The following is a 41,224-nucleotide window of genomic DNA, read 5'->3' as shown; positions in this document are numbered from 1 at the left end:
GTCCACGGCCGGGCTGGCGGCGTGGGCGGCGATCGGGCCGGCGAAGACACCACCGGCGAACGCGAGACCAGCAACAGACAGCATGCTCTTACGCATGATCGTGTTCATGGGGGTAGCTCCTTCGGGGGTAGAACACCCACACCGCCAAAAGGGGGGGGCGGCGGCAGGGTGTGAGCACCTCGTCCGGCGCTGCACTTACAAAGGGGAAAAGTCTGAGGGGTGACGCCTGATCGGGCGTCGGAGTCGGCGGCCTGGCGAGCGTGGGGGCTCGTGGCGCCGGGACCCTGTGTAACGACCGCCGGGCCGGGGTCATTCCGGGGTTGGCCCCTCCATCGGCACCCTCATCGCGGCGGTGCCAGCGGTCGTGGGGGTTGTAACGACCGGGGGGCCGAGGTCATTCCGGAATGGCCCACCTGCCGGCACCCTGTCTAAGCGGTGCCCGTCGGTCGTCCGTGGGGACTGCAACGACCGGGGGAGGTTCTCATTCCGACCTGCGCGACCAACCTTGGAAGGTCGGCGGCGGGCCGTGGTACTGCCATCGTCAGGGTATGTAACGACCCCGCCCCGGCCATGATTCCGGCCCACGAGTGCCCCCGGCCACACCCCAGACGGCCCAGAAACCGACAAAAACTCCATTGGGCGCGTGGCTCAGGGCAGCAAAATCACCCCTCACCCGCGTGATCCACTCGCGTACGTGGAAGTCGCGCTGTCCCGGCCGCCCGGACACCGCGATATCACAGAACCCGAGTCGATCTAGACCTCTGACGCCGTGCGCCGACCGGCTAGAAGTTCTCAAATCGGTCAAACGCCCACGGAGCGGCCCTGTCCTGGTCATTGGCGGAACTGACGGAAGCCCAGCTCAGGGGCGGGTAAATCGGTTGAGATGACGGGGTGCTGCCGGCAGGCTGAGGTCTCCGCCACCCACGTCCCGGAGGACTTTCCATGCGCCTGCTCCGTGATCTGTGGGGTACGTCGACCCGTCGTGTGACGATCGTGGCCGTCCTGATCGTGCTGGGTGCCGCGGGGCAGGCGGGCGCGTCTGCGCTGGCCGGCGCGGTGCTGGTGCACCGTTCGGCTGGTTTCTTCGCCGTGCTGGCCGTGGCCCTTGTCGCTGTGGTCCTCAGCGACCTCGCGGTGAGTCTGCTGATGGCCGGTCTGACCGCCGACTGGTCCGCCGACGTGCGTCGCCGGCTGTGCCGCGTCGCTCTCGGGCAGGATCTGCCCACCCTGGAGACCACTCCGGTCGGCGAGTTGCTGGACCGCATCGACGGGGACGTCTATCAGGTGGCGTCGGCAATTCGTAACCAGGGCACCCGTCTCGCCCAGGGCCTCTGCGTCGGTCTGTTGTCGATGGTCGTTGCGCTGTTCGTGTGGTGGCCGGCGGGGATCGCGATGCTGCTGCTCACCGTGGCGCTCGCGGTTGGTCTGCGCCGGCCCACGGCGCGGATCGGCCCGGCCCGGATGGCCGAGGAGGAGGCGTGGTCCGACCTGGCGGCCGTGATGGAGGAGGCGGTGCACGGCCAGGACGACGTACGCACCAGTCTGGCGCGGCCGTACGTGCTGCGGTTGTACGCCCGGCGGGCCTCCGCCGTGCTCTCCCGTGGCCTGGTGGTCTGGGTGCTGTCCGCCCGGGTGGCGACGGTGGCCACCGCGACGATCCGGGCGGGCATCGGCGCGGTGGTGCTCGGCGGTGCCTGGGCGTTGGCCACCGGCCGGATCGACGCCGCCCGGCTCACCGCCATCTGGCTGCTCGCCCTGGCCTTCGGGGCGACAGCGGAACACGTCAGCCGGATGGTGCCGGAGATCCAGGAGGCGCTCGGCGCGTGGGCGCGGGTGCAGTTGCTCTCCAAGGCCCGGCAGGAACCGGTCGGCGGGGCCAGCCCGAGCGAGGGCGACCTGCGCATTCGGGACCTGACGTTCGGGTACGGGGAGAGTGCCCGGGGTGCCGCGCTGCGCGGGCTCAGCCTCACCTTCGCGCGCGGTCGCTCGTACGCGCTGATCGGGCGGACCGGCTCGGGCAAGTCGACGCTGGCGAAGGTGCTCACCCGGGCGGTCGACGTGCCGCCGGGCACTGTCTTCCTCGGCGGCACCGACCTGTGTGACCTCGACGTCGAGCAGTTGCGCCGCTGGGTGGCGTTGGTGCCGCAGCGCACCGAGATCCTGGCCGGCACGCTCGCCGAGAACGTGGCGCTCTTCGACGGGGAGTTGCTCGACGCGGCGGCTCGGGCGCTGGACGAGCTGGGCCTGGCGAGTTGGATCGCCGAGCTTCCGGACGGGTTGGCGACCCGGCTGGGGGAGGGCGGGCACGTGCTCTCCGCGGGTCAGGAGCAGTTGGTGGCGTTCGCTCGGATCCTGGTCCGGGAGCCGCACGTGGTGATCCTCGACGAGGCCACCGCGCGGCTGGACCCGGTCACCGAGGCGCGGGTGCAGCGGGCCACCGAACGACTGCTGCGCGACCGGATCGGCATCGTCATCGCGCACCGACTCTCCTCGGTGCGCCGCTGTGACGAGGTGGTCGTCCTGGCCGACGGCGCGGTGGTCGAGGCCGGTCCGTTGGAGACGTCGACGCGCTTCGCGGAACTGTTGGCGACCAGCCATGCCGCCGCGTACGCGACGGTGGCGCCGGCCGGTCGTACCGGCGTCGGCACCGACCTGCTGGTCGGCCCCGGCCCGGACGCGTGGCCGAGCGAGCCGGCGCGGGGCGAGCCGGTCGCGGCGAATGAGCAGGCCGTCGCCTGGCCGATCGAGCCGGCGTCGACGCGGGCCGAGCCGGATGAGCAGGCCACACGGGAGACACCCCCCGACAGCACGCGGGACGCGGTCGGGCCGACCCGGGCCGATCCGCCGCCGCTGCCGCCGGTGCCGCCGGCCCGGACGCTGCGGGAGATCTTCCGACTCTGCACGAACGATCCCCGGTACGGGGCGGCGGCGATCGTGCTGTTCCTCGGGCTCAGCCTGCTCGGGCTGGACGGCCCGGTGCTGCCCTGGCTCTGGGCGGATCTGGTCGACGGGACCGGCAACCCGTACCTGCCGGCGGTGGGGATCGTCGCCGGGTTGCTGGTCACCCTGCCGCTGCCGTTCTACACCCACGTCTGGTTCCCGCAGTGGTGGGTGCGGCAGATGCTGCGGATCGGCCTTCGGCTGGTGCACGGCCAGACCGGGCCGCGCCGGGTCAGCTCACACACCCCCGCCGAGGTGGTGGCGCAGGGTGGGGACACCGAGCGGGTGGTCCAACTCGCCGACAACGTGTTGGACCAGACCGTCGCGCTGGTGCTCGTGGTCGCCATGACGGCGGTCACCGGCAGCGTCGTACCCGGGCTGTTCTTCCTCGGGACGATGGTCGTCTCCGGGCTGGCCGCGACGTTGTTCGGGCCGAAGCTGGAGCGTGCGGCCCGGGCGACGGTGGCGGCGCGGGCCTCCTTCGCCACGGCGCTGGTCTCCGCGCTCTCCGCGGCGCGGACGGTGAAGCTCGCCGGCGCGACCACTGCGGTGCTGCGTCACCTGGCCGGCCTGGACGTGCTCCGTAGCGACCGGCAGCGGCGGGAGATCTCGGTGCAGGTGTGGGCACGCTCCACACCGTCGATGGCCAGTGGGTTGTTGCCGATCGGGGCCTGGGCGCTCTACCTGAATGGTTCGCTCTCCGCCGGGGCGGTGCTGGTGGCCGTCTCCACTCTGGGCGCGGCCCGCTGGTTCGCCTGGACGACGGCGTCGTTGATCTCGCAGCTGCCCTCGGCGCGGGTCTGGACCCGACGCACCGTGGCGATGACCGGGGTGAGCACGTACTCCGCGGGGGTGCCGGAGGTCGACCTGACCGCTGGGACGGCGCCCGCGCCGACCATGCCACCCCGGCATCCGCTGCGCCGGCTGGAGCTGCGTGGCTTCGGGGTGGTGCACTCCGACGGCACGGTGGCCGTCCGGGACGTGGACCTCACCGTGCAGCGGGGGCAGTTGGTGCTGGTCGTCGGGCCGGTCGGGTCGGGCAAGTCTTCGTTGCTGCGCGGGCTGGCCGGGATCGTGCACCACACCGGTGAGCTGGCCTGGAACGGTGACCCGGTCACCGAGCCGGAGCTGTTCCTGCGCCCCAACCAGGTCGGCTACGTCGGTCAGTTGCCCCGGGTGCTCTCCGGCACGGTGGTCGACAACATCGCGCTCGGGCACCAGGTGGACGCGGCGGGGGCGGTCAGCACCGCCCAGCTCGACCATGACCTGGCCGCCGCCGGTGGTGGGTTGGGCCTGCTCATCGGGCACAAGGGCACCCGGCTGTCCGGCGGGCAGTTGCAGCGGTTGGCGCTGGCCCGTGCGCTGGCACCGCGTACCGAACTGCTTGTCGCCGACGACGTGTCGTCGGCGCTGGACGTCACCACCGAGCTGGCGTTATGGCAGGCGTTGCGCGGCCACGGGGTGACGGTCGTCGGCTCGACGGCGAAGCGCGCCGCGTTGGTCCGGGCCGACCACGTGGTGGTGCTGATCGGCGGCACGGTGGCCGCCCAGGGCACCTGGCAGGACCTGGAGGGCGACTGGTCACACCTGGCGGGTTGAGTGCCGACGGTCGGGCGGCTGCTGGGTGAGCAGCCGCCCGACCGGCAGGATCAGGCGCGGGCGTACTGGGCGGGGCCGGAGTACGCGACGCCGAGCTTCGCGGCCGCCCGGCGCGGCCAGTACGGGTCGCGCAGCAACTCCCGACCCAGCAGCACCAGGTCGGCCTCGCCGCTGGCGACGATCTGCTCGGCGTGCTCGGGCTCCACGATCAGGCCCACCGCGCCGGTCGGCACGCCGGCCTCGCGGCGGATCTGGGCGGCCAGCGGCACCTGGTAACCCGGGCCGAGCGGAATGCGCTGGTCCGTGCTCACCCCACCGGAGGACGCGTCGACCAGGTCGACGCCGACGCCGGCCAGCTCACCGGCGAGCACCACGCTGTCCTCGATCGTCCAGCCGCCCTCGACCCAGTCGGTGGCGGAGATCCGGGTCAGCACCGGCACGTCCTCGCCGACAGCGGCGCGCACCGCGCGGGCCACCTCCAGGGTGAGCCGCATCCGGGCCGCGCGGTCGCCGCCGTACGCGTCGGTGCGGCGGTTGGTCAGCGGCGAGAGGAACTCGTTGAGCAGGTAGCCGTGAGCGGCGTGGATCTCCACGGCGGCGAAGCCGGCGTCCAGGGCGCGTACGGCTCCGGCCGCGAACGCGTCGACCACACCGGCGATGCCGGCCTCGTCGAGGCTGGTCGGCGTCCGGTAGTCGGCGGTGAACGGCTCCGAGCCGGGGGCGACGGGCGTCCAGCCGCCCTCGGAGTCCGGCACGCCACCGCGCTCGGGCGCCCAGGGCCGGTAGGTGGAGGCCTTGAAGCCGGCGTGCGCGAGCTGCACGGCCGGCACCGCGCCATGGGCGGCGACGAACGCGGTCACCGGTCGCCAGGCGTCGACGTGCGCATCGGACCAGAGGCCGGTGTCCTGTGGGCTGATCCGGCCCTCGGGGAGTACGGCGGTCGCCTCGGTCAGCACCAGGCCGGCCCCGCCGACCGCGCGGCTGCCGAGGTGGATCAGGTGCCAGTCGGTGGGCAGACCGTCGGGGCCGGCGGAGTACTGGCACATCGGTGCCATGGCGATCCGGTTGGGCAGTGTGACCCCGCGCAGGGCCAGGGGAGTGAACAGGGAACTCATGTTGTCATCCTCTCCGACACGGCGACGGGCCCCCGGGGAGAGGGGCCCGTCGCCGTAGGGGTTGATCGGTCAGGCAGGAACGGGGGTGAGCTCGGGCCGGGTGTCGGCGACCGGCTCCGGGTCGGTCAGGTCACGCCGGCCGGCGGACTCGTACGCGGCGCGGTCGAGAGTGCCCTCGCGGGCGGCGACCACTGTCGGCACCAGCGCCTGCCCCGCGACGTTGGTGGCGGTGCGGATCATGTCCAGGATCGGGTCGATGGCCAGCAGCAGACCGGCGCCGGCCAGCGGCAGGCCCAGCGTGCTGAGGGTCAGGGTGAGCATCACGATCGCGCCGGTCAGGCCGGCGGTGGCCGCCGAGCCGACCACCGAGACGAAGGCGATCAGCAGGTAGTCGCCGATGCCGAGCTGCACGCCGAACACCTGAGCCACGAAGATCGCGGCGAGGGCCGGGTAGATGGCGGCGCAACCGTCCATCTTCGTGGTCGCGCCGAAGGGCACCGCGAACGAGGCGTACTCGCGGGGGACGCCGAGGCGCTCGACGGAGCGCTGGGTCACCGGCATGGTGCCGACCGAGGAGCGGGACACGAAGGCCAGCTCGATCGCCGGCCACGCGCCGGCGAAGAAGCGCAGCGGGTTGAGGCGGCCGGCGAGGATCAGCACCAGCGGGTAGACCACGAACAGCACGATGGCGCAGCCGACGTAGACGGCAGTGGTGAACTTCGCGAGGGGAGCCAGCAGGTCCCAGCCGTACGAGGCGACGGCGTTGCCGATCAGGCCGAGGGTGCCGATCGGGGCGAGCCGGATGACCCACCAGAGCGCCTTCTGGACGATCTCCAGCAGGGAGCGGTTCAGCGCCACGAACGGTTCGGCGGGCTCGCCGACCAGCAGCGCCGCGGCGCCGATGACGACGGCGAGGAAGACGATCTGGAGGACGTTGCCCTCGACGAACGCGCCGACCGGGTTGGTGGGCACGATGCCGGTGAGGAAGTCGGTCCACGAGCCGGTGTTCTTCGGCGCGGCCGCGCCACCCAGGTCGAGGGTCACGCCCCTGCCCGGGTTGGTGAGCAGGCCGAGGCCGATGCCGATGCTCACCGCGATCAGCGCGGTGATGCCGAACCACATGAGGGTCTTGACGGCGAGCCGGGCGGCGTTGGCGACGCCACGCAGGCTGACCACGCTGACCACGATGGCGGTGAAGACCAGCGGCGGCACGGCCAGCTTGAGCAGTTGGACGAAGAGGCTACCGACGGTGTGCAGGGTGCTGGTCAACCAGCTCAGGTCGTTGCTGCGGGCAAGGAAGCCCAGCGCGACGCCGAGCACGAGGCCGAGCAGGATCTGCACGGAGAAGGGAATTTTGCGCAGGCTGAAGGGCATGAGGATGTATCCAATTGTCCGGTCCGATCGGGGCAGGCGTGGGAACGCGGCTAGCCCGGACAGATGCCACTGGCCTGCAGTCGGAGATCGACATACAGGCGGACAGTGAGGCCCCAGAGATTGGTCATCGCTGGCCGACGATACGCCGATTCCCGCTCATCGGAAGGACCGGACGGCGTGAGGCTCCTTACAGAGGGCCAGCGCGGTGGCGGTGCCCAGGCCCCACAGCACCGCCAGGGCGAGGATCAGCCGTTCCAGCACCCCCACCACCGGGCCTCGACCGATCACGAGCATCGCCAGCCCCACCGTGGCACAGAGCGGCAGGGCCAGCACGGCGGCGACGCCGGCCAGCCGACGCACCGTCCGGCCCGCCGGCACGGAGACGGCCAGCGCGATCATGGCGAAGACCACAGCGGCGGTCGCCGCGATGCTCGCGCCGCCGTGCACCAGGTCCGCCGTCGTCGCGCGCTCGAACGGCGGCAACGGGCAGCCGCCGGAGCAGGTCACCGCCCCCGACACGGCGGTGAACACGGCCCCGGTGGCGAGCAGGGCCGGGGCCGCCGCCCACACCCCGGGAGGCAGCGCCGCACCGATCAGCAGCAACGCGCCGGCAAGGGCCAGGATCCCGATCCGGTACGTCGCGGCGTGGGCGCTGCCGGCAATGCCCGCCTCGCTGACGTACCCGGTGAGCCCTGGACCGGGACCGGCGACCACGGCGAGCGTCACCGCCACGGCACCGGCCAGGGTGCAGCCGGCCGCCGCGGACCCGGCGACCCGGCGGGCGACCTCGCCGCGGGCGCTCGGCAGGGTCGGGGCGGTCGGCCGACCCTGCTCAGCCACGCCCGTGCGGCGTGCTCCAGCCGGACTCGTCCGGCCCGAGTGGCACGATGCCGCTGGGATTGATCTCCCGATGCGTGCCGTAGTAGTGCCGCTTGATGTGGTCGAAGTCCACCGTCTCGCCGAAACCCGGCGTCTGGAACAGGTCCCGGGCGTACGCCCAGAGCACCGGCATCTCGGTCAGCTTGTCGCGGTTGCACTTGAAGTGCCCGTGGTACGCGGCGTCGAAGCGCACCAGCGTAGTGAACAGCCGTACGTCCGCCTCGGTGATCGCGTCGCCCATCAGGTAGCGCTGCCCGGCCAGCCGCTCGGAGAGCGCGTCCAGCCGGGCGAAGAGCGCCCGGAACGCCTCGTCGTACGCCTGCTGGGAGGTGGCGAACCCGCACCGGTAGACCCCGTTGTTCACATCGGTGTGGATCTCGGCCATCAGCGCGTCCATCTCGGGGCGCAGTGCGACCGGGTAGAGATCCGGGGCGTCGGGCGCGTGCAGCCGCCGCCACTCGGTGGAGAAGTCGAGGGTGAGCTGCGGGTAGTCGTTGGTGACCACCCGGCCGGTCACTGTGTCGACGAGTGCCGGCACTGTCACCCGGCCGGTGTAGTCCGGGTCGGTGGCCAGGTACGCCTCGGAGAGGAAGCTCACGCCGAGCACCGGGTCGAAGCCGTCCGGGTCGAGGGCGAACGCCCAGCCCCGCTCGTCCCGGATCGGGTCGACGGTGCCCAACGAGATCGCGTCGTCCAGCCCGAGCAGGCCACGCACGATCCTCGCCCGGTGCGCCCACGGGCAGGCCCGGCACCAGATCAGCCGGTAACGGCCGGCCTCCAACGGCCAGCGGTCCTGCTCGTCCGGGCCGCCGCCGGGTGGCGAGCTGGAGTCGGCGGTGACCCGACCGGTGAACCGGTTCGGCTGGCGGACGAACGCGCCGCCGCCACTGGTCTCTGCGCTGAACTGGGCCCGGGCCATGCCGTCAACCTATCCGCTGCCGGCGTGGATATCCTGGCGGCCGGCAGCCCTCGTGACCCGGTGGGCGTGCCCCACCCCCGCCGTCTGCACCCCCTAAGGACTCGCGATGACCGTGGCATACCTGGTGGCCGGTGTCCGCACCCCGATCGGTCGGTACGCGGGCGCGCTGGCCGGCGTCCGCCCCGACGACCTGGCCGCGCACGTGATCCGGGAACTGGTCGCCCGCCACCCGTCGGTGGACTGGGCGCGGGTCGATGACGTCGTGCTCGGCTGCGCCAACCAGGCCGGCGAGGACAACCGCAACGTGGCCCGGATGGCGGCGCTGCTGGCCGGCCTGCCCGAGGAGGTGCCGGGCAGCACCGTCAACAGGCTCTGCGGTTCGGGCCTGGACGCGCTCGCCACCGCCGCCCGGTCCATCGTCGCCGGGGACGCGGAGCTGGTGATCGCCGGCGGGGTGGAGAGCATGAGCCGGGCGCCGTTCGTCATGCCGAAGGCGACGTCGGCGTACTCCCGCTCGGCCGAGGTGTACGACACCACCCTCGGCTGGCGGTTGGTGAACCCGCTGATGCGTGACGGGTGGGGGGTCGACTCGATGCCGGAGACGGCGGAGAACGTGGCCGCCGAGTACGGCGTCAGCCGGGCCGAGCAGGACGCCTTCGCGTACCGCTCGCAGCAGCGTGCGGCCAGGGCGCAGGCGGACGGCCGGTTCGCCGAGGAGATCGTGTCGGTGTCGGTGCCGGCGGGTCGTCGGGAGACCAGGCTGGTCGAGGTCGACGAGCACCCCCGGGAGACCTCGCTGGACAAGCTGGCCGCGCTGCCCACCCCGTTCCGCGACGGCGGCACGGTGACCGCCGGCAACTCCTCGGGCGTCAACGACGGCGCTGTCGCCCTGCTGGTGGCCAGCGAGGCGGCGGTCGCCCGGTACGGCCTGACCCCGCTGGCCCGGATCGTCGGCGCGGCGGCGGCTGGTGTGCCGCCCCGGATCATGGGGATCGGCCCGGTGCCGGCCACCCGCAAGCTGCTCGAACGCGTCGGCGTCGAGGTGGGCGCTGTGGACGTGGTGGAGTTGAACGAGGCGTTCGCCGCGCAGTCCGTGGCGGTGTTGCGTGAGCTGGGGTTGCCCGTGGACGCCGAGCACGTCAACCCGAACGGTGGTGCCATCGCGCTGGGGCACCCGCTCGGCGCCAGCGGCGCGCGGCTGGCGCTGACCGCCGCCCTGGAGCTGCGCCGTCGCGGCGGACGCCGGGCTCTGGCCACCATGTGCATCGGCGTTGGTCAAGGCATCTCGCTGTTGCTGGAGTCAGCCGCCTAGAGTGGTCCACACCACACGACCCGCGGGTCGACCGGTGGCCACGCGTGCCCGCTGCGCGCCCCGACGCCGGTGCCGTCCCGCGCCGCGGCGATGAACTGGGGAGCACGCAGATGCCGGACGGACTGCCGACCGAGATCGATCTGACCAGGCCGAGCGCGGCCCGGGTGTACGACTACTTTCTGGGTGGAGCGCACAACTTCGAGATCGACAGGCAGTTGGCGGAGCAGATCGCCAGCATGACCCCGAATCTCGCCGCCACCATGCGCTCCGGTCGGGAGTTCCTGCGCCGGGCCGTCCGGGTGCTGCTCGACGCCGGCATCGACCAGTTCCTCGACATCGGCTCCGGAATTCCCACCGTGGGCAACGTGCACGAGGTGGCGCAGGGGGTGAACCCCAAGGCCCGCGTGGTGTACGTCGACATCGACCCGGTGGCGGTCGCGCACAGCCGGGAGCTGCTGGCTGGCAACGACCTGACCGGGGTCATCCACGCCGACCTGCGTGAGCCGGAGCGGATCCTCGCCGAGACCCGACAGCTCGGGCTGATCGACTTCAGCCGTCCGATGGGCATCCTGCTGGCCGGGGTGGTGCACTTCATCCCGGACGCCGACCGGCCCGAGGCGATCCTCGCCACCCTGCGGGCCGCCGCCGCGCCGGGCAGTTTCCTGGTCGTCTCCCACTCCACCTTCGAGGACCAACCGCAGGAGATGCTGGACGCCCAGCGTCTCTCCGCCCGCACCGCCACCGAGATCACCCTGCGCTCCCGTGCTCAGGTCACCGGCTTCTTCGGCGACTGGACCGTCCTGGAACCGGGTGTGGTGCACATGCCGCTCTGGCGCCCGGACTCACCGTCCGACGTGGACGAGCACCCGGAGCGGTTCGGCGCCTTCGGGGGCGTCGCCCGGTACGACCAGCCCGCCGGCTGATCTCGTGGCTGCCGTCCCGGACCCCGCCGGGGCCGATGCCGGCCGGGACCCCGGCGGGGTCGATGCCGGCCGGGCGGACGCCCAGGGGTTCGCCGCCGACTGGGCCCGCGCGGTGCGTCGGCTCGGTTTCGTGCCGCTCAGCGTGGCCGAGACCGAGCGGCTGCTGCTGGCGCACACGATCCGGCTGGCCCAGGCGGTACGGTCGGAGCCGTTCAGCGCGGAAGCGGCCGAGGAGGTCGGGCGGGCCCTGGTGGAGGCGCACCTCACCGAGCCGCAGGCCCTGGAGTGGACGCTGCACGCGTTCGGCGCGACCTTCGGGCACCGGGTGCTGTGCGACGGTGACCCGCCGGCCGACCTCGCCGACCGGATCGCAGCGGTGCAGGGCGGACTGGCCGCCGGGTTCGCCCGTGCGCTGCGCGACCGCACCTTCAGCCAGCAGGAGCGGATCGCCAGGTCGGCCTGGCAGGCGCGCGACGAGGTCGAGCAGGCGCTGCGCGAGAGCGAGGCACGGTTCCGGGCGGTGTTCACCGGCGCCGCGATCGGGATCGGGATCGCCGGCGTGGACGGTCGGATCATCGACGTCAACCAGGCGTTCGCCGACATGCTCGGCTACTCGATCGAGGAGCTGCGCGAGACCAACGTGACAGGGCTGGTCCACGCCGACGACGCGGCCGGGATGTGGGAGCTCTACCAGGAGATGATCGAGGGGAAGCACGACGCGGCCCGGGTGGAGAAGCGTTACTACCGCAAGGACGGCACGACGGTCTGGACGGATCTGGCCGTCTCGCTGATCCGACACGAGGGTCGGCCCCGATTCACCGTCGCGATGATCGAGGACATCACCGAGCGGTACGAACTCCAGCAGCGGCTGCGCTTCCAGGCGCTGCACGATCCGCTGACCGGGCTGCCCAACCGGACGCTGTTCTTCGAGACGTTGGGACGGGTGCTCGACACCGCGGACGCCGGGCAGCGCGTCGGGGTGTGCTTCCTCGACCTGGACGGCTTCAAGGCGATCAACGACAGTCTCGGCCACGACCTCGGTGACCGGCTGCTCGTGATGATCGGCCGACGGCTGGCCGCCTGCGTGGCCGACCACGGCCACCTGGTCGCCCGGATGGGGGGCGACGAGTTCGTGATCCTCGTCGACGGGGGCGACGACACCGACGACCCGGTCTCCGTGGCGGAAGCGGCGCTGGCCGCCGTCGCGGCCCCGGTCCACGTCGGTGAGCACCAGTTGGCCGTCTCGGCCAGTGTGGGCATCGTCCAGTGCCCGGCCTCGGAGACCAGCGCGTCCGAGCTGATGAAGGCCGCGGACACCACGCTCTACTGGGCCAAGGCGGCGGGCCGGGGCCGGTGGGCGGTCTACGACCCCGAGCGCGGCGCGCGGGACATCGCCCGTGCGGCGTTGGTCGCCGGGCTGCCCGCCGCGCTGGAGCGGGGCGAGTTCGTGCTGCACTACCAGCCGATCGTGTCGCTGCTGGAGGGCACCATGCTCGCGGTGGAGGCGCTGGTCCGTTGGGAGCATCCGGAGTTGGGCCTGATCGGGCCGGACCGGTTCATCGGCCTGGCCGAGGAGACCGGCCTGATCGTCCGGCTCGGCGAGTGGGTGCTGCGGCGGGCCTGCGAGGACGCCGAACGGTGGTGGCGGGAGTTCCCCGACGCCAGGCTGGTGGTCAGCGTCAACCTGGCCGCCCGGCAGGCCGACGAACCGGCCATCGTGGACACCGTCGCCGATGCCCTGCAGACCAGCGGGTTGCCCGCGGAGCTGCTCCAACTGGAGCTGACCGAGAGCGCCGTGATGGGCAGTGCCGGTGAACCCCTGCGCAGCCTGCACCGGCTCGCCGCGCTCGGCGTCCGGCTGGCCGTCGACGACTTCGGCACCGGGTACTCCAACCTGGCGTACCTGCGCCGGTTGCCGATCCACTGCCTCAAGCTCGCCGGTCCGTTCGTGGAGGGCATCCGCGCGGACGGGACCGACGTGGCGGCCGACCACCGCGACGAACGGATCGTCGATGCGTTGGTCCGGTTGGCGCACGCCCTGGAGCTGTGGGTCACGGCCGAGGCGGTGGAGACCGGCGTGCAGGCGGAACGGCTGCGGGCGCTGCGCTGCGACACCGGGCAGGGCCGATTCTTCGGTGCGCCAGCACCGGCCGACGTGATCACCGCCCGGCTGCGCGGCGGAGCGTCGTCGTGAGCGAGCGCAGCGAGCGAACCAGCAAGCTCAGCAGCGTGGCGCGAAGCGACGGCACGCAGCGCAGAGGGGGATCGTTCCGGTCCGGAGGGTGGCGACGGAGGATGGCGGCGTGGACCTGACGGACTCGCAGACGGCGGTAACGGTGGTGGCCGGGCTGGCCATCCTGGCCGGGTTGGCCGGCGTGGTGGTGCCGGGCCTGCCGGCGCTGCCGCTGTGCTGGGGTGGCGTGCTGCTCTGGGCGATCTTCGGCGGCGCGGGCCTGGTCGGCTGGGCGGTGTTCGCCGCCGCCACGCTGGTCGCCGGGGGTGGCGCGGTGATCAAGTACGCGTGGCCGGGCCGGAACCTGAAGCGCACCGGTGTGCCGACGTCCACGCTGCTCGCCGGTGGGGTGCTCGGCATCATCGGGTTCTTCGTGGTGCCGGTCGTCGGCCTGGTGCTCGGCTTTGTCGCCGGGGTGTGGGCGGCCGAACGGCTCCGGCTGGGCAGTAATCAGCTCGCCTGGCCCTCCACCGTGCAGGCACTGAAGGCCGCCGGCCTGTCGATGCTGGTGGAGTTCCTGGCCGGCCTCCTGGTCGCGGCCCTCTGGGTAGCCGGCCTCCTCCTGACCTGACCTGACCCAGCCCGAGCCCCGCGATCTTGCACTTACTGCGCTGACATACGGCGCATCCCGCTGATATCGGCAACTGAAACTGCAAGATCGGCGCGGTGCAGGAGGCGTGACGCGCGGCGAGGGGGAGTGGGGCGCGGGGCACTTTTCGGGTACGGCGGAATGGCCGTACGTGAGAGAGAGGCGTGCCCCGCGCCACCGGGTCGGGCGGTCCGAGCGCCCGGGGTAGGCCCTGTCGGGCCTGGTCACTGGTCCAGGATGCCGGCCGGGGTGGCCGGTCGGCAACGCAATTAGCCCGACGGCGGTGAGATTCCCACCGACTACGTATTGACCGCCTTGATCGGCCGGGACGACACTTTGCCCACTCGCACGCGGAACCACCTCAGGGAGGTGTGCAGTGGCCACGACGCCCGTGCCGACCGCCGAGCAACCGATGGACGACGACGCCCGACGGCTCGCTGAACTCGGCTACAAACAGGAGTTGCGCCGGAAGTGGAGCGGCTTCTCCAACTTCGCCATCTCCTTCTCGATCATCTCGATCCTGGCCGGCTGTTTCACCACCTTCGGCCAGGCGTGGAACAACGGCGGGCCGGTCGCCATCTCCTGGGGCTGGCCGCTGATCTCGCTGTTCATCCTGATCATTGGCTTCTGCATGGCGGAGCTGGTGTCGGCGTATCCGACGGCGGGTGGGATCTACTGGTGGGCTGCCACCATGGGTCGCCCGGTGCACGGCTGGTTCACCGGCTGGCTGAACCTGATCGGCCTGGTGGCCGTCACGGCCTCGGTGGACTACGGCTGTGCGACGTTCCTCAACCTCACCCTGTCGGCGCTCTTCGACGGCTGGGCCGGGACGCTGCGTCAGGCGTTCGTCCTCTTCGTGATCATCCTGGTGCTGCACGGGCTGATCAACATCTTCGGGCACCGGATCATCGACGTACTCCAGAACGTCTCGGTCTGGTGGCACGTGGCCGGCGCGGCCGTCGTGGTGGCCATCCTGGTCTTCGTGCCCGACAACCACCAGAGCTTCCAGTTCGTGTTCACCGAGCGGTTCAACAACTCCGGGTTCGGCGACGGGGACATCGGTGGGCTGACGTTCTGGTTCTACGTGCTGCCGCTGGGCTTCCTGTTGACCCAGTACACGATCACCGGCTTCGACGCCTGCGCGCACGTCTCCGAGGAGACCCGGGGCGCCTCACAGGCCGCGGCCCGTGGGCTCTGGCAGTCGATCTTCTACTCGGCGGTCGGTGGCTGGATCCTGCTGCTGGCGTTCCTCTTCGCGGCCACCGACGTCGAGGCGATCAACGCCGCGGGCGGTTTCTCCGGCGCCATCTTCGAGTCGGCGCTGACCCCGGTCTTCTTCAAGATCGTCATCATCATCTCGACCATCGGGCAGTTCTTCTGCGGCATGAGCTGCGTGACCTCGATGAGCCGGATGGCGTACGCGTTCAGCCGGGATCGTGCCGTACCCGGATGGCGGCTGTGGTCGACAGTCGACCGCAACGGCACCCCGGTAAAGGCGATCATCGGCGCCACCCTTGCCGGCCTGGTGCTGACCCTGCCGGCGCTGTACGAGAGCTCCGCCGGTATCCCGATCGCCTTCTACGCCGTCGTCTCCGTCGCGGTGCTCGGGCTCTACCTGTCGTTCCTCATCCCGATCGCGCTCCGCCTGCGGATGGGCGACCGGTTCGTCCCCGGGCCGTGGACGCTGGGCCGCAAGTACAAGCTGTTCGGCTGGATCGCGGTGATCGAGATCGCGATCATCGCCGTCTACTTCGTGCTGCCGATCGTGCCCGCCGGGGTGCCCGGCAACGACGGGTTCACCTGGTCGGCGGTGAACTACGCGCCGCTCGCCGTCGGCGGGGTGCTGCTCGTGGTCGCCGTCTGGTGGTACGCCTCGGCCCGCAAGTGGTTCACCGGCCCGGTTCGTACCGTCGAGGAATCCGCGAGGGCGGCCGACCCGGCACCGGCCGACGGCCCGGTCTGATCGGCACCTGGCGGGACGGACGGTGCTGCCGTCCCGCCGGGTTTGCGGCCCTTGCCACCGGGGGCATTGACGGTGATCCGGTTTGCCAGTAGACCTTGGTGATGGAGGCCCGCGAATGAGGAAAGCACCGCTCACGCTGGAACAACTGCGGGTCGCCGTCGCCGAGGGCGAGATCGACACCGTGGTGCTGGCCCTCGTCGACATGCAGGGCCGGTTGCAGGGCAAGCGGTTCCACGCGCCCTTCTTCCTCGACCAGGTGGTGGAGGGCGGCAGCGAGGGCTGCAACTACCTGCTCGCCGTGGACGTCGACATGAACACCGTCGACGGGTACGCCATGTCGAGCTGGGAACGCGGCTACGGCGACTTCGCGATGGTTCCGGACTTCGCCACGTTGCGCCGGGTGCCCTGGCAGCCTGGCTCCGCACTGCTGCTGGCCGACCTGACCTGGCTCGACGGCTCGGGTGACGTGGTCGCCTCGCCCCGGCAGATCCTGCGCCGGCAGCTGGACCGGCTGGCCGAGCACGGGCTGACCGCGTACGCCGGCACCGAGTTGGAGTTCGTGCTGTTCCGCGACTCGTACGAGGACGCCTGGCAGCGCGGTTACCGCGACCTCACCCCGGCCAACCAGTACAACGTCGACTACTCGCTGCTCGGCACCGCCCGGGTGGAGCCGCTGCTGCGCCGCATCCGGGTCGAGATGGCCGGCGCGGGGCTCACCCCGGAGAGCGCCAAGGGCGAGTGCAACCTCGGGCAACACGAGATCGCCTTCCGGTACGACGAGGCGGTGGCCTGCGCTGACCACCACGTCATCTACAAGAACGGCGCCAAGGAGATCGCCGCCCAGGAGGGGATGGCGATCACCTTCATGGCCAAGCCGAACGAGCGGGAGGGCAACTCCTGCCACATCCACTTCTCGCTCCGGGACTCCTCCGGCTCGTCGGCGATGCTCGGCGACGGACCGGCGCACCTGTCGCAGACCGGGCAGCGGGTGCTCGCCGGGCTGCTGGCCACCATGCGCGAGTTCAGCCTGCTCTTCGCCCCGAACATCAACTCGTACAAGCGCTACCAGCCGGGATCGTTCGCCCCGACCGCGCTGCGCTGGGGTGTCGACAACCGCACCTGCGCGCTGCGGGTGGTCGGGCACGGGCAGGGCATGCGCGTGGAGAACCGGGTGCCCGGCGCTGACGTCAACCCGTACCTGGCGATCGCCGGGCTGGTCGCGGGGGCGCTGCACGGCATCGACGGCGAGCTGGAGCTGGGTGCGGAGTGCACAGGCAACGCGTACGACGACCCGGAGGCCGAGCGCGTCCCCGGCACGTTGCGCGACGCTCTCGCCCTGTGGGAGGAGTCGACGGTGGCCCGCGAGGCGTTCGGCGCGGAGGTGGTGGCCCACTACGCCAACCAGGCGCGGGTCGAGCTGGCCGCCTTCGACGCCGCTGTGACGGACTGGGAGCTCAAGCGTGGCTTCGAACGCCTCTGACCGCCGCCACACCGCGTCGATCATGGACTTGTGGTGGGCGGAAGGCCCCCTGGGGCGGCTTTTGTGGGGCACCACAACTCCATGATCGACTGGGATGACGAGGGGTAGCGGTGTGACGGTTTTGGTGGATCCGGCGCGTGGGGTCGGGTTTCGGGAGGTTGCGGCGACCTCTGTGGAGGACGTGGACGCCGCCATCGCAACGGCGGCTGCCGCATTTACGACCTGGCGGCGGGTGGGGGCGGGGGACCGGGCGCGGTTGCTGCGGCGGTTCGCCGCAGTGGTCGACGCGCATCTGGACGAGTTGGCAGTGTTGGAGGTGCGCAACTCCGGGCACACCGTCGGCAACGCCCGGTGGGAGGCGGGCAACGTCCGCGACGTCCTGGACTACTACGCCGGCGCGCCCGAGCGGTTGAGCGGGCGGCAGATCCCGGTGCCCGGCGGGTTGGACGTCACCTTCCACGAGCCACTCGGTGTGGTCGGCGTGATCGTGCCCTGGAACTTCCCGATGCCGATCGCCGCCTGGGGGTTCGCCCCGGCGCTCGCCGCCGGCAACACAGTGGTGCTCAAGCCCGCCGAGTTGACCCCGCTCACCGCGCTGCGCCTGGCCGAGCTGGCCCGCGAGGCCGGCCTGCCCGACGGCGTCTTCACCGTCGTCCCGGGCGAGGGCTCGGTGGTGGGGGAGCGGTTCGTCACCCACCCGGCGGTCCGCAAGATCTGCTTCACCGGCTCCACCGAGGTCGGCACCCGGATCATGGCCGGCTGCGCCGCCCAGGTGAAGCGACTCACCCTGGAGCTGGGCGGCAAGAGCGCGAACATCGTGTTCGCCGACGCCGACCTGGAGCGCGCAGCCGCGACCGCGCCGGGCGCGGTCTTCGACAACGCCGGCCAGGACTGCTGCGCACGGTCGCGGATCCTGGTCCAGCGTTCGGTGTACGACAGGTTCCTGGAACTGCTCGAACCGGCGGTACGCGCGGTGCGCGTCGAGGATCCGTCCCGCGACACCGCCGAGATGGGCCCGCTGATCTCCGCCGCCCAACGGGACCGGGTCGCCGGCTACCTCGACGGGGCGAAGGTCGCCTTCACGGGCTCCTGCCCGGACGGCCCCGGGTTCTGGCACGCGCCAACAGTGCTGCTGGCCGACTCACCGGCCGACCGGCACTGGCGGGAGGAGATCTTCGGCCCGGTGGTCTCGGTGCTGCCGTTCGACGACGAGGCGGACGCGATCCGGCTCGCCAACGACACCGAGTACGGGCTCTCCGGCTCGGTCTGGACCCGGGACGTGGGTCGGGCCCTGCGCCTGGCCCGCGCCGTCGACGCGGGCAACCTGAGCGTCAACTCGCACTCCTCGGTGCGCTACTGGACCCCGTTCGGCGGGATGAAGCGCTCCGGGCTCGGCCGTGAGCTGGGCCCGGACGCGCTGCTGTCCTTCACGGACGTCAAGAACGTGTTCATCGCGACGGAGGAGTGACGCCAGTGCAGGGTCGGTTGCAGGACCGGGTGGCCGTGGTCACCGGAGCGGGCAGCGGCATCGGGTTGGCCACAGTGCGGCGGTTCGCCGCCGAGGGGGCCCGGGTGGTCTGCGTGGACATCGACGTGGCCGCCGGTACGAAGGCCGCCGAGGAGTGCGGCGGCGAGTTCGTGGCCACCGACGTGGCCGACGAGTCGGCGGTGCGCGACCTGTTCGACGGGGTGGCCGACCGACACGGCCGGGTGGACATCGCGTTCAACAACGCCGGCATCTCGCCGCCCGACGATGACTCCATCCTGGACACCGGCCTGGACGCGTGGGAGCGGGTGCTGCGGGTCAACACCACGAGCGTCTACCTGTGCTGCAAGTACGCCATCCCGCACATGCGTCGGCAGGGCAAGGGCTCGATCATCAACACGGCCTCGTTCGTGGCGTTGATGGGTGCGGCCACGTCGCAGATCGCGTACACCGCGAGCAAGGGCGGGGTGCTGGCGATGACCCGGGAGTTGGGTGTGCAGTTCGCCCGTGAGGGCATTCGGGTCAACGCCCTCTGTCCCGGCCCGGTGGCCACCCCGTTGCTGCTGGAACTCTTCGCCGCCGATCCGGAGCGCGCGGCCCGCCGGCTGGTGCACGTGCCGATGGGACGCTTCGGGCAGCCGGAGGAGATCGCCGCCGCGGTGGCGTTCCTGGCCAGCGACGACGCCTCGTTCATGACCGCCGCGCAGTTCGTGGTCGACGGCGGCATCACGGGCGCGTACGTCACGCCGCTGTGAGCGCGGGGAGTGAGCCGGGTCTGCGAGCCCCGCAGTCGCGAACCCGGCCAGCCCGACGCCCGCTGATCGGGGTCAGCGCGTACGTCGAACCCGCCGACTGGGCCGTCTGGCGGGGTGTGCGGGCGGTGCTGGTGCCGGAGGCGTACACGCGGGCGGTGGCGGCTGCGGGCGGCCGGGCGGTGGTGCTGCCGCCGGACGACGTGGACGCCGACGTGGTGGCTGTCCTCGACGGGTTGCTGTTGGCCGGTGGTGCGGACGTCGGCTCGGGGCGGTACGGCCAGCCGCCCGACCCCCGTACCGAGGACCGGCCGGACCGGGACGCCGGCGAGTTGACACTGTTGGCCGCCGCGCTCGCCGCCGAGGTGCCGGTGCTGGGCGTGTGTCGGGGGATGCAGTTGCTGGCGGTGGCGTACGGCGGCACCCTGCACCAGCACCTGCCCGACGTGGTGGGTCACGAGGCGCACCGCCCGGCACCCGGGGTGTACGGCGCGCACGCGGTGCGGTTCGCGCCGGGGAGCCTGGCCGCGTCGGTGCTGGCCGGGGTCGACCAGGTCAACTCGTACCACCACCAGGCGGTAGCCGATCCGGGCCGGCTCACGGTGACCGGTTGGGCGGAGGACGGCGTGGTCGAGGCGGTGGAGGACCCGGCCCTGCCGTTCGTGCTCGGGGTGCAGTGGCATCCGGAGAACGAGTTGGACGCCGCCCCGATCCCGGCGTTGGTGCGGGCGGCCGGCCGGCGGGTGTGACTGAGATCGCCCCCGCCCGTCGATGGCCCCGGTGGGAGGATCGACGCATGGGCAAGGTCTATCCGGAGATCGACTCTCGACTACGTGACTTCATCGTGGCCCAACCGCTCTTCTTCGTGGCGACCGCCCCGTCCGGGGTCGAGGGGCACGTCAACGTGTCACCGAAGGGCATGCGGGGCACCTTCGTGATCCTCGGCCCGCACCGGGTGGCCTACCTCGACTATCACGGCAGTGGGGCGGAGACCATCGCCCACCTGCGGGACAACGGCCGGATCACGCTGATGTTCTGTGCCTTCGACGGCCCGCCGAAGATCGTCCGGTTGCATGGTCGGGGCAGCAGCGTCGCGGTCACCGAAGACGCCTTCGCCGATCGGCTCGCCGAGTTTCCCGCACCGCCGGATGTCCACGCCGTCCGGGCGGTCATCACCGTCGAGGTGGAGCGGGTCAGTGACTCCTGCGGATACGCGGTGCCTCTGATGGACTTCCGGGCCGAACGCGATCTGTTACTCACCTCACACTCCCGCCGCAGTGCCGATGATCTGGTCGCCTACCGGGCCACCAAAAATGCGGCAAGCATCGACGGACTTCCGGTCTTCTGACTCGTCAGAGCACTTCGGCCGCCGTCGTTCGACGCCGCCGGCCACCCGCACTGTCCGGTGCCCGACGGCCCAGGCGTACGTAACCAGCGTCCATCGCCCGTGATGCGTTACGTTGCTGGTCCGCTGGGGTACAAGTCGAGGCACAGCGGGTGAAGATCAACGGTCGAGGGGTACGGCCGGGGCGGGGAGGCTGCATGAGCTCGGCCCAGGGGGGCGCGGACATCGGGCATCCGGCCCTGTCCGGTCGCGAGACCCCGCCGATGCTGGCGGCCGCGTTCGCGGCCGGCGGCGAGATGGGCGAGCGGTTGGCCTCCTTCGACTGGTCCTCCGGCCCCCTGGGCGGGCCCGCTCAGTGGCCCCCGGCGCTCTCCAACGCCGTCGGGATGATGCTCGCCTCCAGCGCGCCGATCGTCATGTTCTGGGGCGACGAGCAGTTGGTCTTCTACAACGACGCCTACCGGCCGACCATCGGCGGCAAACACCCGGACGTGATCGGCCAACCGGCCCGCGCGAACTGGGCGGAGACCTGGGCGGTGCTCGGCCCCCTGCTCGACGACGTCCGGAGCACCGGCCGCTCCTACCGGGGCGAGGACCACCCTTTTCTGCTGGACCGGTACGGCTTCGTCGAGCAGACCTACTTCAACGTCTCGTACGACCCGATCCGCGGTGACGACGGCTCGGTCAGTGGCGTCTACTGCATCGTCAGCGAGACCACCGGGCGGGTGCTCGGCGAGCGTCGACTGCGCACGCTGGCCGAACTGGGTGCCGAGCTGAGCGACATCGGCAACGCCACGGAGCTGGGCCGGACCGCCGCCGAGGTGCTCGGCCGGCACCGGGCCGACGTGCCGTTCGCCCTGATCTATCTGGCAGACGACAGCGACCAGCTCACCCTGGCCGGTTCCACCGGCACCACCCCGCCCGCCGCCGATGTCACGGCGCACCTGTTGGCCCGGCTCAGCGCCGATGACGCGCCCGCCACGATCGAGGTCACCGCGCTGCTCGACGCGCTGCCGGTCGACGCCGCGGACCAGGCCCTCGTGTTGCCGCTCACGGCGACCAACCAGACGGTCGGCGCGCTGGTCGTCGGTGTGGCCCGCCAGTTGCCGCTCGGCGACGACTACCGCGACTTCCTCGACCTGGTCGCCGCCCAGATCTCCCGGGCGGTCGACACCCAGCGGGCGTACGAGCAGGAACGGGCCCGCGCCGCCGAACTGGCAGCGCTGGACCGGGCGAAGACCAACTTCTTCGCCAACGTCAGCCACGAGTTCCGCACCCCACTGACCCTGGTGCTCGGCCCGCTGGAGGACATGCTGGCCGATCCGGCGCTGCCCCCCACCGACACCGACCGGCTCACCATGATGCACCGCAACGCGCTGCGCCTGCTCAAGCTGGTCAACACGGTGCTGGACTTCTCCCGGCTGGAGTCCGGTCGGCTCGCCGCCCGCTACCAGCCCACCGACCTCGCCGATTACACCGCCCGGCTGGCCAGCACCTTCCGCTCGGCCACCGACCGGGCCGGGTTGCGACTGGTGGTGGACTGTCCGCCGCTGCCGATGCCGGTCCACGTCGACCGGGACATGTGGGAGAAGGTCGTCCTCAACCTGGTGTCGAACGCTGTCAAGTTCACCTTCGACGGCGAGATCCGGGTGCGGGTCCGGGCCGTGGAGGGCGCGGCCCGGCTGGAGGTGACGGACACCGGCATCGGGATCGTGACGGACGAGCTGCCGCACGTCTTCGAACGGTTCCACCGGGTTCCCGGGGCGCGGGCACGTACCCACGAAGGCACCGGCATCGGCCTCGCGCTGGTCCGGGAACTGGTCGAGATGCACGGCGGCGAGGTCGGGTTGACGAGCCAGGTCGACGCGGGCAGCACCTTCACGGTGACCGTTCCGTTCGGCTCTGCGCACCTGCCGGCGGACCAGGTGGCGGCGTTCGACCCGCTGCCGGTGGGTGAGCCCCAGCAGGCCCGGCTCTTCGTCGCGGAGACCGCGCTGTGGGCCGGCGTCGCGTCGACACCGGACCTCGACCAGCAGCCGTCGGAGGGCGTCTCGGCCGGCCGGATCCTGGTCGTCGACGACAACGCCGACCTCCAGGAGCACGTCAGCCGGCTGCTCTCCCCGACCTGGGACGTGGTCACCGCGAACGACGGGCTCGACGCCCTGCCGCTGGCCCGCGAGGGTGGGTTCGACCTGGTGCTCACCGACGTGATGATGCCCCGGCTGGACGGGTTCGGGCTGGTGAGCGCGCTGCGCGCGGACCCGCGTACCCGGCATGTGCCGATCGTGCTGCTCTCCGCCCGCGCCGGCTCCGCGGAGGAGGTCGCCGGTCTCGCCGTCGGCGCCGACGACTACCTCACCAAGCCGTTCTCCGCGCAGGAACTGGTCGCCCGGGTCCGGGCCAACGTCGAGCTGGGCCAGCTGCGCGGGCAGATCATCCGCCGGCTCCGCGCGCTGGCCGACGCAGCGGTGGCGGTGAACTCCGCCCGATCCACAGCCGACGTGCTCCAGGTCGCCGCCCGGCACGCGTTGAGCCTCGCCGAGGCGGCCCGGGTGGTCGTCTCCGCGGCCGAGGCGCGCTTCGAGGCGGACGGCGGCGGCACCACCGCCACCGACCCGTCGTTCGTGGCCGAGCTGACCGGCACCGCCGGCAAGCAGCTCGGTGAGCTGCGGGTCTGGCGGGCAGCCGGCGACGAGGCGCAGGCCGACGACGCCGCGTTGACCGAGCTGGCCCGGCTCGTCGGGGTGCGACTGGAGAACGCCCAGCTCTACGAAGCCGAACACCGCATCGCCACCACCCTGCAGCACAGCCTGCTGCCCCGGTCGCTGCCCCAACTGCCCGGCGCGGTGATCGCCAGCCGCTACCTGCCCGGCAGCGCCGACGTCGAGGTCGGTGGCGACTGGTACGACGCGATCGCGCTCAACGGCGACGAGCTGGTGCTCGTCATCGGCGATGTGGTCGGTAAGGGCGTGCCGGCCGCCGCGGCGATGGGGCAGCTGCGCAACGCGCTGCGGGCGTACGTGCTGGAGGGCTTCGATCCGGGTGAGTCGCTGACCCGGCTCAACCGGCTGGTCGGCTCCACCGAGGGCCGCTCCTTCGCGACGGTGGTCTGCCTGCTGTTCAACCCCGGCACCGGGCGGCTGCGATACGCGAGCGCCGGTCACCCGTTTCCACTGTTGATCACCGGAGGTGACGTGGCGTTCCTGCACGACCGGGCGCTCGGCCCACCTGTCGGTGCGCTTCCCAACGCGACGTACGAGTCGGTGGAGGGCGAATTGCCGGCCGGCACCCGACTGCTGCTCTACACCGACGGGCTGGTCGAGGACCGTCAGCTCGGCATCGATGCCGCACTGGCCCAGTTGCGCATCGACGCGGCCACCCCGAGCGAGCACGTGGTGGACCTGATCGACGCGGTGGTCGAGCGGGTCACCGGGCGGCCGCGCCGCGACGACGTGGCGGTTCTCGCCCTGGAGGCGGCGGAGCTGAACCGCTTCGCGCTGCGGCTACCGGCGGACCCGACCCGGCTCAGCGTGCTCCGCAAGCGGCTGGAGGATTTCCTCGTCGCGCACTCCGTCGGCGAAACCGACAGGTTCGACCTGACGGTTGCCGTCTCCGAGGCCGCCGCCAACGCCATCGAGCACCCGGTCCACCCCGCCGAGGCCATGATCAGTGTGGAGGTGGCCATCGACGGTCGGACGGTGACGGCCACCGTGCGCGACAGCGGGCAGTGGCGGGAGTCGACCGGTTCCGGCTTCCGGGGCCGCGGACTGGACCTGATCAGAGCGCTGGGTGAACTGTCGGTACGGCGTACCGCCGAGGGCACCGAGGTGACGCTGCGCCGGCAGTTGCAGGACTGACCGCGCGCCCGGCGGCGGCCGGCTGCCTAGGCCGGGTCGAGCCAGCCCTGTTCGCCCAGGCCGGAGATCTCCAGCACCCGACGGACCTGCCGGGACGGGCGGACGCTGAGCCGCCCCGGAAACTCCTGAGCGAGCCGGACCAGGGCGTGGATGGCGGCCGAGTCGAAGAAGGTCACCGCACTCAGGTCGAGAGTGATCTTCCCGGCGGCGGGCTCGCGCCGCGCGGTCTGGAGCATCGTGTCCGCTGTCGCCATGTCGACCTCGCCGGCGACCACGACGTGGAGGTGGTCACCGTCGATTTCTGCGCTGGCGGAGAAGACGGGTGGTGCTCCCCCTTGATCCACGCTGACACCATGGCACAGCCACCCTGGCAGGGCAACAACCTCCACCGGGCGGCCGTGGCGCGGGTCACCAGCGGCCCCGGCGATAGGCTTGCGGCATGACCGTCCGTCCGCCGCTGACACCAGGCACGCTCTCCCCGATGCGACCGGTGCCGTCCCAGATCGCCCGACCGGAGTACGTGGGCAAGACGCGTCCGCGGGAGTGGCGTGGCTCGCACGTGCAGACGCCGGAGACCATCGAGAAGATGCGGATCGCCAGCCGGCTCGCCGCCCAGGCGACCCAGCTCGCCGGCGAGCACTGCAAACCCGGCGTGACCACCGACGAGATCGACAAGGTGGTGCACGAGTTCCTCTGCGACCATGGCGCGTACCCGTCGACGCTGGGCTACAAGGGCTTCCCGAAGTCCTGCTGCACCAGCCTCAACGAGGTCATCTGCCATGGCATCCCGGACACCACGGTCCTGCACGACGGCGACATCATCAACGTCGACGTGACCGCGTACATCGGTGGGGTGCACGGTGACACCGACGCCACCTTCTGCGTCGGCGAGGTCAGCGAAGAGGCCCGGCTGCTGGTCGAGCGGACCCACGAGGCGATGATGCGCGGCATCCGCGCCGTCGCCCCGGGACGCCAGATCAACGTGGTGGGACGCGTCATCGAGTCGTACGCCAAGCGCTTCGGTTACGGCGTAGTGCGCGACTTCACCGGCCACGGCATCGGCGAGGCATTCCACAGCGGCCTCTACGTGCCGCACTACGACAGCCCGCGCCCCACCGACATCATGGAGCCCGGCATGACGTTCACCATCGAGCCGATGATCACCCTCGGCACCTACCAGTACGACATGTGGGACGACGGGTGGACAGTGGTCACCAAGGACCGCAAGTGGACGGCACAGTTCGAGCACACCATCGTGGTGACCGACGACGGCCACGAGATCCTGACCCTGCCGTGAGCGCGAGGAACGCAGCGAAGCGGAGTCCCGCAGTCGCGAACGAAGGGCATGCGCCGTGACCGACACCCCAGCGGCGCTGCGCGAGGCGCACCACGCGGACGTCTCCGGCGGCTGGCTGCGCCCGGCCGTGTTCGGCGCGATGGACGGCCTGGTCACCAACATCGCCCTGATCGCCGGCGTCGGCGGCGGTGGAGTGTCGCCTCGCAGCATCGTCCTCACCGGCAGCGCCGGCCTCGTCGCCGGTGCGATCTCGATGGGCCTCGGCGAGTACACCAGCGTGCGCTCCGCCAACGAACAGGTCGCCGCCGAGGTGGCCAAGGAACGACGGGAACTGGAACGGCACCCCGAGGCGGAGGCCCGGGAGCTGGCCGACGCGTGGGTGGCCCGGGGCCTGCCCCGGGACCTCGCCACCCAGGTCGCCGAGGCGGTGCGGCGCGACCCGGAGGAGGCGCTGCGGGTGCACGTCCGCGAGGAGCTGGGCGTCGACCCCGACGACCAGCCCAGCCCGTGGGCCGCGGCGATCTCGTCGTTCCTGTTCTTCTCGATCGGCGCGCTGGTCCCGCTGCTGCCGTACCTGCTCGGCGCGACCGAACTGTGGCTGGCGCTTGCCGTCGGCGGGCTCGGGCTGTTCGCCGCCGGTGCCGTGGTAGCCCGCTTCACCCACCGTCCCTGGTGGACCAGCGGGCTGCGCCAGCTGTTGCTGGGCGCCGCGGCGGCCGGCGCCACCTACCTGATCGGCTCGCTGATCGGCGTACCGGGCGGGCTGTGACGCGCCTCAGGTGCTGAGCAGCTCGTCTATCGTGCCGTCGACCGCACGACCCCGGGCGGCCAGCTCCTCGGCCTGCCGGGCCAGCACCACACCCACCTCGGTCATGTCCGCCCCGGCCAACCCGGTGCGTCGCACCGCGTCCCCCGGGTCCCGGAAGTAGGTGCGACTCAGCAGACCGGTCACCGTGGCCGCCGCCAGCCGGGCCTCGGCGAGCATCAGCAGAGCCTGATCGGTCTCGTACCACTCGGCCAGCCGGGCCGCGCGGGAGTGCGCCGCGCTGCCCCTGTACCACGCCTGGCGGGCCGCGGTGCTGAACTCCGCCGGTCGGGCCCGGGCCAGCCGGCCGAGGTGCTCGTCGCGCAGCGTCCGCAACCAGCCCGTCGGATCGTGCAACGCCTGCGTGGTGACGTACCGGTCGGCGGTCAGCGGCCAGAGCGGTGAGAGCACCCGCGCCTGGGCCAGGTAGTCATCGGCGGCGGCCACGGTCAGGTCGACGAGCACCCCGTCGACCCGCCGGGTGGCGGGCGACGGGCCGGTCCCGGGCCGATAGGTGACCACCAGCAGTCCGGCCTCGCGGTCCCCGCCGCCGTCGTCGTCCCCGTGCGCCAGAGGCCCGTGTACCGCGATCGCGAGCGCGTCGGCCGGGAACCGCCGCCGGATTGCCTCGGCGACCCGCTCCGCGACCGTCCACCGTCGATCGTCGAGGCCCCGGTCGACACCGGCCCGCTCACTCACCGGGCCAGCTCTGTTCGCGGCTGCGGGGCTCGCAACCCCGGCTCACTCCTCGCGCTCACGGAACCACCTCGCCTTAACTACCGAGCGTCAGCCTAGCCAGCCGACGGCGGCGCTTCGGGCGCGCCGCGCCCGGTCGGGGCCAGCCGGAAGATGTGGATCTCCCGGCCACCGGCCCGCTGCACGTACGTGTGGTACGCGGGCCACGCGCTGACCAACAGCTGCCACAACCGGTCCCGTTCGGCGCCGGAGGCCCGCTGGGCCCGCACCGCGACCCGCCGGCCCTTCACGTCCACCTCGGCGGCCGGATCGGCGAGCAGGTTCATCGCCCAGCCGGGGTGGTGGGTCTGCCCCCAGTTGGAGCCGATCACCACGTACGCGTCGCCGTCGGGCACGTAGAGCAGCGGATTGCTGCGGGGCTTGCCGGAGCGGCGACCCGTTGTGGTGATGAGCAGGGAGGGGAGCAGGCCGAGCGCGACCACCCGACCCCGGGTGAGTCGACCAACCATCCGGTCGGCCGGAACCAGCAGACGCGCGGTGGCCCCGAACCAGCGATGATGACCGACTCGACGGACGACATTCCTGAGCACTGACACGCCGGTCAGTCTGCCGGCTGCCCGGCCCCGGCGGCACCCCCACGCGGCCCACTTTCGGCTGCCCGGCGGACCGGTCAGTCCAGTCGCCGTTCGATGGGCAGTCGGGCCCGGGTGAACAGGCCCGCCCCGAGCATCGCCACCACCGGCACCAGCACCAGGACCCCGAGCGCGGGCCACGGCACCAGAAAGGGGTACGGATCGGATACCGGCCAGTCACTGGCGTACTGCCGGTTCACCGAGACCAGCACGATCGCGGCGGTGCCGAGCCCGGCCACGATGCCGAGCACCGAACCGATACCGGCGATGACCCCGGCCTGGCAGATCGCCAGCAGCCGGCGTACCGCTGGGGCCGCGCCGACGGCCGCGAGGGTGGTCAGTTCGGCGCGTCCCTCGGCGGCGGCGAGCGCGGTGGCGATCCCGGCCGCCCCCACGGTGATCAGCCCGGCCGCCGCCGCGAGCAGCAGGAGCAACGGTGAGACGTCGCGTGGGGCGCCGCCGTACTCGACGTTCAGCGAGAACGTCCCGAAGGTGCGCAGCGCGGCGGAGAACCGCGCCTGTTGCTTCTCGTCCGGCGGGGTCGTGGTGCCGACCACCCAGCCAGCCGGGGACCAGCTCATGTCGAGTTGTCGGGCCGCGTGGGTGGACAGCAGCAGGCGGGACGAGCCCGCCGCCTGGGGCAGCGCGTACCCCGGTAGGTCGCGGACGACCGTGGCCGGAGTGTCCGTTCTCCCGTCCGTGCTGTAGACGCGGACGGTCACCAGGCCGTCGTGCAGGTAGCGCGGGTCGGTCACCACCACGCCACCGGCATGCAGTACCGCAGTGGCGGCGGCGGTCGTCGCCGGGTCCGCGCCGGTGAGAAGTGGCAGCGCGAATCCGTCGTCCACCCCGGCCTGGATGTAGCCGCCGACGTAGTCCGGCTCGCGGATCTGGCAGCGTGGGTCGGCCCGCGCCTGCTGGCGGTGTGCGGCGGGAAGATTGTCGCCGGGCTGAAATGGACAGGCTCGGCTCGGCGGGAGGACGGGCGTCACGTCGCAGTAACGGGCACCCGTCGGGGCGCAGTTGGGCTCGTACACGGTGGCTACCGCGTCGACCCCCAACTGGTCCCGGGCCGCGTCGGCGACCTGCGCCAGGGTGGGCTGGCCGTCCGGCCGGTTGGCGTACATGAGCATGTGACCGGTCGGCAGCGCCGGCCGGTAGGCGCGCGCGTCGCGGGCGCCGTCGCTGGCCAGGTATCCGCCGAGGGCGACGCTGCTGGCGACAGCGGCCATCACGGCGCAGATGGCCGGTGCCGCGGCGGCCCGGTTGCGGCTGGCATCGCGCAGTGCGATCCGTGGTGCCAGCGGCAGCACCCGGCCGAGGCGGGCGAGCGCCCCGAGCAGCGTGGGCGTGCAGCAGACCAGGCCCAACTCGCCGAGGATCAGCCCGGTGAGAACCACCGCCGGGGAAGTCTGGGTGGCTCCGAACGCCGCCAGCCCCGCCCCGCCGACCACCAGTGCCAGTCCGAGAGTCAGCCACCGGCCCGGGGATTTCGCCGGGGTGCGTCGTCCGGCGAGCCCGGCGCTGACGTCCTGCCGGGCGGCGGTCCAGGCCGGTGCCAGCGCGGCGAGCACTCCGGCCAGCACCGCGACGCCACCGAGCAGGGCCAGCGCGCTCGGCCAGCAGCGGTAGCCGCCGAAACGGGCGCTGAAGACGTACTGTTCCATCAGCGGGCGACCGGCGAACGCCGCGCTGACGCCGACCAGCAGGCCGGCGGCGGCCCCCAGCACGCCCAACACCACACCGTCGGCCAGCACGACCCGGCGAAGCTGGGCGGCGTCCCCGCCCGCCACCGCGACCAGTGCCAGATCCCGCCGTCGGCGACGGACGCCGACGGCGAAGGCCGGCCCGACCAGCAGGACCACCTCCAGCAGCCCGAGGCCCGCGATGAGGACGCCGGTGCTCAGGTCGTTGGCGCCGCTCTGCCTGATCGCCCCGAACCACGTCCGGTCCGCAGTGGTCCCCGAGCCGACCGGGCTTCGGGCGGTGACCACCACCCCCCGCTCGTTGAGCCGCGACACCAGCGCGGCGTCCACTGCTCCGGGCAGGTCCGCCAGCCAGACGCTGTCCGGCTCCGGGCCGGTCGCCTGCACGGCCCCCGGGTGCAGCGCCACGACCGGCCCGAGGTCGTCGGGAAATTCGACCACCCCCACGACTGTGTACGCCCTGCTGCCGTCGGCGGTGGCCACGGCGTGGCCGAGGCGCAGACCCAGGCGGCGCAGCGCCACCGGACTGACGGCTACCTCACCGGCCTGCTGTGGTGCCCGGCCGGCCCGGAACCGCACCAGCCCTCGGGCCAACGGGTCGGTGAGGTCCAGCGCCCGCCCGTTCACGGCCTCGTCGCGGCGCGGGCCGCGCAGTGTCAGCGGGACGCTGGGACGGAGCTCGGTGACCCGGCTGCCCGGCCCCAGAAGAGTGGTCATCTGGGCGGCGGTGACCCGCGCGGGGGGCTCACCGTCCTGCGTGGACCATGTCTCACCCCAGCCGTCCTGCCGCACCGGGCTGCCGGCGATCCACTGCAACTCCGCGTCGGCCACGCCGAGCCGGCGGTCGACGCGTTCCGGTGGGGTCAGCTCGGCCATGTCGTAGCTCGCCGCCAGGAAGGCCAGCGCCGCCACCGGCAGGGCGATCATCGCGAGCACCAGGGCGGTCCGCCGCCGGGACCGGCGTGACTCCCGCCGGGCGATTCGCAGCGCGGCCCGCCAGGAGCCGGTCAGCTCGGCGAACCGCCGCCGGCCGACCGGGGCGGGCGGCGTGACCGGCCGTGGCGTCGCCGTGCCGGCCCGCCCGGGGGCCCGCATCGGACGGCGAACGGTCACCGGTCGCTGCCGGACAGCAGCTGCTCGACACTGCCCAGCGGTGCCGTCGTGTCGACCAGCACGCCGTCGCGGAGGAACACCACCCGGTCCGCCCAGCCGGCGTGCCGCGCCTCGTGGGTGACCAGCACCCCGGCGGCGCCCGCGTCGATCCGGCGGCGCAGCAGGTGCAGCACCGCCTCACCGGTCTGGGAGTCCAACGCCCCGGTGGGCTCGTCGGCGAGGACCAGCCGACGGTCGCCCACCAGCGCGCGGGCGATGGCCACCCGCTGCTGCTGCCCGCCGGAGAGCTGGTCCGGGAAACGGTCTCCCAACGCGGGCAGCCCCACCTCGGTGAGCGCGGCCATGGCCAGTGCGCGGGCCCGACGTCCGCTGGTCCCGTCGAGTTCCAACGGGAGCGCCACGTTCTCCAGCGCGCTCAGACTGCCCAGCAGGTTGAGCTGCTGGAAGATGTAGCCGATCCGACGGCGGCGCAGCTGGGCCAGCCCGCGGCGGTCCAGGGCCCCCAGCGGCTGCCCCTCGACCCGGACCTCGCCGCCGGTCGGACGGTCCAACCCACCGGCGAGAGCCAGCAGCGTCGATTTGCCGGAGCCGGACGGCCCCATCACGGCGACCAGCTCACCGGGCCGGACGACCAGGCTGACGCCGCGCAGCGCGTGCACCGCCGCCGGCCCGGAGCCGTGGGTGCGGTGGACGGCGCGTAGCTCCAGCACCGCGTCGTCCGATCCGCTCACCGTCTTGCCTCCTCGCCGGCCCATCGAGCCGCGTCCCGCGCGTCGGCGTCATCGAGTCGGGTAGTGGGAGGCGCCGGACCGCTGGGTTGGTGCCGGACCAGACTGGTCTCGCAGTGGTCCAGCCAGCGCACCTCGGCCTCGGCCTGGAACACCATCGAGTCGAGCACGAGGCGCCAGGGAAGGTCCTCCGGCCGGTTGCTGCCGTACTTCAACCGGGTCAACTCCTGAAGGGCCCGCATCGTCGCGCTGCGTTGGGCCTGCACCACCGACCGGACGTCGACCCCCGGGGTGGTCAGCGCCAGCGCCAGTTTGATCGCCAGTTCGTCACGGGGGCGGTCGTTGCGACTGATCGGGGTGGCGAACCACAGCGCCAGGTCCGCCCGGCCAGCGTCGGTGATCTCGTACGGGCGCTGCCCGCCCTCGCTCTCCGGCAGCGGGCGCACCAGACCGTCCCGTTCCAGCCGGGACAACGTGGTGTAGACCTGCCCGATGTTCAGCGGCCAGGTCGAGCCGGTCGACTCCTCGAACGCGGCGCGCAGCTGGTACCCGTACATCTGGCCGCGTTCGAGCAGGGCGAGCAACCCGTGACGGATGGACATGGCAACGGAGTATGCATACCTGGTATGCGTACCGCAACCGGAGTGGACGGGTTCAGGTCGGACGACCGGGAAACGGGACAGTCAGCGGGGTCAGCCCGGCCGTCTTCCGCCACCGGGTGGCCCGCACGGCGTACTCGACCAGGGCGGCCAACGCCTGGTCCCGGTCGGCGCCGGTGGTGGATGCCAGGGCGGCCCGCCAGTGCGCGGCCGTGCGCTCCTCCACCTCGGCGGCGAGCCGCAGGGCGCTGGCCCGGTCGGTGACCGGGAACGGCAGGGCGTACCCGGCGCGGTCCGGCGGGACGACGCCGCCGGCTGTGGTGAGCTGCACGACCAGCGCGTCGCGCCGGCGTCGATGCGCGGCCTCCGCCTGGCGCGCCGCGTCCCGCGCCGCTCCGCTGAGCCGGACACCGATCCGTCCGTAGGCGTAGATGGCCGCGTACTCGGCGGACAGGGCGGAGGCGAGTGCCTCCCCGGCGGACGGCTGCCTCACTCCAGTGCCTCCTGGTGGGTTGCCCGGGCGGCGACTATCGACCCGAGCAGCGCCGCCCGCTCCGCGGGCGCAGCGGCGCAGGCGGCGGCGGCGGACTGCTGGGCGGTCTTCTCCAGCGCCCGCAGGGCGGCGCGCGCGCCGTTCGGATCGGCGGCCGGGGCGGTGGTCGGGGTGGCGGGGGCCGCCGACGGCACTGTCACGCCGATCACCCGGGCCAGCTCGGTGGCGTGCGCGGTGTGCGTCTCGGCGATCGGGTTGAGCCGGTCGGCGAGCTCGGGGTGGGCGGTCGCGGTCGCCCGGTACGCGGCGGCCAGCGCGAGTGACTCGTCCACCATCGGCCGCAGCGGGTCGGGCGGTGGGGCCGGTTGGTCGTCGCGGTCGAAAAGATCACAGCCGGTCAGCGGCGTCACGGCACCGCCGAGCACCAGCAACGCCCCGGCGCTCAGGAGCTTTCGCCGGGAATGTCCGGATGATTGGTCGCGCTGTGTCGTTCTGCCGATCCCCACCGGGCAAGTCAACACCATCCGTGCCGCTCCGGGGGTCACCGGCGTCGGTGCGCCGCCCGGTCCGCCGCCCGGCAGGCGCGTTACGCTCTGCGCAACCACCGGCGTGTCCACTCCGGTGGCGTGCCGGCATGGCGGGAACACCGATCCCCGTCGACCAGGGAAAGGGTGCGGAGATGACGCAGCGTGGCCGTGCCACCAGGCCGACGGGTCAGCCCCGCGGTGCTGCGGGCCCCCGCGGCGGTGACCTCGCCGCGCGGCGGGACCGACTGCGGGCCGTGATCGAGCCAGTGGTCAACGACGCCGGCTACGACCTGGAGGACCTGTCGGTCTCCCGGGCCGGCCGCCGGCACGTGGTGCGCGTGATGGTGGACACCGACGGCGGGATCGACCTGGACGCCGTCGCGGACGTCTCCCGCAAGGTCTCGGCCGCGCTGGACGCCGCCGAGGAGACCGGTGGCGACATCGTCGCCGGCGAGTACCAACTGGAAGTCAGCTCGCCCGGCGTCGACCGGCCGCTCACCCTGCCCCGTCACTGGCGGCGCAACGTGGGCCGACTGGTGAAGGTCACCGCCCGGGGCGCGGCCACGCTGCCCGGCCAGCGCGGCGAACAGCCCGCCGGTGACCGTCAGCTGACCGGCCGGGTGGTCGCGGCCGACGACGAGGGCGTGCACCTGGAGACCGACGACGGCCGCGCCGCCTGGGCGTACGCCCAGCTGGGCCCCGGCCGTGTGCAGGTCGAGTTCACCCGGCTCGCCGAGCTCGGCGAGCCGGAGGACGAGATCGACGACGCGGACGATTCCGACGAGTTCGACGATTCAGACGACATCGACGACGAAGATGATGTGGAGGACGAGGAGAGGTGAACATCGACCTCGCGGCGCTGCGCGCACTCGAGCGCGAGCGGGAGATCCCGTTCGACACGATTCTCGCGGCGATCGAGACCGCGTTGCTGACCGCTTACCGGCACACCGACGGGGCCGAACCGTACGCACGGGTGGAGATCGACCGCAGGTCGGGCGCCGCCCTGGTGTACGCCCAGGAGATGGATGCCGACGGCAGCCTGGTGCGGGAGTGGGACGACACCCCGCACGACTTCGGCCGGATCGCCGCCATGACCGCCAAGCAGGTGATTCTCCAGCGGTTGCGGGAGGCCACCGACGAGGTGCACTTCGGTGAGTACGTCGGCCGTGAGGGTGACCTGGTCACCGGCGTGGTGCAGGCGCACGAGACGCGTACCGAGAAGGGCATCGTCAGCGTCGACCTGGGCAAGCTGGAGGGCGTGCTGCCGCAGTCCGAGCAGGTGCCCGGCGAGCGGTACGCGCACGGCGAGCGGGTTCGCTGCGTCGTGGTGCACGTGGCCAAGGGCATGCGCGGTCCGCAGATCACCCTGTCCCGGTCGCACCCGGCTCTGGTCAAGAAGCTCTTCGCGCTGGAGGTGCCGGAGATCGCCGACGGCACCGTCGAGATCGGTGCGATCGCCCGTGAGGCGGGCCATCGCACGAAGATCGCCGTCCGCTCCACCACCCCCGGGGTGAACGCCAAGGGCGCCTGCATCGGCCCGATGGGTCAGCGGGTGCGTGCCGTGATGAGCGAGCTGCACGGTGAGAAGATCGACATCATCGACTGGTCGGACGACCCGGGCACCTTCGTCGGCAACGCGTTGTCGCCGGCCAAGGCGCTGCGGGTCGAGGTGGTCGACCTGGCCAACCGCGCCGCCCGGGTGACAGTTCCCGACTTCCAGCTCTCGCTCGCCATCGGTCGGGAGGGGCAGAATGCCCGACTCGCAGCCCGATTGACCGGTTGGCGGATCGACATTCGGTCCGATGCGGAGCAGACCGCACCGGCCACGCGTGGGGTGTCCGATCATGTGCGGGAGCCGGGCGGAGCGATCTCGGGCAGCTAGGGGTAGACTTCCTCCAGTGGTACGACGCGCGCTGCCGGAGCGCACCTGTGTGGGTTGCCGGCAACGTGCGCCGGCCAGCGAATTGCTGCGGGTTGTCGCGGTCAGGGACGAGGTTGGTCACAGCCTCCGGCCTGATCCGCGCCGCAGGCTGCCGGGTCGGGGAGCGAACATGCACCCGGATCCGGCCTGCTTCGCGCTGGCGGTGCGGCGCCGCGCCTTCGGGCGTGCGCTGCGCAGCACCGAGGTCCTCGACCACGGTGCGCTGGCGGAGCACGTCGATGCGCCAACCACTACGTCCGGTCAGCCCGACCGGGCGAGGGTCGCTAGCAGGGTAGGACGACCGACATGAGCACACGATGAAGTCCCTGAAATGACCAGGCTTCAAGTGCACGAGTGAGGTCGCTGCGGGTGCTGCCCGCACGACCTCGGAGTGAGGAGTGCAGTGGCAGGCAAGGCCCGCGTTCACGAGCTTGCAAAAGAGCTCGGGGTCGAGAGTAAGACCGTTCTCGCCAAGTTGAAGGAAATGGGCGAGTTCGTGAAGTCCGCGTCCAGCACCGTCGAGGCGCCCGTCGCCCGGCGGCTGCGTAACGCATTCGTCGCGTCCGCCGGAGCCCCGGCTCCGGCCGCCCCGTCGGCGCCCGCGTCGACGCCGGCTTCAAACCCGACCCCGACGCCAACCCCGGCCCCGGGCGCGCCCCGGGTCTCGGCCAAGCCGATGCCGCCTCGGCGGCCGGCCGCGCCGGCACCCGGTCCCAAGCCCAAGGGTCCGGTTCCCGGTGCCCCGCAGTCGGCGACCCCGGTCGCCAAGCCGGCGAGTGCCCACGACATCGAGGTGGCGGCCGCGGAGGCGCGTGCCGCCGCGCTGAAGGCTGAGCAGGAGGCCGCTGTCAAGGCCGCGCAGGCCGCCCGCCAGCAGCAGCGGGACAACCCCGTTCGCCGGGAGCCTCCGGCCGACGGCGGTAACCGTCCCGGCCCTCGGCCCGGTCCCGCGGCGATGCCGCCCCGTCCCGGTTCCCCGGCAGCTCGTCCGAGCACGCCGGCTCCGGGTCCGGGTGCCCGCCCCGGCGGTCGTCCGCCGGCGCGTGGCGCCGGTAACAACCCGTTCGGCATCCAGGGTGGCCAGCAGCAACGGCCCCCGGCCGCCGGTGCGGGTGGCCCTCGGCCCAACACCCCGGCGGGCATGCCGCCGCGGCCGAGCCCGAACTCCATGCCGCCGCGGCCCAGCCCGGCGTCCATGCCGAGCCAGCGCCCGGCTGCTGGTCGTCCCGGCCCCGGTGGCGCTGGTCGCCCCGGTGGCGGTGGCGCCGGTCGTCCCGGTGGCGGTGGCGGTGGTTTCCGTGGCGGTCCCGGCGGTGGCGCCGGTGGCGGTGGCGGTTACCGCGGCGGCCCTGGTGGCGGCGCGGGTGCCGGCGGTGGCGGTGGCTACCGTGGCGGCCCCGGCGGCGGTGGCGGTGCTCCCGGTGGCGGTTTCCGTCCGGGTGGTCCGGCCGGTGGCGGCGGTCGTCCGGGTGCGGGCGGTCGTGGCCGTGGCGGCGGCGCCGCGGGTGCCTTCGGGCGTCCGGGTGGTCGGCCGACGCGCGGTCGCAAGTCCAAGAAGCAGCGCAGACAGGAGTTCGACAACCTGTCGGCTCCGACCATGAGCTCGGGTGCTCCCCGGGGTCAGGGTCAGATCGTCCGGCTCTCCCGTGGGGCCTCGCTGTCGGACTTCGCCGACAAGATCAACGCCAACCCGGGTTCGCTGGTCCAGGAGATGTTCAACCTGGGCGAGATGGTGACCGCGACCCAGTCCTGTTCTGACGACACCCTGCACCTGCTGGGTGAGCACCTGGGCTTCGACATCCAGATCGTCAGCCCGGAGGACGAGGACCGCGAGCTGCTCGCGCAGTTCAACATCGACCTCGACGCGGAGGTGGCCGAGGAGCGTCTGGTCAGCCGTGCGCCGGTGGTGACCGTCATGGGTCACGTCGACCACGGTAAGACCAAGCTGCTCGACGCCATCCGTAAGGCGAACGTCGTGGCCGGTGAGGCGGGTGGCATCACCCAGCACATCGGTGCGTACCAGGTCCACGTCCCGCACGAGGGCGAGGACCGGGCGGTCACGTTCATCGACACCCCGGGTCACGAGGCGTTCACCGCCATGCGTGCCCGTGGTGCCCAGGTCACGGACATCGTGATCCTGGTCGTCGCGGCCGACGACGGCGTGATGCCGCAGACCATCGAGGCGTTGAACCACGCCAAGGCGGCCGACGTGCCGATCGTGGTCGCGGTCAACAAGGTCGACAAGCCGGACGCCAACCCGGACAAGGTCCGCCAGCAGCTGACCGAGTACGGCCTGGTCGCTGAGGAGTACGGCGGCGAGACCATGTTCGTCAACGTGGCAGCCAAGCCGGGCATCGGCATCGAGGAACTGCTCGAGGCCGTCCTGCTGACCGCCGACGCGTCGCTGGAGCTGACCGCTCCGATCGACGGGCCGGCGCAGGGTGTGGCCATCGAGGCGCACCTGGACAAGGGCCGCGGTGCGGTGGCGACGGTGCTGGTGCAGAAGGGCACCCTGCGGGCGGGCGACTCGATCGTCGCCGGTGGAGCGCACGGCCGGGTTCGGGCCATGCTCGACGAGAACGGCAACCAGCTTTCCGAGGCTGGTCCGGCGCGTCCGGTGATGGTTCTGGGTCTGACCGCGCCGCCCGGTGCGGGTGACACGTTCCTCGCCGCGGCGGACGACCGCACGGTGCGGCAGATCGCCGAGCAGCGGCAGGCACGGCGGCGGGCGGCGTCCTTCGCCAACTCCCGTGGCCGGGCCACTCTTGAGACGCTCATGGAGCAGCTCAAGGAGGGCGAGAAGACCTCGCTCAACCTCATCCTCAAGGGCGATGTCTCCGGTTCGGTGGAGGCCTTGGAGGACGCGCTGTTCAACCTCGACATCCCCGAGGAGGTCCAGCTCAAGGTCCTCGACCGGGGCGTCGGCGCGATCACCGAGAGCAACGTCATGCTCGCGAGCGCCTCGTCCGAGCCGGTCACGATCATCGGCTTCAACGTGCGGGCCTCGAACAAGGTCCGTGAGATGGCCGACCGCGAGGGCGTGGAGATCCGGTACTACACCGTCATCTACCAGGCCATCGAAGAGATCGAGGCAGCGCTCAAGGGCCTGCTCAAGCCGGAGTACGAGGAGGCCGAGCTGGGCAGCGCGGAGATCCGCGATGTCTTCCGCTCGTCCAAGATCGGCAACATCTCCGGTTGCATCGTCCGGTCGGGCATCATCCGACGCAACGCGAAGGCTCGACTGCTTCGGGACGGGGCGGTCGTGGCGGACAACCTCACGATCACCTCGCTCAAGCGGTTCAAGGACGACGCCACCGAGGTCCGCGAGGGCTTCGAGTGCGGTCTGACCCTGGGTGGTTACAACAACGTCCAGGTCGGCGACGTCATCGAGACCTTCGAGATGCGGGAGAAGGTTCGCGCCTGAGCCGGCAGTGACACGCTGATCAAGGGGTTTACGCCACTCGGCGTAAACCCCTTGATCATGCGGGGCGGGTTGGCGGTATCGTCCGGGGCGATGTTCACCGGAACCGCGGTCTTCGACCTGCTGCTGCCGGGCGACTCCAGGTCGCTCAAAGCCAAGAGATCATATGTACGGCCGATCGTGGCGGCGCTGCGCCGCTTCGAGGTGTCGGCCGCCGAGGTGGGTGCGCTCGACCTGCATGGTCGAGCGCAACTGGCGGTGGCCGTGGTGGCCGCCGAGACGGCGCACGTCCGCGAGGTGCTCGACTCCTGTGAGCGCCTGGTGGCCAATCGCCCCGAGGTCGAGTTGCTGTCGGTTCGACGCCGGCTCTACGGTGCGGACGACGACTGACCATGGTGCCGGCTGTGCCGGGCGACCGGAGCGGCCCCGAAGGTAATGTTCGAGATGTTGGCCGGTCGGCCGGCGGCCTCCGGGTCGCCGGGTCGACCGGAAGCAGGACGCCGTGGAGGTGGCGAGATGTCTGATCCGGCCAAGGTACGCCGGCACGCGGAACGGGTGCGTGAGCTGGTCGCGTCGGTGGTGCGGAGCCAGATCAAGGACCCGCGGCTCGGGATGATCACCATCACCGACGCCCGGATTACCGCTGACCTGCGTGACGCGACGGTGTTCTACACGGTGCTCGGGGACTCGGTGGCCCAGGCGGACACCGCCGCGGCGCTGGAGAGCGCCAAGGGGATGCTGCGCAGCACTGTCGGCAAGGCGCTCGGGCTGCGCCACTCGCCGACGCTCGCGTTCGTCCTCGACGACGTACAGGACCAGGTCAAGCACATCGACGACCTGCTCGCCGCCGCCCGCAACGCCGACGCAGAGGTGCAGCGGCTCGCCGCCCAGGCGAAGTACGCGGGCGAGGCCCAGCCGTACCGGGTGGATGACGAGGACGATGAGACGGACGAGGCCGACGAGGCCGACGTCAAGGAGACCCCGCGGGGTGGGGAAGCGCGGTGACCAGCACCGCCAGCGCAGCGTTCGTCGCCTCGACCGGGCTCGGCCCGACCGAGGCGGCGTGGGCCGAGGCCGAGGCGTTGGTGCGGGCTCTCCCGCCGACCGCCCGGGTGCTGCTGATCTGCCACATCAATCCGGACGGCGACGCGCTGGGCAGCATGCTCGGCTTCGGTCTGGGCCTGCGGCAGCTCGGCGTACGCGACGTGCAGGCGACCTTTCCCGGGCCGCCGGAGGTGCCGGAGCCGTTCCGAGGGTTGCCGGGTCTGGACCTGCTGGTCCCGGCGGACGCCGCCGACCCGGCGCCCGATCTGGTGATCTGCTTCGACGCGGCGAGCGAGTCGCGTCTCGGCGAGTTGGCCGGGCGGTTGCCGTCGGCGGGTGCGGCGTTGGTGCTCGACCACCACGCCTCCAACCCCGGTTTCGGCACCGTCAACCTGGTCGACCCGGGGGCTGCGGCCACCTCTGTCGTGGTCGAGCAACTGCTGGCCCGGCTCGGGGTGGTGGTGGATCCGGCCATCGCCGAGTGCCTCTACGTGGCGCTGACCACTGACACCGGTTCCTTCCGGTTCGCGGCGACCACTCCGGCGGTGCACGAGATGGCCGCCCGACTGCTGGCGACCGGGATCTCACCGGGTGACATTTCCCGGCAGGTCTTCGACACGCGGCCCTTCGGCGCGGTCCGCCTCTTTGGCGAGGTGCTCGGCCGGGCTCGACTGGAGCCGGCCGCCGCCGGAGGTCGGGGTCTGGTCTGGACCTTCGCCACCCTCGATGACCTGGCCCGGCACGACCAGCAGCCGTACGTGCTGGAGGCGCTGATCGACTCCGTGCGCTGCACCGCCGAGGCGGATGTGAGCTGTGTGGTGAAGCAGACCAGGCCGGCCGAGTGGGCGGTGTCGATGCGCAGCAAGGGCGCTGTGGACGTCAGTCGGGTCGCGGTGGCGCTGGGTGGTGGTGGGCACACGTTCGCGGCCGGGTTCACCGGTCGGGGCACCGTCGAGCAGGTGGTCGAGTCGATCCGCGGTCAGCTGGACGCTGCGCTTACCGGCTGACGCGCCTTCGGCCGCCATCGATCTGCCGGTCTCGAAGATCAGGGTCAGCTCCGGGGAGTGTTGGTCTTCCCGCCTTCCGTGATACCGGGAAGAATTGCGGGATGGAGCAGCCGCACGACCTCACCGTGGAGGCCCCCCGCGCCTGGGACCGGCCCGCCGTCTCCGTTCCCGTCCTCGTCTGCCTCTCGCTCGTCGGTGGCCGGTTCGCGTCCTTCTCGACCGAGGCGAATCTGTTCACCCTCGGGACGGGTGGGGTGCTGATCTGGCTCGGTCTGAGCAACCGGGTGCCCCGCCGGCCGGCGCCGCGCCGACTGGGCGCGGGAGCGGCCTGGTGGGCGGTGCCGGTGGTGGTCTTCGGGGTCTTCGAGGGCGTGACCTTCGTGCTGGCCGCCGGCGATGACTTCCCCACCTTCTCCCGGCTGGCCGACCCTCTTCTGGAGGATCAACTGACCAGGTCGGCAGCCTGGTT

General features: G+C 72.1%; 34 protein-coding genes (1 of these 34 only partly in view). 22 read left to right on the top strand and 12 right to left on the bottom strand.

Annotated elements, in window-relative coordinates; genetic code table 11:
* Nucleotides 1-942: 942 nt before the first annotated feature.
* Complete coding sequence (locus ABZU43_RS28950) at nt 943-4,539, top strand: ABC transporter ATP-binding protein (protein ID WP_355009594.1); 3,597 nt, start codon at nt 943-945, stop codon at nt 4,537-4,539.
* Nucleotides 4,540-4,589: 50 nt separating this feature from the next.
* Here ABZU43_RS28950 and ABZU43_RS28945 read toward each other — a convergent pair whose 3' ends face one another.
* The 4 genes from ABZU43_RS28945 to ABZU43_RS28930 form a co-directional block, all read right to left on the bottom strand.
* On the bottom strand, nt 4,590-5,654 hold the full coding sequence (locus ABZU43_RS28945; protein WP_355009593.1) for an NADH:flavin oxidoreductase/NADH oxidase: 1,065 nt from the start codon (nt 5,652-5,654) through the stop codon (nt 4,590-4,592).
* A 69-nt stretch (nt 5,655-5,723) separates the two neighbouring features.
* Nucleotides 5,724-7,016: a dicarboxylate/amino acid:cation symporter gene (locus tag ABZU43_RS28940; RefSeq protein WP_355009601.1), complete on the bottom strand. Its 1,293-nt coding sequence runs from the start codon at nt 7,014-7,016 to the stop codon at nt 5,724-5,726.
* A gap of 168 nt (nt 7,017-7,184) precedes the next feature.
* Nucleotides 7,185-7,868 (bottom strand): DUF998 domain-containing protein, encoded by a 684-nt coding sequence (locus ABZU43_RS28935; protein WP_355009592.1) that lies wholly within the window; start codon nt 7,866-7,868, stop codon nt 7,185-7,187.
* Nucleotides 7,861-8,826: a glutathione S-transferase C-terminal domain-containing protein gene (locus ABZU43_RS28930; protein WP_355009591.1), complete on the bottom strand. Its 966-nt coding sequence runs from the start codon at nt 8,824-8,826 to the stop codon at nt 7,861-7,863. Before ABZU43_RS28930 ends, ABZU43_RS28935 begins: the two co-directional genes overlap by 8 nt.
* Nucleotides 8,827-8,932: 106 nt before the next feature.
* Here ABZU43_RS28930 and pcaF point away from each other — a divergent pair, with 106 nt between their 5' ends.
* The 11 genes from pcaF (at nt 8,933) to ABZU43_RS28875 (ending at nt 24,766) form a co-directional block, all read left to right on the top strand.
* Nucleotides 8,933-10,138 carry a 3-oxoadipyl-CoA thiolase gene (gene pcaF, locus ABZU43_RS28925; RefSeq protein WP_355009590.1) on the top strand — a complete coding sequence of 402 codons (1,206 nt, stop codon included), beginning with the start codon at nt 8,933-8,935 and terminating at the stop codon, nt 10,136-10,138.
* A 110-nt stretch (nt 10,139-10,248) separates the two neighbouring features.
* Nucleotides 10,249-11,061, top strand: coding sequence for an SAM-dependent methyltransferase (locus tag ABZU43_RS28920; RefSeq protein WP_355009589.1), 813 nt, complete (start codon nt 10,249-10,251; stop codon nt 11,059-11,061).
* A gap of 4 nt (nt 11,062-11,065) precedes the next feature.
* Entirely contained in the window at nt 11,066-13,255 is a 2,190-nt protein-coding gene (locus tag ABZU43_RS28915; RefSeq protein ID WP_355009588.1) for an EAL domain-containing protein, read from the top strand.
* Nucleotides 13,256-13,364: 109 nt separating this feature from the next.
* Nucleotides 13,365-13,865: a DUF456 domain-containing protein gene (locus ABZU43_RS28910; protein ID WP_355009587.1), complete on the top strand. Its 501-nt coding sequence runs from the start codon at nt 13,365-13,367 to the stop codon at nt 13,863-13,865.
* Between the two features lie 394 nt (nt 13,866-14,259).
* Complete coding sequence (locus ABZU43_RS28905) at nt 14,260-15,846, top strand: amino acid permease (protein WP_355009586.1); 1,587 nt, start codon at nt 14,260-14,262, stop codon at nt 15,844-15,846.
* Nucleotides 15,847-15,961: 115 nt separating this feature from the next.
* A complete protein-coding gene (locus tag ABZU43_RS28900; RefSeq protein WP_355009585.1) occupies nt 15,962-17,326 on the top strand; it encodes a glutamine synthetase family protein in 1,365 nt (454 codons plus the stop codon).
* A gap of 94 nt (nt 17,327-17,420) precedes the next feature.
* Nucleotides 17,421-18,794, top strand: a complete 1,374-nt coding sequence (locus ABZU43_RS28895) for an aldehyde dehydrogenase family protein (protein WP_355009584.1) — start codon at nt 17,421-17,423, stop codon at nt 18,792-18,794.
* Nucleotides 18,795-18,799: 5 nt separating this feature from the next.
* A complete protein-coding gene (locus tag ABZU43_RS28890; protein ID WP_355009583.1) occupies nt 18,800-19,567 on the top strand; it encodes a 3-oxoacyl-ACP reductase in 768 nt (255 codons plus the stop codon).
* Nucleotides 19,564-20,313 carry a gamma-glutamyl-gamma-aminobutyrate hydrolase family protein gene (locus ABZU43_RS28885; RefSeq protein WP_355009582.1) on the top strand — a complete coding sequence of 250 codons (750 nt, stop codon included), beginning with the start codon at nt 19,564-19,566 and terminating at the stop codon, nt 20,311-20,313. Before ABZU43_RS28890 ends, ABZU43_RS28885 begins: the two co-directional genes overlap by 4 nt.
* Before the next feature lie 47 nt (nt 20,314-20,360).
* Nucleotides 20,361-20,912, top strand: coding sequence for a pyridoxamine 5'-phosphate oxidase family protein (locus ABZU43_RS28880; protein WP_355009581.1), 552 nt, complete (start codon nt 20,361-20,363; stop codon nt 20,910-20,912).
* A gap of 194 nt (nt 20,913-21,106) precedes the next feature.
* Nucleotides 21,107-24,766, top strand: coding sequence for a SpoIIE family protein phosphatase (locus ABZU43_RS28875; protein ID WP_355009580.1), 3,660 nt, complete (start codon nt 21,107-21,109; stop codon nt 24,764-24,766).
* 26 nt (nt 24,767-24,792) lie between these two features.
* Here the strand turns inward: ABZU43_RS28875 and ABZU43_RS28870 are convergent, their stop codons facing one another.
* The gene (locus ABZU43_RS28870; RefSeq protein ID WP_355009579.1) at nt 24,793-25,110 is read right to left on the bottom strand and encodes an STAS domain-containing protein; all 318 of its coding nucleotides are present in this window, start codon (nt 25,108-25,110) and stop codon (nt 24,793-24,795) included.
* Nucleotides 25,111-25,205: 95 nt separating this feature from the next.
* On the opposite strand from ABZU43_RS28870, the gene map reads away from it, so the two are divergent.
* Both map and ABZU43_RS28860 read left to right on the top strand, forming a co-directional pair.
* Entirely contained in the window at nt 25,206-26,063 is an 858-nt protein-coding gene (gene map / locus ABZU43_RS28865) for a type I methionyl aminopeptidase (protein ID WP_355009578.1), read from the top strand.
* Nucleotides 26,064-26,118: 55 nt separating this feature from the next.
* Nucleotides 26,119-26,832, top strand: coding sequence for a VIT1/CCC1 transporter family protein (locus ABZU43_RS28860; protein ID WP_091400358.1), 714 nt, complete (start codon nt 26,119-26,121; stop codon nt 26,830-26,832).
* Nucleotides 26,833-26,838: 6 nt separating this feature from the next.
* Here the strand turns inward: ABZU43_RS28860 and ABZU43_RS28855 are convergent, their stop codons facing one another.
* From ABZU43_RS28855 to ABZU43_RS28825, 7 genes are all read right to left on the bottom strand, one after another.
* Nucleotides 26,839-27,567 carry a nucleotidyltransferase domain-containing protein gene (locus ABZU43_RS28855; RefSeq protein WP_355009577.1) on the bottom strand — a complete coding sequence of 243 codons (729 nt, stop codon included), beginning with the start codon at nt 27,565-27,567 and terminating at the stop codon, nt 26,839-26,841.
* 92 nt (nt 27,568-27,659) lie between these two features.
* Nucleotides 27,660-28,160 carry a nitroreductase/quinone reductase family protein gene (locus ABZU43_RS28850; RefSeq protein WP_355009576.1) on the bottom strand — a complete coding sequence of 167 codons (501 nt, stop codon included), beginning with the start codon at nt 28,158-28,160 and terminating at the stop codon, nt 27,660-27,662.
* 74 nt (nt 28,161-28,234) lie between these two features.
* A complete protein-coding gene (locus tag ABZU43_RS28845) occupies nt 28,235-31,015 on the bottom strand; it encodes an FtsX-like permease family protein (protein ID WP_355009575.1) in 2,781 nt (926 codons plus the stop codon).
* Nucleotides 31,012-31,770 carry an ABC transporter ATP-binding protein gene (locus ABZU43_RS28840; RefSeq protein ID WP_355009574.1) on the bottom strand — a complete coding sequence of 253 codons (759 nt, stop codon included), beginning with the start codon at nt 31,768-31,770 and terminating at the stop codon, nt 31,012-31,014. Before ABZU43_RS28840 ends, ABZU43_RS28845 begins: the two co-directional genes overlap by 4 nt.
* Nucleotides 31,743-32,345 (bottom strand): PadR family transcriptional regulator, encoded by a 603-nt coding sequence (locus ABZU43_RS28835; protein WP_355009573.1) that lies wholly within the window; start codon nt 32,343-32,345, stop codon nt 31,743-31,745. The genes ABZU43_RS28840 and ABZU43_RS28835 overlap by 28 nt, the downstream gene beginning before the upstream one ends.
* 52 nt (nt 32,346-32,397) lie before the next feature.
* Nucleotides 32,398-32,835, bottom strand: coding sequence for a ferritin-like domain-containing protein (locus tag ABZU43_RS28830; RefSeq protein WP_030337610.1), 438 nt, complete (start codon nt 32,833-32,835; stop codon nt 32,398-32,400).
* A complete protein-coding gene (locus ABZU43_RS28825) occupies nt 32,832-33,359 on the bottom strand; it encodes a hypothetical protein (RefSeq protein WP_355009572.1) in 528 nt (175 codons plus the stop codon). Before ABZU43_RS28825 ends, ABZU43_RS28830 begins: the two co-directional genes overlap by 4 nt.
* A 155-nt stretch (nt 33,360-33,514) precedes the next feature.
* Here ABZU43_RS28825 and rimP point away from each other — a divergent pair, with 155 nt between their 5' ends.
* From rimP to ABZU43_RS28785, 8 genes are all read left to right on the top strand, one after another.
* Nucleotides 33,515-34,204, top strand: coding sequence for a ribosome maturation factor RimP (rimP, locus tag ABZU43_RS28820; RefSeq protein WP_355009571.1), 690 nt, complete (start codon nt 33,515-33,517; stop codon nt 34,202-34,204).
* On the top strand, nt 34,201-35,244 hold the full coding sequence (nusA, locus tag ABZU43_RS28815; RefSeq protein ID WP_355009570.1) for a transcription termination factor NusA: 1,044 nt from the start codon (nt 34,201-34,203) through the stop codon (nt 35,242-35,244). Before rimP ends, nusA begins: the two co-directional genes overlap by 4 nt.
* 16 nt (nt 35,245-35,260) lie before the next feature.
* Entirely contained in the window at nt 35,261-35,593 is a 333-nt protein-coding gene (locus ABZU43_RS28810; RefSeq protein ID WP_355009569.1) for a YlxR family protein, read from the top strand.
* Between the two features lie 93 nt (nt 35,594-35,686).
* Entirely contained in the window at nt 35,687-38,707 is a 3,021-nt protein-coding gene (infB, locus tag ABZU43_RS28805; RefSeq protein WP_355009568.1) for a translation initiation factor IF-2, read from the top strand.
* Nucleotides 38,708-38,797: 90 nt separating this feature from the next.
* The gene (locus ABZU43_RS28800) at nt 38,798-39,094 is read left to right on the top strand and encodes a DUF503 domain-containing protein (RefSeq protein WP_238671751.1); all 297 of its coding nucleotides are present in this window, start codon (nt 38,798-38,800) and stop codon (nt 39,092-39,094) included.
* A gap of 126 nt (nt 39,095-39,220) precedes the next feature.
* Entirely contained in the window at nt 39,221-39,709 is a 489-nt protein-coding gene (rbfA, locus tag ABZU43_RS28795) for a 30S ribosome-binding factor RbfA (RefSeq protein WP_355009567.1), read from the top strand.
* Nucleotides 39,706-40,755 carry a bifunctional oligoribonuclease/PAP phosphatase NrnA gene (locus tag ABZU43_RS28790; RefSeq protein WP_355009566.1) on the top strand — a complete coding sequence of 350 codons (1,050 nt, stop codon included), beginning with the start codon at nt 39,706-39,708 and terminating at the stop codon, nt 40,753-40,755. Before rbfA ends, ABZU43_RS28790 begins: the two co-directional genes overlap by 4 nt.
* Nucleotides 40,756-40,856: 101 nt before the next feature.
* A protein-coding gene (locus ABZU43_RS28785; protein WP_210784728.1) for a hypothetical protein crosses the window boundary here: on the top strand, nt 40,857-41,224 show its 5' portion. It continues 40 nt past the right edge of the window; only the first 368 of its 408 coding nucleotides appear in the window; its start codon is at nt 40,857-40,859; its stop codon lies off the right edge, out of view.

The sequence above is a fragment of the Micromonospora sp. NPDC005205 genome (genome assembly GCF_040608275.1).
Classification (GTDB): Bacteria; Actinomycetota; Actinomycetes; order Mycobacteriales; family Micromonosporaceae; genus Micromonospora.
This window is presented reverse-complemented; position numbering and strand designations above follow the sequence as displayed.

Coding starts and splice junctions, on each gene's coding strand:
- ABZU43_RS28875 (WP_355009580.1), top strand. CDS start 21,107: ATGAGCTCGGCCCAGGGGGGCGCGGACATCGGGCATCCGGCCCTGTCC.
- ABZU43_RS28880 (WP_355009581.1), top strand. CDS start 20,361: ATGGGCAAGGTCTATCCGGAGATCGACTCTCGACTACGTGACTTCATC.
- rimP (WP_355009571.1), top strand. CDS start 33,515: ATGACGCAGCGTGGCCGTGCCACCAGGCCGACGGGTCAGCCCCGCGGT.
- ABZU43_RS28835 (WP_355009573.1), bottom strand. CDS start 32,345: ATGTCCATCCGTCACGGGTTGCTCGCCCTGCTCGAACGCGGCCAGATG.
- map (WP_355009578.1), top strand. CDS start 25,206: ATGACCGTCCGTCCGCCGCTGACACCAGGCACGCTCTCCCCGATGCGA.
- ABZU43_RS28895 (WP_355009584.1), top strand. CDS start 17,421: ATGACGAGGGGTAGCGGTGTGACGGTTTTGGTGGATCCGGCGCGTGGG.
- ABZU43_RS28900 (WP_355009585.1), top strand. CDS start 15,962: ATGAGGAAAGCACCGCTCACGCTGGAACAACTGCGGGTCGCCGTCGCC.
- ABZU43_RS28920 (WP_355009589.1), top strand. CDS start 10,249: ATGCCGGACGGACTGCCGACCGAGATCGATCTGACCAGGCCGAGCGCG.
- ABZU43_RS28825 (WP_355009572.1), bottom strand. CDS start 33,359: ATGGTGTTGACTTGCCCGGTGGGGATCGGCAGAACGACACAGCGCGAC.
- rbfA (WP_355009567.1), top strand. CDS start 39,221: ATGTCTGATCCGGCCAAGGTACGCCGGCACGCGGAACGGGTGCGTGAG.
- ABZU43_RS28945 (WP_355009593.1), bottom strand. CDS start 5,654: ATGAGTTCCCTGTTCACTCCCCTGGCCCTGCGCGGGGTCACACTGCCC.
- ABZU43_RS28930 (WP_355009591.1), bottom strand. CDS start 8,826: ATGGCCCGGGCCCAGTTCAGCGCAGAGACCAGTGGCGGCGGCGCGTTC.
- ABZU43_RS28800 (WP_238671751.1), top strand. CDS start 38,798: ATGTTCACCGGAACCGCGGTCTTCGACCTGCTGCTGCCGGGCGACTCC.
- ABZU43_RS28840 (WP_355009574.1), bottom strand. CDS start 31,770: ATGGGCCGGCGAGGAGGCAAGACGGTGAGCGGATCGGACGACGCGGTG.
- ABZU43_RS28950 (WP_355009594.1), top strand. CDS start 943: ATGCGCCTGCTCCGTGATCTGTGGGGTACGTCGACCCGTCGTGTGACG.
- pcaF (WP_355009590.1), top strand. CDS start 8,933: ATGACCGTGGCATACCTGGTGGCCGGTGTCCGCACCCCGATCGGTCGG.